The 57,671-nt window shown below is 73.0% G+C and carries 47 protein-coding genes (1 of these 47 running past the window's edge); 23 read left to right on the top strand and 24 right to left on the bottom strand.

The genetic code is table 11. The features are described 5' to 3' along the window. Positions 1-2,425, bottom strand: partial view of a nitrate- and nitrite sensing domain-containing protein gene (locus ACF089_RS00235; protein ID WP_392019702.1) — the 5' portion only. The gene continues 587 nt to the left of window position 1, outside the view; the window shows 2,425 of its 3,012 coding nt (coding positions 1-2,425); its start codon is at positions 2,423-2,425; the stop codon falls past the left edge of the window. A 375-nt stretch (positions 2,426-2,800) separates the two neighbouring features. Between ACF089_RS00235 and ACF089_RS00230 the strand changes: the two genes are divergently transcribed. Further along, the gene (locus ACF089_RS00230) at positions 2,801-3,604 is read left to right on the top strand and encodes a hypothetical protein (RefSeq protein WP_392019699.1); all 804 of its coding nucleotides are present in this window, start codon (positions 2,801-2,803) and stop codon (positions 3,602-3,604) included. 183 nt (positions 3,605-3,787) lie between these two features. On the opposite strand, the gene ACF089_RS00225 is transcribed toward ACF089_RS00230, so the two are convergent. Beyond that, complete coding sequence (locus tag ACF089_RS00225; RefSeq protein ID WP_392019696.1) at positions 3,788-4,270, bottom strand: MarR family winged helix-turn-helix transcriptional regulator; 483 nt, start codon at positions 4,268-4,270, stop codon at positions 3,788-3,790. A gap of 232 nt (positions 4,271-4,502) precedes the next feature. Between ACF089_RS00225 and ACF089_RS00220 the strand changes: the two genes are divergently transcribed. After that, a complete protein-coding gene (locus ACF089_RS00220; RefSeq protein WP_392019693.1) occupies positions 4,503-5,354 on the top strand; it encodes a lysozyme in 852 nt (283 codons plus the stop codon). An 85-nt stretch (positions 5,355-5,439) separates the two neighbouring features. Here ACF089_RS00220 and ACF089_RS00215 read toward each other — a convergent pair whose 3' ends face one another. Both ACF089_RS00215 and lon read right to left on the bottom strand, forming a co-directional pair. Continuing rightward, a complete protein-coding gene (locus ACF089_RS00215; RefSeq protein WP_392019690.1) occupies positions 5,440-6,264 on the bottom strand; it encodes a pentapeptide repeat-containing protein in 825 nt (274 codons plus the stop codon). A 198-nt stretch (positions 6,265-6,462) separates the two neighbouring features. Next, positions 6,463-8,874, bottom strand: a complete 2,412-nt coding sequence (gene lon / locus ACF089_RS00210; RefSeq protein ID WP_392019687.1) for an endopeptidase La — start codon at positions 8,872-8,874, stop codon at positions 6,463-6,465. Positions 8,875-10,083: 1,209 nt separating this feature from the next. On the opposite strand from lon, the gene ACF089_RS00205 reads away from it, so the two are divergent. The 4 genes from ACF089_RS00205 to ACF089_RS00190 all read left to right on the top strand — a co-directional run bounded on the left by ACF089_RS00205 (position 10,084) and on the right by ACF089_RS00190 (position 16,824). Next, positions 10,084-10,761, top strand: a complete 678-nt coding sequence (locus tag ACF089_RS00205; RefSeq protein ID WP_392019684.1) for a spermidine synthase — start codon at positions 10,084-10,086, stop codon at positions 10,759-10,761. 97 nt (positions 10,762-10,858) lie between these two features. Beyond that, positions 10,859-11,596 (top strand): response regulator transcription factor, encoded by a 738-nt coding sequence (locus ACF089_RS00200; protein ID WP_392019680.1) that lies wholly within the window; start codon positions 10,859-10,861, stop codon positions 11,594-11,596. Further along, on the top strand, positions 11,593-12,681 hold the full coding sequence (locus tag ACF089_RS00195; RefSeq protein ID WP_392019677.1) for an ATP-binding protein: 1,089 nt from the start codon (positions 11,593-11,595) through the stop codon (positions 12,679-12,681). The genes ACF089_RS00200 and ACF089_RS00195 overlap by 4 nt, the downstream gene beginning before the upstream one ends. A gap of 276 nt (positions 12,682-12,957) precedes the next feature. Further along, entirely contained in the window at positions 12,958-16,824 is a 3,867-nt protein-coding gene (locus ACF089_RS00190; RefSeq protein WP_392019674.1) for a multifunctional oxoglutarate decarboxylase/oxoglutarate dehydrogenase thiamine pyrophosphate-binding subunit/dihydrolipoyllysine-residue succinyltransferase subunit, read from the top strand. Positions 16,825-16,915: 91 nt separating this feature from the next. On the opposite strand, the gene ACF089_RS00185 is transcribed toward ACF089_RS00190, so the two are convergent. From ACF089_RS00185 to ACF089_RS00170, 4 genes are all read right to left on the bottom strand, one after another. Further along, entirely contained in the window at positions 16,916-20,173 is a 3,258-nt protein-coding gene (locus ACF089_RS00185) for an SAV_2336 N-terminal domain-related protein (RefSeq protein ID WP_392019671.1), read from the bottom strand. A gap of 222 nt (positions 20,174-20,395) precedes the next feature. Beyond that, complete coding sequence (locus tag ACF089_RS00180; protein WP_392019668.1) at positions 20,396-21,406, bottom strand: AAA family ATPase; 1,011 nt, start codon at positions 21,404-21,406, stop codon at positions 20,396-20,398. A 179-nt stretch (positions 21,407-21,585) separates the two neighbouring features. Next, positions 21,586-23,568, bottom strand: coding sequence for a trypsin-like peptidase domain-containing protein (locus ACF089_RS00175; RefSeq protein WP_392019666.1), 1,983 nt, complete (start codon positions 23,566-23,568; stop codon positions 21,586-21,588). Beyond that, a complete protein-coding gene (locus ACF089_RS00170) occupies positions 23,565-24,089 on the bottom strand; it encodes a CU044_2847 family protein (protein WP_392019663.1) in 525 nt (174 codons plus the stop codon). Before ACF089_RS00170 ends, ACF089_RS00175 begins: the two co-directional genes overlap by 4 nt. A 156-nt stretch (positions 24,090-24,245) precedes the next feature. Between ACF089_RS00170 and ACF089_RS00165 the strand changes: the two genes are divergently transcribed. After that, entirely contained in the window at positions 24,246-24,431 is a 186-nt protein-coding gene (locus tag ACF089_RS00165) for a DUF6104 family protein (RefSeq protein ID WP_392019660.1), read from the top strand. Between the two features lie 42 nt (positions 24,432-24,473). Here ACF089_RS00165 and ACF089_RS00160 read toward each other — a convergent pair whose 3' ends face one another. Further along, complete coding sequence (locus tag ACF089_RS00160; protein ID WP_392019658.1) at positions 24,474-25,301, bottom strand: hypothetical protein; 828 nt, start codon at positions 25,299-25,301, stop codon at positions 24,474-24,476. A 161-nt stretch (positions 25,302-25,462) separates the two neighbouring features. On the opposite strand from ACF089_RS00160, the gene ACF089_RS00155 reads away from it, so the two are divergent. Then, positions 25,463-26,398, top strand: coding sequence for a DUF4097 domain-containing protein (locus ACF089_RS00155; protein WP_392019655.1), 936 nt, complete (start codon positions 25,463-25,465; stop codon positions 26,396-26,398). Position 26,399: 1 nt separating this feature from the next. Next, entirely contained in the window at positions 26,400-27,293 is an 894-nt protein-coding gene (locus tag ACF089_RS00150; RefSeq protein ID WP_392019653.1) for a helix-turn-helix transcriptional regulator, read from the top strand. A gap of 58 nt (positions 27,294-27,351) precedes the next feature. On the opposite strand, the gene ACF089_RS00145 is transcribed toward ACF089_RS00150, so the two are convergent. Beyond that, on the bottom strand, positions 27,352-29,562 hold the full coding sequence (locus tag ACF089_RS00145) for an MMPL family transporter (protein WP_392019650.1): 2,211 nt from the start codon (positions 29,560-29,562) through the stop codon (positions 27,352-27,354). A gap of 261 nt (positions 29,563-29,823) precedes the next feature. Here ACF089_RS00145 and ACF089_RS00140 point away from each other — a divergent pair, with 261 nt between their 5' ends. Together ACF089_RS00140 and ACF089_RS00135 are read left to right on the top strand one after the other, a co-directional pair. Then, entirely contained in the window at positions 29,824-31,092 is a 1,269-nt protein-coding gene (locus ACF089_RS00140) for a sensor histidine kinase (protein ID WP_392019646.1), read from the top strand. Next, positions 31,089-31,868, top strand: a complete 780-nt coding sequence (locus ACF089_RS00135) for a response regulator (protein ID WP_392019643.1) — start codon at positions 31,089-31,091, stop codon at positions 31,866-31,868. The genes ACF089_RS00140 and ACF089_RS00135 overlap by 4 nt, the downstream gene beginning before the upstream one ends. 15 nt (positions 31,869-31,883) lie before the next feature. On the opposite strand, the gene ACF089_RS00130 is transcribed toward ACF089_RS00135, so the two are convergent. The 4 genes from ACF089_RS00130 to ACF089_RS00115 form a co-directional block, all read right to left on the bottom strand. After that, positions 31,884-32,432: a Clp protease N-terminal domain-containing protein gene (locus ACF089_RS00130; RefSeq protein ID WP_392019640.1), complete on the bottom strand. Its 549-nt coding sequence runs from the start codon at positions 32,430-32,432 to the stop codon at positions 31,884-31,886. Further along, positions 32,432-32,641, bottom strand: a complete 210-nt coding sequence (locus ACF089_RS00125) for a helix-turn-helix domain-containing protein (protein ID WP_392019637.1) — start codon at positions 32,639-32,641, stop codon at positions 32,432-32,434. The genes ACF089_RS00130 and ACF089_RS00125 overlap by 1 nt, the downstream gene beginning before the upstream one ends. Positions 32,642-32,693: 52 nt before the next feature. After that, complete coding sequence (locus tag ACF089_RS00120) at positions 32,694-33,659, bottom strand: zinc-binding dehydrogenase (protein WP_392019634.1); 966 nt, start codon at positions 33,657-33,659, stop codon at positions 32,694-32,696. A gap of 359 nt (positions 33,660-34,018) precedes the next feature. Further along, positions 34,019-35,263 (bottom strand): NADP-dependent malic enzyme, encoded by a 1,245-nt coding sequence (locus ACF089_RS00115; RefSeq protein WP_392019631.1) that lies wholly within the window; start codon positions 35,261-35,263, stop codon positions 34,019-34,021. Positions 35,264-35,794: 531 nt separating this feature from the next. On the opposite strand from ACF089_RS00115, the gene ACF089_RS00110 reads away from it, so the two are divergent. From ACF089_RS00110 to ACF089_RS00100, 3 genes are all read left to right on the top strand, one after another. Further along, entirely contained in the window at positions 35,795-36,781 is a 987-nt protein-coding gene (locus tag ACF089_RS00110; RefSeq protein WP_392019628.1) for an ABC transporter substrate-binding protein, read from the top strand. 73 nt (positions 36,782-36,854) lie between these two features. After that, positions 36,855-37,790: an amino acid ABC transporter permease gene (locus ACF089_RS00105; protein WP_392019625.1), complete on the top strand. Its 936-nt coding sequence runs from the start codon at positions 36,855-36,857 to the stop codon at positions 37,788-37,790. Beyond that, positions 37,787-38,548: an amino acid ABC transporter ATP-binding protein gene (locus ACF089_RS00100; RefSeq protein WP_392019624.1), complete on the top strand. Its 762-nt coding sequence runs from the start codon at positions 37,787-37,789 to the stop codon at positions 38,546-38,548. Before ACF089_RS00105 ends, ACF089_RS00100 begins: the two co-directional genes overlap by 4 nt. 116 nt (positions 38,549-38,664) lie before the next feature. Here ACF089_RS00100 and ACF089_RS00095 read toward each other — a convergent pair whose 3' ends face one another. After that, on the bottom strand, positions 38,665-39,450 hold the full coding sequence (locus tag ACF089_RS00095; RefSeq protein WP_392019621.1) for a class I SAM-dependent methyltransferase: 786 nt from the start codon (positions 39,448-39,450) through the stop codon (positions 38,665-38,667). Between the two features lie 87 nt (positions 39,451-39,537). Between ACF089_RS00095 and ACF089_RS00090 the strand changes: the two genes are divergently transcribed. Next, positions 39,538-40,170, top strand: a complete 633-nt coding sequence (locus ACF089_RS00090) for a CGNR zinc finger domain-containing protein (RefSeq protein ID WP_392019618.1) — start codon at positions 39,538-39,540, stop codon at positions 40,168-40,170. Here the strand turns inward: ACF089_RS00090 and sodX are convergent. Continuing rightward, entirely contained in the window at positions 40,074-40,493 is a 420-nt protein-coding gene (gene sodX / locus ACF089_RS00085) for a nickel-type superoxide dismutase maturation protease (protein WP_392019616.1), read from the bottom strand. The two genes, ACF089_RS00090 and sodX, sit on opposite strands and share 97 nt — an antisense overlap. Positions 40,494-40,642: 149 nt before the next feature. Between sodX and sodN the strand changes: the two genes are divergently transcribed. Next, positions 40,643-41,038 carry a superoxide dismutase, Ni gene (gene sodN, locus ACF089_RS00080; protein ID WP_392019613.1) on the top strand — a complete coding sequence of 132 codons (396 nt, stop codon included), beginning with the start codon at positions 40,643-40,645 and terminating at the stop codon, positions 41,036-41,038. Between the two features lie 177 nt (positions 41,039-41,215). Here sodN and ACF089_RS00075 read toward each other — a convergent pair whose 3' ends face one another. Next, positions 41,216-41,884, bottom strand: a complete 669-nt coding sequence (locus ACF089_RS00075; protein ID WP_392019610.1) for a YdcF family protein — start codon at positions 41,882-41,884, stop codon at positions 41,216-41,218. A 13-nt stretch (positions 41,885-41,897) separates the two neighbouring features. Further along, positions 41,898-43,001: a helix-turn-helix domain-containing protein gene (locus ACF089_RS00070; RefSeq protein ID WP_392019607.1), complete on the bottom strand. Its 1,104-nt coding sequence runs from the start codon at positions 42,999-43,001 to the stop codon at positions 41,898-41,900. Positions 43,002-43,302: 301 nt separating this feature from the next. On the opposite strand from ACF089_RS00070, the gene ACF089_RS00065 reads away from it, so the two are divergent. The 4 genes from ACF089_RS00065 to ACF089_RS00050 all read left to right on the top strand — a co-directional run bounded on the left by ACF089_RS00065 (position 43,303) and on the right by ACF089_RS00050 (position 47,632). Further along, positions 43,303-44,424: an NAD-binding protein gene (locus ACF089_RS00065; protein ID WP_392019604.1), complete on the top strand. Its 1,122-nt coding sequence runs from the start codon at positions 43,303-43,305 to the stop codon at positions 44,422-44,424. A 5-nt stretch (positions 44,425-44,429) separates the two neighbouring features. After that, complete coding sequence (locus tag ACF089_RS00060) at positions 44,430-44,972, top strand: NUDIX hydrolase (protein ID WP_392019601.1); 543 nt, start codon at positions 44,430-44,432, stop codon at positions 44,970-44,972. A 231-nt stretch (positions 44,973-45,203) separates the two neighbouring features. After that, entirely contained in the window at positions 45,204-46,442 is a 1,239-nt protein-coding gene (locus ACF089_RS00055) for a DUF1266 domain-containing protein (protein ID WP_392019598.1), read from the top strand. Further along, complete coding sequence (locus tag ACF089_RS00050; protein WP_392019595.1) at positions 46,439-47,632, top strand: DUF1266 domain-containing protein; 1,194 nt, start codon at positions 46,439-46,441, stop codon at positions 47,630-47,632. The genes ACF089_RS00055 and ACF089_RS00050 overlap by 4 nt, the downstream gene beginning before the upstream one ends. A 105-nt stretch (positions 47,633-47,737) precedes the next feature. On the opposite strand, the gene ACF089_RS00045 is transcribed toward ACF089_RS00050, so the two are convergent. Continuing rightward, entirely contained in the window at positions 47,738-49,768 is a 2,031-nt protein-coding gene (locus ACF089_RS00045; protein WP_392019592.1) for a glycosyltransferase, read from the bottom strand. A gap of 592 nt (positions 49,769-50,360) precedes the next feature. Here ACF089_RS00045 and ACF089_RS00040 point away from each other — a divergent pair. After that, positions 50,361-50,903 carry an NUDIX hydrolase gene (locus tag ACF089_RS00040; protein WP_392019589.1) on the top strand — a complete coding sequence of 181 codons (543 nt, stop codon included), beginning with the start codon at positions 50,361-50,363 and terminating at the stop codon, positions 50,901-50,903. 155 nt (positions 50,904-51,058) lie between these two features. Here ACF089_RS00040 and ACF089_RS00035 read toward each other — a convergent pair whose 3' ends face one another. Continuing rightward, entirely contained in the window at positions 51,059-52,078 is a 1,020-nt protein-coding gene (locus ACF089_RS00035; protein ID WP_392021520.1) for a DMT family transporter, read from the bottom strand. Positions 52,079-52,154: 76 nt separating this feature from the next. On the opposite strand from ACF089_RS00035, the gene ACF089_RS00030 reads away from it, so the two are divergent. Further along, entirely contained in the window at positions 52,155-52,724 is a 570-nt protein-coding gene (locus ACF089_RS00030) for a TetR/AcrR family transcriptional regulator (protein WP_392019586.1), read from the top strand. 146 nt (positions 52,725-52,870) lie between these two features. On the opposite strand, the gene ACF089_RS00025 is transcribed toward ACF089_RS00030, so the two are convergent. After that, positions 52,871-53,830 (bottom strand): LysR substrate-binding domain-containing protein, encoded by a 960-nt coding sequence (locus tag ACF089_RS00025; protein WP_392019583.1) that lies wholly within the window; start codon positions 53,828-53,830, stop codon positions 52,871-52,873. 176 nt (positions 53,831-54,006) lie between these two features. On the opposite strand from ACF089_RS00025, the gene snpA reads away from it, so the two are divergent. After that, positions 54,007-54,660 carry a snapalysin gene (gene snpA, locus ACF089_RS00020; RefSeq protein WP_392019580.1) on the top strand — a complete coding sequence of 218 codons (654 nt, stop codon included), beginning with the start codon at positions 54,007-54,009 and terminating at the stop codon, positions 54,658-54,660. A 108-nt stretch (positions 54,661-54,768) separates the two neighbouring features. Here the strand turns inward: snpA and ACF089_RS00015 are convergent, their stop codons facing one another. The 3 genes from ACF089_RS00015 to ACF089_RS00005 form a co-directional block, all read right to left on the bottom strand. Next, on the bottom strand, positions 54,769-55,209 hold the full coding sequence (locus tag ACF089_RS00015) for a DUF6304 family protein (protein WP_392019577.1): 441 nt from the start codon (positions 55,207-55,209) through the stop codon (positions 54,769-54,771). A 361-nt stretch (positions 55,210-55,570) separates the two neighbouring features. Next, complete coding sequence (locus ACF089_RS00010; RefSeq protein ID WP_392019574.1) at positions 55,571-56,152, bottom strand: dihydrofolate reductase family protein; 582 nt, start codon at positions 56,150-56,152, stop codon at positions 55,571-55,573. 235 nt (positions 56,153-56,387) lie between these two features. Further along, on the bottom strand, positions 56,388-57,437 hold the full coding sequence (locus ACF089_RS00005; RefSeq protein WP_392019571.1) for a family 2 encapsulin nanocompartment cargo protein polyprenyl transferase: 1,050 nt from the start codon (positions 57,435-57,437) through the stop codon (positions 56,388-56,390). Positions 57,438-57,671 lie beyond the last annotated feature (234 nt).

Here is a 57,671-nt window from a genome sequence, read left to right as displayed (position 1 = left end):
CGTGCGCGACCGGCTCCTGCTCGGCCCGCGGCTCCCGCCCCGGCTCGGCCTCGGGCTCCCGCTGGGGCGCGCGCTCCTCCTCCGAGGCGCGGACGGCCGCCTCGGCCGCCGCCACCAGCGGGTCGGCGTGCGGGTCGGAGGGCTCGCCGGCCGGGGCCCCGGGCTCGTCCTGGTGGGGCGTCAGCGGGCGGCGCTGACCGGCCGGCAGGGCGTTGGAGTTGGCCTCGGCGACCGAACCCGGCAGCTGGACCGGGGTGGAGCCGGTGTCCGACATGGAGACCGGGGCCTCGGCCGGCGGCTCCTTGGGCAGCAGGCCCTGCGGCAGCACCACCACGGCGGTGACCCCGCCGGGCGACTGCTCGCGCAGCTGTACGCGGACCCCGTGCCGCGCGGCCAGCAGTCCGGCGACCCGGAGCCCCAGCCCCTCGGCGTCGCCGCCGCTGGGCGCCAGCTCGTACGCCTGCGGGTCCTCCAGCCGGGTGTTCAGCTCGGCGAGCCGCCCGGCGGTCATCCCGATGCCGCCGTCCTGCACGGAGAGCATCACCTCGCCGCTCTCCAGCAGCCAGCCGGACAGCTCGACCCGCGCCTCCGGCGGCGAGAACGAGGTGGCGTTCTCCAGCAGCTCGGCGATGAGGTGGCTGAGGTCGTCGGCGGCGAAGCCCGCGACCTGGGAGTGCGGCGGCAGGGACTGGATGACGACCCGTTCGTACCGCTCGATCTCGCTGACGGCGGCGCGCAGCACGTCGACCAGCGGGACCGGGCCCACATGTCCGTGGCCGTGCTCGGCGCCCGCGAGGACCAGCAGGTTCTCGCTGTGGCGGCGCATGACGGTGGCCATGTGGTCGAGCTTGAAGAGGGTGGCGAGGCGCTCCGGGTCCTGCTCGCGCTCCTCCAGCTTCTCGATCACGCCGAGCTGGCGCTCGACCAGGCCGAGGGTGCGGAGCGAGAGATTGACGAAGGTGTGGTCGACGGTGTGCCGCAGCCGCCTCAGCTCCGCGGTCAGCTCGCCGGTGTTCTCGCGCAGCTCGGCGCGGGCGGCGGAGAGCTTGGCGGCCAGGACGTCGCGGGAGCCGACCGCCTCGGCGCGCTCGCTCTCGATGCCCTGGGCGCTGTCGGCGAGTACGCGGACCTTGCCGTGGAGCGTGTTGAGGGAGCGTACGACCTGGGCGAATTCGTCGTTGCGGCCGGTGAAGCCGACCGGCTCCGCCGTCTCGGGCGCGTCCGCGAGGCGGGCCGCGCCGATCCGCAGCACGGCGAGCGGGCGGGTGAGGGTGCGGGCGACGGCGGCGGAGACGCCGATGGAGAGCAGCACCAGTCCGCCGAGGAGGGCCACCTGGATCTCCAGCGCGGTGACGTCGTCGTCGCGGAGCCGCTCCAGGCCGGCGATCCGCTGGGAGGCGAGGGTCGACTCGACGCCGCGCATCTGCTCGATCCGGGCGGTGAGCGCGGTCTCCAGCGCCTCGCGGTCGGTGTCGCGCTCGGCGTCGGACAGCTCCGGCTGGTCGGTGAGCCGGGAGAGATGGCCCTCGGCTGCCTTGACCTCGGCGCCGGTGACGGTGGCGGCCAGGGAGTCGCGGGCCTCGGCGCCCGCGGCCTGGTCGAAGTCGGCGAGGGCGGCCAGTTCGCGCACCCGGGACTGCTGGGCGGCGGCGCTCAGCGCGTCGCGGGCCTCCTGGGCCTCTTTGCCGTCCTCGCTCTCCGTCTCGACCGGGAGTCCGGTGATCGGGTCGGCGCTGCGGAGCGGCTCCGGGCTGGGCACGGCGAGGGCGGCCAGCAGCAGGCCCCGGGCGGCCGAGGCCTGTTCGGCGGCGAGGCCCAGCTCGGCGGAGGCGCGGGCGGCGCGGGTGGCCCCGGCGGCGCGCGGCGGGGTCTTGTCGGCGAGTTCGTCGGCGAGCGACTGGAGGGTGACGATGACGGCGGTGTAGGCCCGGTGGGCCTCCATCGCCGAGCCCTTGCCGGTCAGCGCGGTGCGGCGGACCGAGGGCACGGTGGCCAGCTCGCGGCGGAGTTCGGTCCGGCCGTCGGAGAGGGAGCCGCGGATCTCGTCGATCTGCCGGTCGACGCGGGCGCTGCGGGCGTCGGTGACCTCCCTGCGGCCGTCCTCGGGTCCCCGCTGCTCGTCGCGTCCGGCCGCGATGTAGGCGGTGACCTCGTCGCGCTCGTCGGAGAGCGAGTGGGCGAGGGTGACCGCCTGCCGGTTCAGCTCGGCGAGGGTGACCAGCCGCTGGGACTCGCTCAGGTCGGCGGAGCCGGCCAGCACTCCGGGCGCTCCCGCGCCGACGACGACGAGGCTGACGACGGCGACGCCGATGACCAGCCTGTTGCGCACGCGTTTGGCCCGGCCGCGTGCGACAGGGACCGGCGAGGGGCCCTGTGCCGGATACGTCTCAGGGACCAGGGGGGCCTGAGGCCGCTTCTTCTGCACCGGTGCTCGCAATCCTGCTTGACTCGTCCACCTTTTGAACCCGTGAAGCAGAGATGACGACCGGTCACACGCGTTGATCCCACCCCTGGCACGACATAAGACCATTCCAGTGCATTTGGGAGGGGGGCGCGCATCGGCCGCTCCGCCACCTGAACGAGTGAACATCACTGGGGAGTTGGCAAACAACTCCTCTCGGTGGCCGTCGGGGTCATTCCGCGGACGCTGACTGGATCTTCCGGCCGGGCTTTGGCAGGATGCGCGCCCGCAGCTTCACCCGATGGCCCGTCAGCCTTTTCGAACACCCCCTGACCTGCCCGTACCAATTGTTTGTGCGATTGTGCAGGCCCGGTGAACAAGTCATGCAGACTGGGGTGCATGCGTATGGATCTGGCCACTTCCGCAAGTTCGCCCGAACGCCCCAACGAGGACTGGGCATCCGTGGCCCTGCCCGCGTCGGGCCAGGGAGGATCGCTCGTGGTGCTGGACGGGGTGACCCCTCCGAAGGGGGACGACGGGTGTGAGCACACCGTCCACTGGTTCACCGCCCGACTCGGCGGTGCGCTGCTCGAACTGTCCGTTTCTCGGCCGGACACGCCCTTGGCCGGGATTCTCTCCGCGGCAATCCGGCGCACCGCCGACACCCACCGTCACAGCTGTGACCTTTCTCACGTTCGAACTCCGCAGGCAACGGTCGTCCTCGTTCGCTGGGGCGGCCCCTCGGACGAGGTGGAGCATCTGGTGCTCTCGGACTCGACGCTGCTGATCGAGTCGCCGGAGGGCGGGGTGCGGGCGGTGCGGGACGACCGGCTCGACCGGCTGCCCCGCGAGGCGCTGCGCACGCACGCCTCGGCGGACGCCCTGCGGAACGCGGAGGGCGGCTTCTTCACGGCGGCCGCGGACCCCGGGGTGGCGGCCCGCGCGGTGACCGGGCGCACGCCCCGCTCCGAGGTGCGCTCGGTGGTCGCGCTGACCGACGGGGCCTCGCGCTGGGTGGACATGTTCGGGCGGGGCGACTGGGGCCAGTGCCTGGGGCTGCTGCGCAAGGAGGGGGCCCAGGGGCTGATCGACCGGGTGCGGGAGGCGGAGACGGAGACCGCGCGGGAGCGGGCGGAGACGGGGGCGGGGCCGATCCGCTGGAAGCTGCACGACGACGCGACGGCGGTGCTGGCGGAGTTGTAGGCGGGGGCGGGCCGGGGGGCCGCTGCGGCCCGGGGGCTCGGGCGCTCGGGTGCTCGGGTGCTCGGGTGCTCGGGTGCTCGGGTGCTCGGGCCGGGGGCCTCGACGGCCCCGACGGGCGGGGGGTTCGGGCGGTCGGTCCGCGAGCCCCGGGGCCGGGTCGGGGCCGGGTCGGGGCCCCGGGGCTCACTCCTCCGCGCGGGCGTTCAGCTGATTCAGCAGCCTGGCCAGCTGGGCGATCTCCGCGCGGTCCCAGCCCGCGAGCCTGGCGGCATGGCGTTCGCGGCGCGCGTCCCTCACTCGGCGGAATCGGGTCAGACCTTCTTCGGTGAGCCGGACGAGTGACGCCCGGCCGTCCGCCGGATCGGGCTCCCGGACCACCAGCCCCAGCCGCTCCAGCGCCCGCAGCTGACGGCTCATCGTCGCCTTGCCGACCCCGAAGTACCCGGCGAGATCGGTGGCGCGCAGCGAGCCCGACTCCTCCAGCCGGACGAGAAGTCCGTAGGCGGCCGCCTCCAGATCGGGGTGGAGCTGACGGGCCATCTCGCCGGACGAGGCCCTGGCCCGCCGGTGGAATACCGCCAACTCCCTTTCCAGCGCGAGGAATACCTGATCCACACCGTTCTCACCACAGGCGCCGGATTCGCCGCCCGTACCGCTTTCGTGCACGTCAGCACCCCTCGTAACGCATTTCGAATCCCGAAAGTCCCCGTCAACGGCGTCGCCCGCCGAAGCCTGTTCAGTATTTCGCAGCCGGGTCCGCCGGCCGCACTCCGCACGTCTTACGCGGCGGGTTTCTCCGCGCGTAGCGTTTCATATGACATGCCCACACCACATTGCTCCATCGCGGTATGTCCGCGCATGTCCGCGGCCTCCGGCCGACGGCGCGCGGAGGCAGGCTGTGTCCGTGCACAGATCCGGAACGACCGTTCCCTCCAGCTCGTCGGGGAGACCCCGCCGCTCGCTCCTGGCGGCGGCCGGCGCTCTCCTCGCGGTCCTCTCCCTCCTCCTCACCCTCCCCGGCGCGGCCGGCGCGTCCGACGTGCCGCCCCGCGGCTCCGCCCATCTGGGCATGGGCGTCGTCGAGCACGACGGCCAGGGAGGTCTGCCGATCGGCGCCCGCGCCGCCCAGACGGAAGGCGTCGACGTCTCCAGCCACCAGGGCAACGTCGGCTGGCCGTCCCTCTGGGACAGCGGTGTGCGGTGGGCCTATGTGAAGGCCACCGAGGGCACCTACTACAAGAACCCCTACTTCTCGCAGCAGTACACCGGCTCGTACACCGTCGGCATGGTCCGGGGCTCGTACCACTTCGCCACCCCCGACACGACGGGCGGCGCGGCCCAGGCCGACTACTTCGTCGACAACGGCGGCGGCTGGACCCGGGACGGCAGGACCCTGCCGGGCGCGCTCGACATCGAGTGGAATCCGTACGGCGACGCCTGCTACGGCAAGTCCCAGTCCGGGATGGTGACCTGGATCCGGGACTTCCTGAACCGGTACAAGGCCCGCACCGGGCGGGATCCGGTGATCTACACCGCGACCAGCTGGTGGACGCAGTGCACCGGCGACTACGCGGGCTTCGGCGGGAACAATCCGCTCTGGATCGCCCGCTACAACACCACGCCGGGGACGCTCCCGGCCGGGTGGGCGGCCCAGACGATGTGGCAGTACACCTCGTCCGGGCCGATCGTCGGGGACCACAACCGGTTCAACGGGGCCCTCGACCGGGTGACGGCCCTCGCCGACGGCTGACCCGACCGGCCCCGTACCTCCTGGTCCTGGTCCTGACCGGTCGCGACGACCGGTCAGGACCGGTGCGGTTCGGGGACGGCACGGGTCAGGACCAGTGCGCGGGGCGGTCCAGCCCGGCGGGGAGCCTGGTGGCGGCGTCCCCCTTCGCCGCGTTCACCTGCGGCTGGGTGAGGAAGACGCTGTCGGTGAGATCGGCGCCCGAGAGATCGGCGGCGCGCAGATCCGCCCCGATCAGATCCGCCCGGCGCAGATCCGCGCCGGAGAGGTCGGCGGCGATGAGACACGCGCCCCGCAGGCTCACCCCGCGCAGATTGGCGCCCCTGAGCCGGGCCCCGACCAGATCGGCCCCCCTGCGGTCCTTCCGCTTCGGCCGGTCCCCGGCCCGGACCAGCTCGCTCGTACGGAGCAGCAGGGTGTTCACCCGCTCCCGGTGCGCGGCCACGTCCAGCCCGGCGAGGTCGTCCGGGCCGAGCAGGGTGAGCGCCTCGGTCTCCGCCAGCAGCGGGCGCAGCTCCGCGTGGAGGGAGCGGGCCGGGGCGAGGGCGAGCGCCTCGGTCAGATACCAGAGCAGCTCCTGGAGCTGTCGTACGACGGGGAAGACCGCGAACATCGCGGCGGCCGACTCCGGGGTGCGCCGCCAGTCCGCGCCGCCGAAGGTGACCAGGGAGACCTTCTGGCCCGCGCCGAAGCAGTCGTAGACGGTGCAGCCGGGGAATCCGCTCGTCCGCAGCCGGGTGTGGATACCGCAGCGGAAGTCCTCGTCGAGATTGCGGCAGGGCTCACCGGCCTTCTTGTCGACGGCGAAGTCCGCCGAGGCGGAGAAGGGGAGGGCGACGCAGCACAGGCCGGCGCAGTTTCCGCAGTCCGCGCGCAGATCCCGGTTCCCGGTCCGCTCGGTGATCGTGTCCATCGGGCCATTGTGACGGACTGTGACGGAGGCCAGGTCCGGGGCGGTCCGGGGCGGGTGCTGTCCGGGCCGGGGCACGGGCGCGTACGGCCCCGGGCGGGTCCCGCGCCCCGCGCCCCGGCCCGGCGCGGGCGGACGGACGGCCAGACGGACGCGGAAGGCCCCCGGCGCGCGGACGCGCCGGGGGCCTCTTCCGTCCGGTCAGGCGGCGGCGGACACCGCCACCCGGGCCGGGGAGAGGGCGATCTCCAGGACCTGGCGGACGTCCGTCACCGGGTGGACCTCCAGCTTGTCGAGGATCTCGGCCGGGACGTCGTCCAGGTCGGCCTCGTTCCGCTTGGGGATCACCACGGTGGTGATGCCCGCCCGGTGGGCGGCCAGCAGCTTCTGCTTCAGACCGCCGATGGGCAGCACCCGCCCGGTCAGCGACACCTCGCCGGTCATCGCCACGTCCGTGCGCACCGGGCGTCCGGAGAGCAGCGACGCCAGCGCGGTCGTCATGGTGATGCCCGCGCTCGGGCCGTCCTTGGGGACCGCGCCCGCCGGGAAGTGGATGTGCACGCCCCGGTCCTTGAGGTCGGCGACCGGGAGTTCGGTCTCCGCCCCGCGCGAGCGCAGGAAGCTCAGCGCGATCTGCGCCGACTCCTTCATCACATCGCCCAGCTGGCCGGTGAGGGTCAGCCCCGACGCGCCCGTCTCCGGATCGGCCAGCGACGCCTCCACAAAGAGGACGTCACCGCCCGCCCCGGTGACCGCGAGTCCGGTGGCGACGCCGGGCACGGCGGTCCGGCGCTCGGCCGGGTCCTGGGCGGACTCGGGCACATGGTGCGGCCGTCCGATCAGATCGCGCAGCTGCTCCGCGCCGATCGTGAACGGCAGCTCCCGGTCGCCCAGCTCGTGCTGGGCGGCCACCTTGCGCAGCAGCCTGGCGATGGCGCGCTCCAGATTCCGCACCCCGGCCTCCCGGGTGTACTCCCCGGCGAGCCGGCGCAGCGCCGACTCCTCCAGGACGATCTCGTCCGACTCCAGTCCCGCACGCTCCAGCTGGCGCGGGAGCAGGTGGTCCCGGCCGATGACGACCTTTTCGTCCTCGGTGTAGCCGTCCAGCCGGACGACCTCCATCCGGTCGAGCAGCGCCTCCGGGACGGCCTCCAGCACATTGGCGGTGGCCAGGAAGACGACATCGCTCAGATCGAGTTCGACCTCCAGGTAGTGGTCGCGGAAGGTGTGGTTCTGCGCCGGGTCCAGGACTTCGAGGAGGGCGGCCGCCGGGTCGCCCCGGAAGTCCGAGCCGACCTTGTCGATCTCGTCGAGCAGGACCACCGGGTTCATCGACCCGGCCTCCTTGATCGCCCGGACGATACGGCCGGGAAGGGCTCCGACGTAGGTACGCCGGTGGCCGCGGATCTCCGCCTCGTCCCGGACGCCGCCGAGGGCGACCCGGACGAACTCACGGCCCATCGCGTGCGCGACGGACTCGCCGAGCGAGGTCTTGCCCACGCCGGGCGGGCCGACGAGCGCCAGCACCGCGCCGCCGCGCCGTCCGCCGACCACGCCGAGTCCGCGCTCGGAGCGCCGCTTGCGCACCGCCAGGTACTCGGTGATCCGCTCCTTCACGTCCTGGAGGCCCGCGTGCTCGGCGTCGAGGACGGTCTGGGCGCCCCGGATGTCGTACGCGTCCTCGGTGCGCTTGTTCCACGGCAGTTCGAGGACGGTGTCGAGCCAGGTGCGGATCCAGGAGCCCTCGGGGCTCTGGTCGCTGGCCCGCTCCAGCTTCTCGACCTCCTTGAGCGCGGCCTCGCGGACGTGCTCGGGCAGCTCGGCGGCCTCGACCCGGGCCCGGTAGTCGTCGGACTCCTCGCCCTCGCTCTCGCCGTTCAGCTCGCGCAGCTCCTTGCGGACGGCGTCGAGCTGGCGGCGGAGCAGGAACTCGCGCTGCTGCTTGTCGACGCCCTCCTGGACGTCCTTGGCGATGGACTCGGCCACGTCCTGCTCGGCGAGGTGCTCGCGGAGCTGGTCGGTGGCGAGCTTCAGCCGGGCGACCGGGTCGGCGGTCTCCAGCAGCTCGATCCGCTGGGCGGTGGTGAGGAACGGCGAGTAGCCGGAGTTGTCGGCGAGCTGGGAGACGTCGTCGATCTGCTGGACGCGGTCCACGACCTGCCAGGCGCCGCGGCGCTTCAGCCAGTCGGTGGCCAGCGCCTTGTACTCCGTCACCAGCTCGGCGACCTGCCCGGGGAGCGGCTCGGGGGCCGCCTCGTCCACCCGGGCGCCCTCGACCCAGAGCGCCGCCCCGGGTCCTGTGGTGCCCGCGCCGATGCGCACCCGGCCGCGCCCCTTGATGAGCGCCCCGGGGTCGCCGTCGGAGAGCCGGCCGACCTGCTCGACGGTCCCGAGCACACCGATCGCGGCGTAGTTCCCGTCGACCCGCGGAACAAGCAGCAACTCGGGCTTGCTGCCCTCGGTGAGCTGCACGGCCTGCGCGGCCTCGACCGCGGCCCGCACCTCGGCGTCCGTCAGGTCGAGCGGCACCACCATTCCGGGCAGCACGACCTCGTCGTCGAGAGGCAGCACCGGCAGGGTGAGCGGTGTGAAGGTCTGGGACTCAGCAGCCATGATCTCCCCTTAGGCAGTGAAGTTGAGCTATGTGGACTCAATGCACGGGGCCGCCGAGATGTTCCCGCCCCTCTGTTCGCCCACAGCGATCACCCTTCGGCGCCCGGCCCTCCCCTCCCGTACAGGGGCGTCCCGCGCACGGGAACCGGAGGAGCGGGGGCCGGCGACAGAGCCGGTGTGAGATGGAGCGGGCCCCAGCGGGGCAGACCCAGGACGGGACGGTCCGGAGCACGACGACGCGTCGCCGCCGCGCGCCGTGGCGGCCCGGCGGGACGCCGACGCGCTCGCCGCGCTGTACGACCGGCACGCGGGCCCGCCGTGAGCCGCGCCGCGCCGGCCCGGCTCGCCCCGGACACGCACCCGCCGGGAGGCACGGCATGACCGGCTGGCATGTGGCCGAACGGCTCGCCGAGCGGTACGCGGAGGGTTCGGCCGCCGAGGCCCGGTCGGTGGAGAAGCACGTCGAGGGCTGCGGCGGCTGCGCCGCCCGGGTGTCCGCCGGGGCACGGGGGTGCGCGGCGGGCCCCGTGCTCGCCGACGTCCGCGCGGCGGCGCCGGCCGAGGCCGCCCTCGCCGAATCCGCGGGGCGGGTCCCGGCCCGGGCCCCGGCCCGTCCGTCGCCGGTCCCCGGCCCGCTGGTCCGCCTCCTGCGGGCGGCCGGCCCCGCGCTCCGCGGATCCTGGCTGAGCGCGCCGGTCCGGGCCGTCGGGGGCGCGCCGTTCCTGGCGTACGGCATCGGCCACGAGGCCGCCGGGCCGCTGCCGCTCGCGCTCTCCCCCGCGCTGCCGCCGACGGGGGCGGCGCTCTCGTACGGCCGGCACGCCGACCCGATGCGCGAGATCGCCGCGTCCGGCCGGGCAGGGCTCCCGGGCCCGGTCCGGGACCTCGTCGGCGCCCTCCGTCGCCGCCGGTCCGGCGGAGGACGCGGCGTTCGCCGCGGCCCTGGACCGCCTCCGGAGCATGGACCGGGAGGAGCGCGTGCGCCGGCTCTCCGAGTACTTCGCCACCACGGCGTCCCGCGACACGGCGAAGGTCCCCGCGCTCTGACCGCGCCCGACCGCCCCGCCCGCTCCGGCGCGGGCCCGGCGCGGGCGGGACCGGGCCAGGCCGGGAGGACGCGTACCGGGCGAAGGTCGGCCAAAACCGCTTGCTCCACCCGGCTTCGGACCCCAGCATGACGACCACCGCCCCGCCGACCCCGGAGGTCACATGTCCCTCAGCGCTCCCGTCACCCTGGACCGCCGCCACGGACCGTACGGCGAGGTCGTCCTGCGCCGCCGGGGCGAGCACCACGAGATCATCGCCAACGGGTGCTTCCTGATGGACACCTCCGACGGGCGCTCGGAGCGGCTGCTCGTCGACATGGCGTACGAGGAGCTGCGGGCGGCCGGCCGGCGGGAGTCCTCCCTGCTCGTCGGAGGGCTCGGCGTCGGCTTCTCGCTGGCGCACGCCGCCGCCAATCCGCATTGGCGACATATCGCCGTGGTGGAGCGAGAACAGGCCATCATCGACTGGCATCTCTCCGGTCCGCTCGGCCGGTTCTCGGCCCCCGCGCTCGCCGATCCGAGAAGCGTGATCCTGCGCACGGACCTGCTGACCCATCTGCGGGAGACGGACGCCCGCTATGACGCGCTCTGTCTCGATATCGACAACGGCCCCGACTGGACCGTCACCGACGACAACGAGACCCTCTACGCCCCGGCCGGACTCGACCTGTGCCGACGGGGGTTGACGCCGGGCGGAGTGCTCGCCGTATGGTCCGCACAGCCCTCCCCCGCTTTCGAAGAAACCTTGCGGAATGCCGGGTTCACCGGGGTAAGAACCAAAGAGATCCAGGTTGCCCGAGGCGTACCCGACGTGGTCCACCTCGCCGTCCGGCCTGCGTAGCCCGGAGCCTCCAACTGCCTTTACGCTGCTGAGCTACACACAGACCACTGATCTACCTAGCGCGCATCAACGCAGATAGCGCTTACAGGGGCGGGCGATGGAACAGACACACACCACCCACAACGGCGTGGCGGCCACGCCCGGCGCCCAGCGCAGAGTGCTGGTCGTCGAGGACGACGCGACCATCGTGGACGCCATCGCCGCCCGGCTGCGGGCCGAGGGCTTTCTGGTGCAGACGGCCGTCGACGGTCCCGCCGCCGTCGACGCGGCCGAGGCGTGGCAGCCCGATCTGATGGTCCTCGACGTGATGCTGCCGGGCTTCGACGGGCTGGAGGTCTGCCGCCGGGTGCAGGCCCAGCGCCCGGTCCCGGTGCTGATGCTCACCGCACGGGACGACGAGACCGACATGCTGGTCGGGCTCGGCGTCGGCGCCGACGACTACATGACCAAGCCGTTCTCCATGCGGGAGCTGGCCGCCCGGGTCCATGTGCTGCTGCGCCGGGTCGAACGGGCCGCGCTCGCCGCCGTCACCCCCCGCAACGGCATCCTGCGCCTGGGCGAGCTGGAGATCGACCACGCCCAGCGCCGGGTCCGGGTCCGGGGCGAGGACGTCCATCTGACCCCCACCGAGTTCGATCTGCTCGTCTGCCTCGCCAACACCCCGCGCGCGGTCCTCTCCCGGGAGCAGCTGCTCGCCGAGGTCTGGGACTGGGCGGACGCCTCCGGCACCCGGACCGTCGACAGCCACATCAAGGCGCTGCGCCGGAAGATCGGGGCCGAGCGGATCCGCACCGTGCACGGCGTCGGCTACGCGCTGGAGACGCCGGCCCCATGAGGCGGTGCCAGGAGCAGCAGCGGCGCAGGGCCGTCTCCTTCCCGATCAAGTCCAAGCTCGGCGCGCTGGTCGTCGTCTCCGTCTTCATCACGACCGGACTGCTGCTCGTGGCCCTGCGCACCTCCACCGAGCTGCGCTTCATCACGGTCTTCTCGATGATCGCCACCCTGTTGATCACCCAGTTCGTGGCGCACGGCCTGACCGCGCCGCTGGACGAGATGAACAGGGTGGCCAAGGGGATATCGCACGGCGACTTCACCCGCCGGGTGCGCGGCGCGGACCGCTGGGACGAGCTGGGCGACCTGGCCTCCACCATCAATCTGATGGCGGACGACCTGGAGGCGGTGGACCGGCACCGCAAGGAGCTGGTGGCCAATGTCTCCCACGAGCTGCGCACCCCGATCGCCGCGCTCCGGGCCGTCCTGGAGAACGTGGTCGACGGGGTCTCCGCCGCCGACCCCGAGACCATGCGCACCGCGCTCAAGCAGACCGAGCGGCTGGGCCGGCTGGTGGAGACCCTGCTCGACCTCTCCCGGCTGGACAACGGCGTGGTGCCGCTGCGGGCCCGCCGCTTCGAGGTGTGGCCGTATCTCTCGGGGGTGCTGAAGGAGGCCAATCTGGCCGCCGCCCAGCGCGGGCTGGCCTCCGGCTCCGGCCACCACACCCGTACGGACGTCCATCTGCACCTGGACGTCTCGCCGCCCGAGCTGACCGCGCACGCGGACGCGGAGCGGCTGCACCAGGTCGTCGCCAATCTGATCGACAACGCGGTGAAGCACTCCCCGCCGCACGGGCGGGTGACGGTACGGGCCCGGCGCGGGAGCCGGCCGGAGTCGCTGGAGCTGGAGGTGCAGGACGAGGGGCCCGGCATTCCCGAGCAGGAGCGGCACCAGGTCTTCGAGCGGTTCAACCGGGGCGCCGTGAGCGCTCCGCACGGCAAGGGCAGCGACGGCGGCACCGGGCTGGGGCTGGCCATCGCCCGCTGGGCCGTGGATCTCCACGGCGGGCGCATAGGGGTGGCCGAATCGGCGAGGGGCTGCCGGATCCTGGTCACTCTCCCCGGGATCCCCCCGGCGCGAGGTTGACGTAGGGTTCGATACGGAAGCGACCCTTCTGCCGACACATGATCAGGTCGGTCCCCCCGCCGGGGCGCGGACCTGGTGGATTCGTCGCCGCGTGGCACTCATACCAGCGGCGAGGGCAAACCGTGCTTATTTCCCGCCATACCCAGCCCCGAAACCCGCCTTTCGGTGTGACTTGCGCGACTGTAGCCCGCCCGGCCTGCACCTCTCGGCCGTGGAGGCGTAGCCTTGATTCCCGCTGTCCATCACCTTGTGAAGCGGAAGAGGGCGGTTGCCGCCGTGTCGTCTCAGTCCCCCAGTAACTCCAGCACTCCGACCGACCAAAGCGCGCAGGGCATTGATCCTGCCGCCGCGTTCGGGCCCAATGAGTGGCTCGTCGACGAGATCTACCAGCAGTACCTCCAGGATCCGAATTCGGTCGACCGAGCCTGGTGGGACTTCTTCGCCGACTACAAGCCCGGCGCCAAGAACACCGCCGCGTCCGGAGCGGAGCCCGCCGAGGGCTCTCCCGCCGCGGCCCCGGCCGCCGCGGTGACCCCGCCGGCCACGCCCGCCCCCCGGGCGGCGACCAACGGAGCCGGCCCCGCGGCTCCGCAGGCCGCCCCCGTGAAGCCCGCCGAGGCCCCGGCCGCTCCTGCCGCGCCCGCGCCGCAGGCCGCCGCCCCGGCCAAGGCGGCCCCGGCCGCGAGCCCCGCGCCCGCCGCGGCCGCGCCGAAGCCCGCGAGCGCCGCCCCGAAGGCCGCGCCCAAGGCCGCTCCGGCCGAGGGCGACGCGCCCGCCGGCCCCGAGCTGGTCACCCTGCGCGGTCCGGCCGCCGCCGTGGCGAAGAACATGAACGCCTCGCTGGAGGTGCCCACGGCCACCTCCGTGCGCGCCGTCCCGGTGAAGCTGCTGTTCGACAACCGCATCGTCATCAACAACCACCTCAAGCGCGCCCGGGGCGGGAAGGTCTCCTTCACCCACCTCATCGGCTACGCGATGGTGCAGGCCCTCAAGGCCATGCCGGCGATGAACCACTCCTTCGCGGTGAAGGACGGCAAGCCGACCCTGGTGAAGCCGGAGCACGTCAACTTCGGTCTCGCCATCGACCTGGTCAAGCCCAACGGCGACCGCCAGCTCGTCGTCGCGGCGATCAAGAAGGCCGAGACGCTCAACTTCTTCGAGTTCTGGCAGGCGTACGAGGACATCGTCCGCCGCGCCCGGGGCAACAAGCTGACGATGGACGACTTCACCGGAGTCACCGTCTCGCTGACCAACCCCGGCGGCCTCGGCACCGTCCACTCCGTGCCGCGGCTGATGCCCGGCCAGTCGGTGATCATGGGCGTCGGCTCGATGGACTACCCGGCCGAGTTCCAGGGCACCTCCCAGGACACCCTGAACAAGCTGGGCATCGCCAAGGTCATGACGCTGACCTCGACCTACGACCACCGGGTGGTCCAGGGCGCGGCCTCCGGCGAGTTCCTGCGGGTCGTGGCGAACTTCCTCCTCGGCGAGGAGGGCTTCTACGACGACATCTTCGAGGCGCTGCGCATCCCCTACGAGCCGGTCCGCTGGCTCAAGGACATCGACGCCTCGCACGACGACGACGTCACCAAGGCCGCCCGGGTCTTCGAGCTGATCCACTCCTACCGGGTCCGCGGCCATGTCATGGCCGACACCGACCCGCTGGAGTACCGCCAGCGCAAGCACCCCGACCTGGACATCACCGAGCACGGGCTCACCCTCTGGGACCTGGAGCGCGAGTTCGCCGTCGGCGGCTTCGCCGGCAAGTCCCTGATGAAGCTCCGCGATGTGCTCGGCGTGCTGCGCGACTCGTACTGCCGCACCACCGGCATCGAGTTCATGCACATCCAGGACCCCAAGCAGCGCAAGTGGATCCAGGACCGGGTGGAGCGCCCGCACTCCAAGCCGGAGCGCGAGGAGCAGCTGCGGATCCTGCGCCGGCTGAACGCGGCCGAGGCGTTCGAGACCTTCCTGCAGACGAAGTACGTCGGCCAGAAGCGGTTCTCGCTGGAGGGCGGCGAGTCCGTCATCCCGCTGCTCGACGCGGTCATCGACTCGGCCGCCGAGTCGCGCCTCGACGAGGTCGTCATCGGCATGGCCCACCGCGGCCGGCTGAATGTCCTCGCCAACATCGTGGGCAAGTCGTACGCGCAGATCTTCCGCGAGTTCGAGGGCAACCTCGACCCGAAGTCGATGCACGGCTCCGGCGACGTCAAGTACCACCTGGGCGCCGAGGGCACCTTCACCGGTCTGGACGGCGAGCAGATCAAGGTCTCGCTGGTCGCCAACCCCTCCCACCTGGAGGCGGTCGACCCGGTGCTGGAGGGCGTCGCCCGCGCCAAGCAGGACGTGATCAACAAGGGCGGCACGGACTTCACCGTCCTGCCGGTCGCCCTCCACGGCGACGCGGCCTTCGCGGGCCAGGGCGTGGTCGCGGAGACGCTGAACATGTCCCAGCTGCGGGGCTACCGCACCGGCGGCACCGTCCACGTCGTGATCAACAACCAGGTCGGCTTCACCGCCGCCCCGGAGTCGTCGCGCTCCTCCATGTACGCCACCGATGTGGCCCGCATGATCGAGGCGCCGATCTTCCATGTGAACGGCGACGACCCCGAGGCCTGTGTCCGGGTGGCGCGGCTGGCCTTCGAGTTCCGCCAGACGTTCAACAAGGACGTCGTGATCGACCTCATCTGCTACCGCCGCCGCGGTCACAACGAGGGCGACAACCCGCAGTTCACCAACCCGCAGATGGTCGCGCTGATCGACAAGAAGCGCTCGGTGCGCAAGCTCTACACCGAGTCCCTGATCGGCCGCGGCGACATCACGCTGGAAGAGGCGGAGCAGGCGCTCCAGGACTTCCAGGGCCAGCTGGAGAAGGTCTTCGCGGAGGTCCGCGAGGCCACCAGCCACCCGGCCCCGACGCTGGTCCCGGACGCCCAGGCCGAGTTCCCGGTCGCCGTGACCACCGCGATCTCCCAGGAGGTCGTGAAGCGGATCGCCGAGTCCCAGGTCAACATCCCCGACAATGTCACCGTGCACCCGAGGCTGATGCCGCAGATGCAGCGGCGCGCCTCCTCGGTGGAGGACGGGACGATCGACTGGGGCATGGGCGAGACGCTCGCCATCGGCTCGCTGCTGATGGAGGGCACCCCGGTCCGGCTCTCCGGCCAGGACACCCGCCGCGGCACCTTCGGCCAGCGCCACGCGGTCCTGGTCGACCAGGAGACCAACGAGGACTACACCCCGCTGCTCTACCTGACCGAGGAGCAGGCCCGTTACAACGTGTACGACTCGCTGCTGAGCGAGTACGCCGCGATGGGCTTCGAGTACGGCTACTCGCTGGCCCGCCCGGACGCGCTGGTCATGTGGGAGGCGCAGTTCGGCGACTTCGTCAACGGCGCGCAGACCGTGGTGGACGAGTTCATCTCCTCCGCCGAGCAGAAGTGGGGCCAGACGTCCGGCGTCACCCTGCTGCTGCCGCACGGCTACGAGGGCCAGGGCCCGGACCACAGCTCCGCCCGCCCCGAGCGCTTCCTCCAGATGTGCGCGCAGAACAACATGACGGTCGCCATGCCGACGCTGCCGTCGAACTACTTCCACCTGCTGCGCTGGCAGGTCCACAACCCGCACCACAAGCCGCTGATCGTCTTCACCCCGAAGTCGATGCTGCGTCTGAAGGCCGCGGCGTCGAAGGCGGAGGAGTTCCTCACCGGCGGCTTCCGTCCGGTGATCGGGGACGCCTCGGTGGACCCGGCGGCCGTGCGCAAGGTCGTCTTCACCTCCGGCAAGGTCTACTACGACCTGGACGCCGAGCGGGTCAAGCGCGGGGTGACGGACACCGCGATCATCCGGCTGGAGCGTCTGTACCCGCTGCCGGGTGCGGAGCTTCAGGCCGAGATCGCCAAGTTCCCGAACGCCGAGAAGTACCTGTGGGCGCAGGAGGAGCCGGCGAACCAGGGCGCGTGGCCGTTCATCGCGCTCAATCTGATCGACCACCTGGACCTGGCCGTCGGCGCGGACATCCCGCACGGCGAGCGGCTGCGGCGGATCTCCCGCCCGCACGGCTCGTCCCCGGCGGTGGGCTCGGCCAAGCGGCACCAGGCGGAGCAGCAGCAGCTGGTCAATGAGGTGTTCGACGCCTGACGCACCCGCGTCGCGACGACGAGGGGCCGGTACCGCCAGGTACCGGCCCCTCGGGCGTTCCCGGGGCCGAAGGGCCCGGGGCGCGGGGGCCTCAGCGCGGCCGGGTCAGCCGGTCGATTTCCTGGCGGATGAGGTCGCCGGAGGCCGGGCGGGCCTCGGTGAGCAGGGCGAGCACCGCCCGGTGCTCCTCCAGGGCCCGCTCGGGACCCGCCGTGCGCTCCAGCCGGCCCGCCCGGGCCCACTGGGCGGTGACCGCCCCCTCCAGCAGGCCCTCGGGACCTCGCGCGGCGTGCTCGCAGTGGGCGACGGCCGCCCGCAGCGGGCCGTCCGACCCGGTGCGGCGGGCGAGCAGCGCGGCCGCCAGCGCCCGGTACCACCAGGCGTATCCGGCCAGCTCGGGGTCGTCGGCCGCCCGGGCGGCGGCCCCCAGCGCCCAGTCCGCCTCGTGCAGATCGGCGGTCCGGCCGGCGGCCCGGAACCGTTCGATGTACGCCTGTCCCAGCAGCGCCCGGCGGCGCGGCAGCTCGGGGTCGCGGGCGGCGGTCTCCTCGATCGCGGCGCGCAGCACCCGTACCGCCGTGTGGACGTCGGCCGGGGCGTCCTTGTCCACGCCGCGTTCGGTCAGCTGGCGGCCGAGCGCGGTGAGGACCTCCGTACGCGCCGGATCGGTGCGGGGCAGCAGCGGGAGGGCCTGGGTCCAGGCGGCGACGGCCGAGTCGCGGTGGGACCAGCTGCCGGTGGCGGTGTAGCGCTGCTCCAGCAGTCCGGCCATCCGCAGCAGGATGCGGGCCTGGGCGTTCTCGTCCCGGTCGGCCTGGCGGCGGGCCTGGTCCAGGGCCTGGAGTATCCGCAGCCGGGTGTCGTCGTCGGGGCGTTCGTCGGCGTACTCGATGGCGTCGGCGTAGTCCAGCCAGGCGCGGCCGAGTTCGCTCGGGTCGACGGCGTCCCAGTCGATGCCGTCCATGCCGCTGTAGAGATCGTCCCCGGCCCGTTCGGCGTACGCGCGCGCGGCGGCGGGGTCCGGTACGCCGGGGTCGACGGGGCCCTCGCCCCGGTGGTGGCGGGCCAGGTCCAGCAGGAGCGCGCCCCGGGTGAGCAGGGCGGACTCATGGCGTTCGCCGGTGCGCAGCTCGGCGAGGGCCTCCGGCAGGCTGTCGTCCAGGAGGAGCTGTACGGCGCCGACGGCGGTGTTCATGGTCCGGGTGAACCACTCCCCCGGCTCGGCCGGGCCGCGCAGTCCGTAGGGCGCGCCGAGCACCGCGAGCCGTCGCAGCACGCGGATCCGGGCGGCGGCGGCCGTCTCGCGGGGGGCGGCGGGGCCGCCGGGCGGGGCGTCGGTCAGCTCGGCGAGCGCGGCGTCGGCGGCGGCCAGCAGCACGGCGGCGACCGGTTCCGGTTCCTCGCCCGCCTGCATCCAGGCCCATTCGGGGACCAGTTTGGGGCTGAGCCGTCCGGCGGCGACGTCCTCCGCCATCGCCTCCAGGACCCGGGCGAGGGTCAGATGGGCCCGGGGCGGTCCGCCGGAGATCGCGTTCTGCGCCGCGTCGAGGGCCTCGGGCAGATCCTCCGGCAGCGGGCGGACGAGCCAGCGGCGCAGCAGGGCGTCGGCGAGTTCGTCGTAGAGCGCGGCCCGTTCGGTGGTGCGCCGCTCGGCCTGGGTCGCGGTGCCGAGGAGTCCGATCGCGGCGTCCAGATCGCGTACGGTGCCGTGCTCGCCGTAGTGGTCCAGGCAGGCGCGGGCGCGGGCGGCGAGTCCGGCGGGGCCCTCCCGGAGCAGCGGGCCGGGGGGCGCGGCGGGGCGGCTCGCTCCGAGGCGGCGCAGGACCTGGGCGGAGACCTGGGCGAAGGGCCAGAGTCTGCGGCACTCCGGTCCGGCGGGGAGGGCGGGGCGCGGGTCGACGGATCCGGTGAGGAAGGCGGCGGCCATGGCGGGGAAGTTGCGGACGGTGTGGCCGTAGCGGGCCTCGACGTACTCCGAGCTGTGTTTGAGGACCAGGGCGGCGCTGCCCGCGCCGAGCCGGTCGAGGAGTTCCTCGCGGACGCCGTCGAGGAAGACGTAGGACGGGTCGTCGTCCGGGTCGCCGCCGGGGCCCGCGCTGCCGTCGCCGGGGAGGAGTTCGGTGTCGTCGCGTCTCAGCAGCCCGCTGAGCAGCACTTCGGCCAGGACGTCGGGGCCGGTGCGGACGAGCATGGCGCGCTGGACGAGCTGCATGACGGGCAGGGTCAGCGGGACGGCGGAGAGATAGACGGCGAGCTGGGCGGCGGCGGGGGAGGCCGTTCTCCGGAAGAGGCGGACGCGGTCGGCGGGGGCGACCCGCCGGGTGTGGCGGGCGCGGGCGGTGGCGGGCCGGTGGCGGCGCAGGACGACGGCCGCCGCCGCGCCCAGGGTCTGGCCGGTCGCGCCCGCGATGAGCCGGGTCCACGATTCGAAGGAGGCGCGGCGCAGGGCGATCACGGGCACGGGCAGGCCCCGGGGGGACGCGGTGCCCTCGCGGGGGGTGAACTCCAGCCGTCCGGCCGGGCCCTCGCGCCGCCGCAGCTCTCCGGGGCGGGCGGGCAGATGGGTGCGGCCCCACATCCGCTGGGGCAGCGGCTGCACGACGGCGACGGGCGCGGTCGAGGCCCAGGTGTGGAGGAGGCGCTGCATCCGGCCGCTGCGCCACATCGGGCCCGCGCAGTCGCTGAGGACGAGGGTGAGCTGACGGCCGGTGGGGTCGCCGAGCTGGGCGGGGGGCGGGGCGTCGGGGCGGATGCGGTGGACGGCGATCTCGCGGAAGGCTCCGGCGCGCTCGCAGATCTGGCGCAGCTCTTCGAGGGCGCCGCTCCACACCGCGTTGGAGCTGGACTCGTCCATGACGAGGGCGAGCCGGGCCTCGCGGCGGCGGACGGTGGCGAGGACGGGGACGACGAGTCCGGTGTCGGCGGCGTGGTCGGCGGTGGCGCTCTCGTCGAGTTCGCGGCGGACCGGGCGCATGGGAGGGCGGTAGCGCTGGAGGGGCCGCAGCGAGCGTTCGAGCGCGGGCGCGTCGGGGAGTGCGGCGGGGGCCGGTACGGGGACTCTGCGCCGGGTCGCGTCGGAGCGCAGGCCCTGCGAGGCGGCCGACCGGGCGGGGGCGTAGAGGCCGACCGGCGGGCGGGGCGCGGGCGGCGCCGGGAACGCGGACTGCGCGCCCGGTTCAGGCCCCGCGGCGGCCGCCCGCTCCCCCTCCGCCGCCGTCTCTTCCGGCCCGCCGGCCGCCGCGACCCCGCCGACCGCCGCCGGCACATACCGCGCCAGCCACAACGCGTCCGCCACCCCCTCCGCCGTCGGCCCCAACTCCGCCTCCCGCAGCCTCCTCACCAGCACCACCAGGGGCGTTTCCCGCGGCGCGGGGTGCGCACCACGGGCCTCGGGAGGGGCTGCGGAGCCGCCGGGACGCGGTCCGGGGCGCCGGGAGGCGGCCGGGTCCGGGGCGCCGGGGGGCGGGAGTGGATCTCTGGCGGGAGGCGGGGCGGGAGTGGCGGGAGGCGGGGCGGGGGTGGCCGAGGGGGTGTCGGCGGGGCGGGCGGGGTCGGCGGGCGGGGGCATGGGTTACCGCCGACGGTGGTCGAGGGGGCGCATGAGGAGGCCGGCGATCTCTTCGCGGCGGGTCGGGTCGGTGCGCACGGTGTGCTGGGTGAGGTAGATCGCGTTGAGGAGCTGATCGGTGGGTCTCAGCTCCCCGTCCCCGTCCTCGCTGGTGAAGCGGCCGATCAGATCGAGATTGCCCTCGTCCGCCCCGGCCCCGAAATGCGCCTGCACCATCGCGGCGAGCCGTTCGTCGCGCGGCGGATCGAGGTGGAGATGGATGCAGCGGCGCAGCAGCGGGGCGGGGAAGTCGCGTTCGCCGTTGCTGGTCATCACCACGAAGGGGAAGGCGTGGCAGCGCACCCGCCCGTCGCGGACCGGGACCCGGCGGCCGTCGTGGGTGAGGACGCGCACCTCGCCCTGGCCGGGCCGGTCGGCGGCCCGCTCCAGCTCGGGGAGGGCGAATTCGCCCTCCTCCACCACATTGAGCAGGTCGTTCGGCAGATCGATGTCGCTCTTGTCGAGTTCGTCGATGAGCAGGACCCGGGGCCGCCGGGTGGGCAGCAGCGCGGTGCCCAGCGGGCCGAGCCGGATGTAGCGCCCGATGTCGTCGGGCTCGCGGCGCTCGCGCTCGGCGAGCTGGGCGTCCTGGAGGCGGCCGATCGCGTCGTACGTGTAGAGCCCGTCCTTCAGCTCGGTGCGGCTGACGACGGGCCACTGGAGGACGCGGCCGAGGCCCAGTTCGTAGGAGACCGAGTGCGCGAGGGTGGATTTGCCGGAGCCGGGCTCCCCGGTGACGAGGAGGGGGCGGCGGAGGTAGAGGGCCGCGTTGACGAGGTCGAGCGCGCGGGCGTCCTGGGCTGGCGGCGCGCCGACCCGGGAGCCGAGCCGGCGGGTGGAGGAGGCGTCGATGGGGGGTACGGGGTCGGGGAGCGGCTCTCCGGAGAAGGCCCGCCAGGGCGGGGGCGGCGGCAGGGTGTCGATCCGGTCGGGGTCCGGCTCTCCGACGCCTCGGTAGATCAGCCAGTCGTCCATCGCTCGCTCCTCGTTGACGGCCGGTGGACCGGTGGACCGGTGGCGGGCAACGCCGGATATGTACCCACCACGCCGTCCTCCCATGGCCCGCTGCGGCGATCTCTCGTACGTCTCTCCATAAGGAATGTCTCCCTCCTCATGAGGAGGGCGGCGGGCCGCCCGGGGCTCCCCCGGCGGCCTCACGGCGAGTCGAGGGGCCCGTCCTCGTCGGCGGGGAGCGGGCGGCCGGGATCGTCGTAGAGCAGGGCGACCGCCTCCGCCCAGTGCCCGCCGTTCCGCGATCCGCTGATGTCGTCCCTGATCCGGCGGAGCCGTTCGGGCAGCTCCATGACGCCCGCGGCCTGGGCGAGGAGGAGGGCCGCGCCGTCGTGGAGCCGTTCGCAGAAGTCGGTGCAGCCGTGGTCGGGGTGGCCGTCGGTGTGCCAGAGGGCGACCCCGTAGCCGGTCTCCAGGGCCATGCCGATGGCCCGGCGTCCGACGCCGCTGCCCGCCGGTCTGCACAGCACGGGCACGGCGGAGGGCTCCGTCTCCTCGAAGTGGCGGACCCGGGGGACCTGTAGATGCGGGGGCGTGCGCAGGGCGACGGGCGCGCCCGCGCGCTCCATCGCACGCCAGCGGCGCACCCAGACACCGTCCGGTTCACCTCGTCTGGCGATGTCGCGCAGGACCACCGTCCGCCGTACCCCCACATACGCCGGATGGTGCAGCCGGGCCATCTCGGTGAGCTGCCAGCGGTGTACGGCGGTGTCGAAGTGGTCGGCGGGGAGGGCGACCTCCAGCGGGGCGGGCGCGCCGGGCGCGTCGACGAGCGCGAAGACCTCGGCGAGCGGCTCGCGCAGCCTCCGGACGAGCTGTTCGGGCGGGACGCCGTCGCCGGTCTGCTCCTCGTGGAGGGGTTCGTCGACGCCGTGGCCGTCGTCGACGCGGATGCGCCAGTAGAGGCGGGGCGCGGCGGCGGAGATGACGCGTTCCAGCTCCACGACGACGACGGCCGAGCCGTCGCCGGGCCGGGGGTAGCGGACGACGATCCGGGACGGCCCGTCGGCGGTCCGCGGGCGGCCGAGGCCGGGCGGCAGGGTGGCCTCGGTGACGACGGTGTGCACGATGCGCGGCACGTCCTGGAGCCGCCGGGCCACCCAGTCGGCGAGCGCGGCGGGGTCGCCGCCCCGGCCGCGCTCGTACTCCACGACGAGCTGGAGGTAGTGCAGCGCGGCGATGGCGGCGGCGGGGCGGCCGGCCTCGTACAGCAGTCCGTGGCCGTCGCGCCAGGCGTACGGGAGCAGTTGGCCGGGGGGCGCGGCGACACCGCCCCGGGCCTTTCTGGCGAGGGCGGCGACCGGCCGGATGCCCTCGGGCGGGGGGACGGCGGCCAGCAGGGCGAGCGCGTCACGGCGGTCGCGGGGGCCCCACTCGTCGCCGCCGGTGTGGACGCCCGCGCCGGGGAGCCGGCGCTGGCGCTCGATCCAGTTGTGTCCGGTGATCTTCGGGGAGAGGCCGTGCCAGCGGTCGTGGGCGGCCATCAGCGGCTGGTAGACGGGGCCGAACCGGCGCAGCGCGGTGGTGGCGATGGCCATGCCGCCGTCGCGTCCGGCGCGCCGGGACTTGAGGACGCCGACGACCGCGCCGGTGTGGACGTCGAGTACGGGGGAGCCCGAGCCGCCCCGGGGGAATTCGGCCTCGGGCCGGAACCGCAGTCCGTAGTCGTCGTCGAAGCCGTTGATCAGGGCGGCGGCCTTCCAGCGGACCGCGCGCCGGCCCTCCTCGGGCCGGTAGCCCTGGACGATCCCGCGCCCGCCGGGGTGGTCGGTGCGGTCGGTGATCCAGACGCACTCGTGCTCGACGCCGTCCTCCAGGACCCGGACGAGGGCGAGGTCCTGTTCGACGGGGACCCGCTGCTCGGGGCGCGGCTCCCCGTCGAGGAGCCAGCAGTCGAGCCGGGCGGCGAGGGGTTCGCCGCCGTTGACCTCGCCGCCGGTGACGCGGAAGACGCGGGACCGGTCGGTCCGCAGATGCGGTGCGAGGACATGGGCGCAGGTGAGGATCCAGCCGGGGGCGACGAAGAAGCCCGTGCCCCAGGGGGCGGGCTCGTCGGCGCGCGGGGAGTGGAAGTGGACGGTGGCGGCGCGGGTGAGGGCGTCGATGACGGGATCGGCGTCGGTCATGGCGCGGGGGGTGCGGGAGGGACGGGGGGCACGGCGGGCGGCACGGCCGGAGGCACGGAGGACGGGCTCGCGGGCGGGCCGGCCGGGGCGGGAGGCGGGGAGGCCGGGGCCGAGGGCGGGGAGGCGGGGGCGGGAGGGGCAGGGGGCGGTACGGCCGGCGGCGCGGGGAACGGGCCGTGCAGCGCGCACACCGGCTGGTCGCCGAGCCGCCAGACCAGGGTGACCTGCACGGACGCCTTGGCCTCCCCCGCCGCGAGCACCGCGAGGGCCGCGCCGGACTTCATGGTCAGCTCGACCCCGAAGGAGACGCTGGCCTCGTCGGGCCGGGCGGCCGCCGCGGCCGCCAGCACGGACGCCCCCACGCCGCCTATCAGCTCCTCCAGCTGCCGGACCCGGGCGGCGGCCCGGTCGGCGAAGCCCACGTCCTCGTCGTCCTCGCCGTATCCCCCGCCGGGCGAGGAGAGCCGGGCGTGCACCACCGCGCCCCCGGGAAGCTCGATGCGCCGTACGCGTCCGTCCACGGCATCCCCCGTTCTCGACGCTGACTACCCAGTACGTACCGCACCCGGGCGCTCTCTGAACGGCGTGGGGCGGCCCGGTCCGGTCCGGCCGCCCGGCGGGGCCCGAAGTCGCCGTAGTCTGATGCCGTAGTCCCCCATCCGTCCCAGGAGCATGTCTTGTACTTCACCGATCGCGGCATCGAGGAGCTGGAGAAGCGGCGTGGCGAGGAGGAGGTCACCCTTGAGTGGCTCGCCGAGCAGCTGCGTACGTTCGTCGATCTGAACCCCGACTTCGAGGTCCCGATCGAGCGGCTGGCCACCTGGCTCGCCCGGCTGGACGACGAGGACGACGACGAGGACTGAGCGCGCCCCTGACCCGTACCCGGGTACGGACCCGGGTACGGGTCAGACGGCGGGCGGCGCGGGCCGGGACCAGGGCAGGGCGCGCAGCGCCACCGCCCCGTTCACGATCAGCACCGCCCCGGCGGCGATCCAGCCCGGGCTGCGCCGTCCCAGCCCGTAGAGGACGATCGGCGCCCCCGCCAGGAGCTGCGCCGCGCCCAGCGTCCTGGCCCGGTCGCGCTCCCGGCCGCCGTCCCGCAGCCAGTGGTCCAGCCCCTCCTCGACGGCCTGGAACTCCGCCCGTACGGCGTCGCGCCAGCCGGCCCACTCGACCGTCTCCGCGCCCAGCGCCCGGGCCGTGGCCCGGAGCCGGCCGCCCGGTTCGCCGGGGAGGAGGCCCGGGGGCAGCCGGAGCCCGGTCCTGGTGAGGACGGCGACCAGGCCCAGCAGCCGGGCCCGGGCGTCCGACTCGGTGTCGGGCAGGGTGAGCGGATCGAGGGACTGCACATCGAGGACGGGGTCGAGCCCCAGCCGGGCGGCGAAGGTGTGCATCGCCTCGTCCTCGCCGGCCGGGGTGCCGTCCGTCAGCCATACGTAGGCGACGGGCCGGCGAAACCCTGAGGCGAGGGTGAATCCGGCGCGGTCGGCGTCCCACCAGAGCGCCAGCGCGGGCCGGTTGGTCGCGACCGCCACGGCCGACGCCCATCCGGCGAGCACCCGGTCGACCGGCTCCCCGGCCTCCCGCCAGGGCTTCCCCTCGGGCACGAGCACGCTCCAGTCGTCCCCCGCCGGGGCGAGGAGCTGCCGCTCGCGCAGGAGATGAGCCGCGGGCCGTACGGAGGAGGGGTCGGCCCGGCAGAGCAGCAGCGCGCCCACGGGTGTCGCGTTCATGGAGTTCACGCTAGGGCAGTTTGCCCTTCTATGACGCCTTATGGGGGGCAACCGCGAGCCGATCCGCCCTTGACAACCCTCTTTCGCGATATATCGTATCTACCAGAAGACGCGATATGTTGCGTCGCCAATCCGTCCGGTTCGGCTGGGAGGACAGCGTGATGGCAGAGTCGACGTGGGAGGTCTCCGAGCCTCGAAGGCTCGCCTTCGACCAACCGGTGACGGAGCTGCGTGTGCAGATCGTCAATGGAACGGTCAACGTCGTGGGGACCGACGAAGGTTCCGCCCGGCTGGAGATCTCCCGGATCGAGGGACCGCCGCTGACCGTCACCCACGACGGGGCCTCGCTCACGATCGGCTACCCGGACCTGCCCGGCAAGAGCTGGATGAAGTGGCTCGACCGCAAGGGCTCCGGCCGCAGGGTCACGGTCTCCCTCGCCGTCCCCTCGCACGCCTCGGTCGAGGTCGGGGTGGTGGGCGCGGCGGCGATGATCTCCGGCATCCGGGGGCGGACCTCCGTCCACGGCGTCTCCGGCGACACCACGCTGATGCGGCTGTCGGGCGATGTCGCCGCGGAGACCGTGTCGGGCAATCTGGAGGCCCAGTCCGTGACGGGCGCGCTGCGCTATCAGTCGGTCTCCGGGGATCTGACGGTCGTCGAGGGCGACGCGGGCTCCCGGGTCCGCGCCGACTCGGTCAGCGGCGACATGCTGATCGACCTGGCGGCCGCCGACGACAGCCCGCCGAAGCCGGCCGACATCAAGCTGAACACCGTCTCCGGCGAGGTCGCGATCCGGCTGCCGCACCCCACGGACGCCCGGGTGGAGGCGAACACCACGAGCGGCGCCCTCTCCAACGCCTTCGACGACCTGAGGGTCAGCGGCCAGTGGGGGGCGAAGAAGCTGAAGGGGACCCTGGGCGCGGGCACCGGGACGCTCCGGGCGACCACGATGTCCGGGTCGATCGCGCTGCTGCGCAGACCGCCCTCGGAGGACGGCGGTGAGGCCGCCCCGGCCGACGGTCCCGCCGAGAGCCCCGCCGCGGGCCCCGACGGTCCCGCCGAGGGCCCCGCCGACGCCAAGGGAAAGGTGCTCTGAGATGCCTCCCGTATTCGCGCACGGCCGACTGCGCCTGTATCTGCTGAAGCTCCTGGACGAGGCCCCGCGCCACGGGTACGAGGTGATCCGCCTCCTGGAGGAGCGTTTCCACGGCCTGTACGCGCCCTCCGCGGGCACGGTCTACCCCCGGCTGGCCAAGCTGGAGGCGGAGGGCCTGGTCACCCATGCCACCGAGGGCGGCCGCAAGGTCTACTCGATCACCGACGCGGGCCGGGAGGAGCTGGCCGGCCGCCGGGGCGAGCTGGCCGATCTGGAGCTGGAGATCCGTGACTCGGTCTCCGAGCTGGCGGCCGAGATCCGCGACGACGTGCGCGGCGCGGCGGGGAAGCTGCGCAGCGAGATGCGCGCGGCGGCGGCGCAGACGCGGACCTCCCCGCGCGCCGAGAAGGAGAAGGAGGAGTGGCGCAAGGTCACCCACGAGTGGCAGGAGCAGGCCCGCCGCGCCCGGGAGGACGCCCAGCAGGCGCGCCGCCAGGCCAAGGAGGCGCAGGAGAAGGCGCGCCGCGACATGCAGCGCATCGCCAAGCAGGTCCAGGACCAGGTCCAGGGCCACTTCGCCCGGGGCGACTGGCCCACGGGCGTCCGTGAGGGCCTCTCCGAACTGACCGCCCAGCTCGGCGGCTTCGCCAAGTCGGCCGCCCCGCGTCCCCCGAAGCCGGAGACCCCGGTCCCCGACTGGCCGGCCGACGCCCCCTCCACGGGCGACCCCGCCCGCGATCTCGACCGTCTCCTCGACCGCTTCCGCGACGACATCCGCGACACCGCCCGCGACCACGGCGTCACCGAGCCCCAGCTCGCCGAGGCCCGCCGCCACCTCTCGACGGCCGCGGCCCACATCGTCGCCGGGCTCGTCCAGGGGGACGCGGAGAAGTGACCGTGCCGCCCGCGACGCGTCAACGCGTCGCGGGCGGCGGGCCCGTACCCCCGCGGTCTCAGTACGCCGTGACCCGGTCGGGTTCCCGAGGGGCGGGGGCCGGGTCGTCGTGGTGGGGGCCCGGGGCGGGGCGGGGGCGGACCGGCCACCAGAGGCCGCGGCCGAGGAGCGCGGCGAGGGCGGGGACCAGCACCAGCGACAGGACGAGCGCGGAGAGCATGATGCCGAGCGTCATCGCGAAGGCGATCTGCCGGCTCCCCGGGGTCGTGGCGAGCGTGGCGAAGGACCCCGCCAGCACCAGCCCGGCCGTCGCGATGGCCGGGGTCGTGTGCCGTACCGCGCGGGCCACGGCGGCGCGGGCCGGGCCCGGCCGCCGCATCTCCTCCCGGATCCGGTCGGCGATCAGGATGTTGTAGTCGGTGCCCAGGGCCACGACGAACAGGAACAGCACCAGCGGAAGGGTGAAGGCGACGCCCGGCTCGCCCAGTCCGTGCTGGAACACGAGCGTGGCGGCTCCGAGGGTGGCGGCGAAGCCGAGCCCGACGGAGAGCATCAGCACCAGCGGCGCGAGCAGGCTGCGCAGAAGCAGTACGAGGATCAGCGCGATCAGCCCGGCCGCGACCGGGAACACGATCCTGAGGTCGCGGTCGACTGCTGTCGAGACATCCGCGAAGATCGCCGCCGTACCGCCCACATGCGCCGTCGTCCCGGCCGGCGTGTGCCGGCCCACCGTGTCCCGGATCGGCCCGGAGGCCAGATCGCGGGCCGCCTGGCTCTGCGGGTCGACGGTCGGGTAGACGTCGATCCGGGCGGCGCGGCGGTCCTCGGTCAGCACGGTCGGGGCGACCTGGCCCACTCCGTCGACCTCGGTGAGCGCGCGGGAGAGGGCGTCGAGCCGGCCGGCGGTGAGCGTGCCGCCGTCCTCCTCGGCCGCGACGAGGACGCTCGTGGGGTCCGACACCCCGGCCGGCAGAGTGCGGGCGATCTCGGCCGCGGTGACCTGGGCGGGAGTCGGGTCGCCGGAGTCGGGCCGGCCGTAGTCCATCCGGATGCCGATCAATCCGGCGGCCAGCGCGGCGAGCAGGGCGACGGAGGCCGCCGCCATCGTCAGCGGCCGCCGGGTGACCAGCGCGGCGAACCGGGCGGCCCGGCCTTCGCGCGGCTCGTGGCTCAGGGACTTGGAGGGCCAGAACATCTTGCGCCCGGCGGCGGCGAGCAGCGCCGGCATCAGAGTGAGGCTGCCGAGCAGCATCACCAGGACCGCGACGGCGATCGCGGGACCCAGCGAGCGGAACTGTCCGAAGCTCGCCAGGCCCAGCGTGGCGAACGCGGCCACGATGGTCAGCGCCGCCGAGGTGATCGCGGCGCCCACCCGGCCGGAGACCAGCTCGGCCGCCTCGCGCGCGGACCGCTCGGGCCGGGCGCGCAGCCGCTCGCGGAAGCGGAACAGCAGGAAGAGCAGATAGTCGATGCCGATGCCGAGCAGGACCACGTTGATCAGTTCCGGGGTGGTCGCGTCGAGCTTGTTCCCGGTGAGCATCGCCGCGCCCGCGACGGCTCCCCCCGCCACTCCGCCGATCAGGGCGACCGCGAGCAGCGGCAGCAGGGCCGCGAGGGCGCTGCGGAAGACCAGCACGTTGAGCAGGACGATCAGCCCCATGACCAGGCCGCCCCCGATCTTCGCGGCGGTCTCGTGGGCGTCGGCGGTGTCGACGGTGTCGGCGAGCCCGCCCGTGAAGCCGGTGCGCATCCCCGCCTCGGAGAACTGCGTACGGGCGGCGTCCCGGAAGGTCCGGTAGACGCTCTGGACCCCCTTGTCCGCGGGGTTCCCCAGCAGTTGTACGGAGAGCAGCTGGAAGCTGCCGTCGGGGGCGGTCATCGCCGGGGCGATCCGGGGCTTCTGGGAGCGGTCCGGGACCAGGAAGCTCGGGACGTCGTCCTCCCGGGGCATGACCACCCGGCGCTGGGCCAGCTTCGCCGCCTCCGCCCCGATCAGCTTCCGGTCGGCGGCGGCGAGGGCCTTGCCGTCGGAGCGGGCGACCAGCACCGTCACCGTGGTGGCGTCGGGGTCGTCCCCGAAGCGCTCCTGGGCGATCTCCAGCGCGGCGGCCGAGTCGTAGCCGCGGGGCAGGAAGTCCCCGGTCTGGTGCTGGGTGACGCGGGCGGTGAGCGCCGGGGTCAGGAAGCTCAGGGCGACGCCCAGCAGCGCCCAGACGGCGATGACCTTCCACGGGTGTCTGGTGGAGTATCCGGTCAGGGCGCGGATCACGATGTTGTCCTCCGGCGGACGGACTGGCGCACGGGCTCCGCCGGGGGCTCCCGGCGGACCTCTCAAGACCATCACCGCGGGAGCCCGCGGACGTCGTGGCAGCGGATGATCCGGGCCGGGGGAGCTGGGTCCCGCCCCGGGACGGGACCAGGACCCTGGTCCTGGTCCGCACCGGGACCGCGGGCCGCGGGCGGCCGTCGGCCGCGCCGCTGTGCCACCCTGTGTCCGGGGGCGAACCCCCAGGACACAGGGGGAACAGCCATGCCCAGCAGCCCACGGACCGGGACCGGACCCGGCGACGCCCGGCAGTCGCGGCCTGTCGACAGCGCGGACCGTACGGGCGGCGCGGGCGGCGACGGCGGCGCCGATGAGCCGCTGTGGACGCGCAACGACGCGCTCGTGACCAGCGGCGCCTGTGCGATGAACCTGCTCAGCTATGTGTTCAGCGCCCCCCTCGCCGGGCACGAGGTGAGCGTGGCCGGGTTCCTCCTCGTCGCGCTGACCGCCGTACCGCTGCTCGCCCGGCGACGCCACCCGGCGGCGGCCCTCACCGCCGTACTGGCGCTCGACGCGACGGCCGCGCTGACCGTGCCGCTGCCCAGCCACTTCGGGGCCGTCCTGGTGGTCGCGCTGTACTCGGTCGCCAGGACCTGTTCCGGCCGGGTGACCGCGGTCGCGGCGGTCGCGACCGTGGCGGTGACGCTGCTGAGCCAGGGCTACGGCGGGATCCCGCCCTGGCAGGAGGCCGTCTCCGCGCCCCTGTCCACCCTGTTCGTCGTCGGGGCCGCCCTCGCGGTCAATCGCTGGCAGCGGGAGGTGGCGGCCAATCGGCGTCTCCTCGCCGACCGCGCGGTGGCCGACGAACGCCGCCGTATCGCACGGGAGCTGCACGACATCGTGGCCCACCACATCACCACCATGCAGCTGATGGCCGGCGGGGCCCGGGCCAACATCGACCGGCCGGAGGTGGTCCGGGACGCCCTGGTCACCCTGGAGGGCTCCGGACGGCTCGCGCTGCGCGAGATGCGCCAGCTCCTCGACGTACTGCGGGCCGGGGACGAGCCGGAGGCCGCGCCCTCGACGCCCCAGCCCGGCGCGGACGACCTCGACCGGCTGGTGGCGGAGTCCCGCCTCGCCGGGCTGCCGACCGACTTCACCGTCCACGGGCCGAAGCGCCCGCTGCCGCCGACCGCCGGCCTCACGGTGTTCCGGATCGTCCAGGAGGCCCTGACCAACGCCCGCAAGTACGCGGGGGACGCCCGCGCCACCGTACGGCTGACGTACCGCGAGGACGGGGTCACCGTCGAGGTGCGGGACGACGGCGGGAGCAATGCGCCGCAGGACGGGCCGCCGCCCGGGGGCTCGGGCGGCTACGGCCTCATCGGCATGCGCGAGCGGGTGGCCCTGCACGGCGGGACGCTCGCCGCCGGCCCGAGGGCAGACGGCGGATTCGGCGTGCTGGCCGAGCTGCCGCTGACCCCGGACCGCGCGGACGAGACGGCCCTCCCGTACGCGGAGGCGCGCCGATGACCGGGACCGAACCGCCCCGGGACCGGGACCAGGACCAGTTCCGGGACCGGGCGCGGCCGTCTGCGCCGAGGATCCGGGTGCTGATCGCGGACGATCAGCCGCTGGTCCGGCGCGGACTGTCGCTGATCCTCTCCCCCGACCCGTCCTTCGAGGTGGTGGGCGAGGCCGAGGACGGCGCGCGGGCCGTCGCCCTCGCCCGCGAGCTGCGCCCCGACGTGGTGGTGATGGACATCCGGATGCCCGTACTCGACGGGGTCGGCGCGACCGAGCAGCTCGCCGCCGCCGTGCCGGAGTGCCGGGTCCTGGCCCTGAGCACCTTCGACCTCGACGAGTACGTCGTGGGGGCCCTGCGCGCCGGAGCCTGCGGCTTCCTGCCCAAGGACAGTTCCCCCGAGGAGCTGAGCGCGGCGATCCGCACCGTCCACACCGGCGAGGCGGTCGTCGCGCCGCGCCTGCTCACTCGGCTGATATCCGCCTATGTGCGGACGCCGAGCGAGCCCCGGCCGGCCCCTGTGAGCCGGGGCGAATCGGGCGAACTCACCCCGCGCGAGGCCGAGGTGTGGCGTCTGATGGCGACCGGCCTCGACAACACCGAGATCTCCCGGGCCCTGGCCATCAGCCTCTCCACGGTCAAGAACCACATCACGAACCTCTTCGACAAGCTCGGCGTCCGCGACCGCGCCCAAGCGGTCATCGCGGCCTATGAGTCGGGCCTGGTCACCGCCCGTACACCGCCCGGCGCCCCGCCCGGCCGCCGGGAGCCCGATCCGGCCTGATCCAAAAGAAGGACCCTAGGCGTCCGCGCCGCCGGGCATCAGCCGGGCGACGGAGCGATAGGTCGCCCCGTGGTCGGCGAGGGCCTCGGCGACGGCGCCGGGCGCGGCCGTCAGGGCGAGCAGGAGATGCTCGCCGCCGATACGGCGGTCGCCGCGCTCCGTGGCGATATGGAGGGAGCGGACCAGGGTCTCCTTGGCCGCCGGGGCGTAGGAGCCGTGCCACCAGCGCTTCTGGCGTCCGCGGGCGGCGAGCGCTCCGGGCCCGTGATTCTCCTCCACCCGGGCGACGATCTCGGCGACGTCGATTCCGAGACCGGCCAGGGCGTCGGACTCGGACCGGGAGAGACCCGCGCTGCGGCGGGCCCGCGCGAGGGCCTGCTCCAGGGACGCCCGCCGGTCGGGAAGGCCGAGCGCCGAGAGCGCGAACGCCGTTCGGGTGCCCTTCTGTTCGAGCAGGGCGAGCAGCAGATGCTCATCCGTGACCCGGTCCGCGCCCATCCGCTCCGACAGGGCCACCGAGCCCTTCACCACGTCGCGGGCCTCTTGAGTGAATCGCTCGAACATCACTGCCTCCCGTACTTCTTGTGGACGGCCTGCCGGCTGACTCCCAGTTCGGACGCGATCTCCTGCCACGACCAGCCCTGATGGCGGGCGCTGCGCACCTGTACCGCCTCCAGCTGCTCCAGGAGCCGCCGCAGGGCGGCCACCGCGCGCAGTCCGACCCTGGGGTCGCGGTCCCCCGCGCTCTCGGCGAGATCCGTTGCCTCAGTCATGTCTGTCAATGTACGTTGACAAGCGGCGGGCGTCAACCAACGTTGACAGCAATCACGACGGGGTGAGCACGATCTTCCCGAACAGGCCCCCGTCCGCCATCCGCTCGAACCCCTCCCTCGCCCGGTCCAGCGGCAGCACCTCGTCGATCACCGGGCGCACCCCGGTCGCCGCGCAGAAGGAGAGCAGATCCTCCAGCTCGTCCTTGGATCCCATGGTCGAGCCGACGACCTTCAGCTCCAGATAGAAGATCCTGGTCAGCTCGGCGTGCGAGGGGCGGTCGCCGCTCGTCGCACCGGAGATCACCAGCGTGCCGCCGGGGCGCAGCGACTTGACCGAGTGCGACCAGGTGGCCGCGCCGACCGTCTCGATCACGGCGTCCACCCGGCGGGGCAGCCGCGCGCCCGGCTCGTACGCCTCCTCCGCGCCCAGTTCGACGGCCCGCGCGCGCTTGGCCCCGTCGCGGCTGGTGGCGTACATCCGCAGGCCCGCCGCCTTCCCGAGCACGATCGCGGCGGTGGCCACTCCCCCGCCGGCGCCCTGCACCAGCACCGAGTCGCCGGGCCGCACCCCGGCGTTGGTGAAGAGCATGCGGTACGCGGTGAGCCAGGCCGTGGGCAGACAGGCGGCCTCGGCGAAGCTCAGCTCCGGGGGTTTGGGCAGCACGTTCCAGGACGGTACGGAGACCCGCTCGGCGAAGGCGCCCTGATAGCGCTCGGTGAGGATGGAGCGGGGCTCGTCGGGGCCGACGCCGTGCCCGCTCTGGCCGATGACGGAGTGGAGGACCACCTCGTTGCCGTCGTCGTCGACCCCGGCCGCGTCGCAGCCCAGGATCATCGGGAGTCTGTCCTCCGGGAGGCCGACGCCCCGCAGGGACCAGAGGTCGTGGTGGTTGAGGGAGGCGGCCCGGACGGTGATCGTGGTCCAGCCGGGGCGCTCCGGCGGGGCCGGGCGCTCACCCAGCTCCAGGCCGTCGAGCGGGGCGTCGGGGACGATGCGGGCGGCGTAGGCGGCGAACATGGCCCCGACCCTAGGGTGGGACCGCCCGTGACGGAACGCCGCCGGAGTGTGACGCACGCCGCGCCGCCCGGCCGGCCCCGGAGTCGCGACCGGCGCGCAGCCAGGGGCCTTACGGGGCCGGTCGGGCGGTCCGGGGCCGCACGGGACCGGGCCGTACCGCACCCGGGCATACGGCCATACGGCGACGGCCCCGGGCCGGAGCCCGGGACCGTCGCCGTATGGGGCGATGCGCCGCGATCCGACGCGCCATGGATCTCGTACGGCCGGATCGGATCCAGTCCGGTCCTCCCGTCCGATCCGGCGTGACGCGATCCGGCGCCGCCCGACCCCGGCGCGAAAAGCCGGCGCCGTGCGACAAGCTAGCGCCGCGCGACGCCCTCCGCCCGGGCCGCCGCCGCGACCGCGGCCGTCACCGCCGGGGCCACCCGCTCGTCGAACGGCGACGGGATGACGTAGTCGGCCGCGAGCGCGTCGCCCACCACATCCGCCAGCGCGTTCGCCGCCGCGATCTTCATGCCTTCGGTGATCCGGGACGCCCGGACCTGGAGCGCGCCCGCGAAGATCCCGGGGAACGCCAGCACATTGTTGATCTGGTTCGGGAAGTCGCTGCGCCCGGTGGCCACCACGGCCGCGTACTTGTGCGCGATGTCCGGATGGATCTCCGGGGTCGGGTTCGCCATCGCGAAGACCAGCGCACCCGGGGCCATCGAGGCCACGGCCGCCTCGGCGACGGTGCCGCCCGAGACTCCGATGAACACGTCGGCGCCCGCGAGCGCGGACTCCAGCGAGCCGGAGATCCCGGCCTTGTTGGTGATCTCGGCCAGCTCGCGCTTGACCGGGGTCAGGTCCTCGCGGTCCCGGCCGATGATGCCCTTGCGGTCGGCCAGGGCCACATCGCCGAGACCGGCCTCCAGCAGGAACTTCGCGATCGCGACTCCGGCCGCACCCGCACCCGAGATCACCGCGCGCAGATCGGCCAGGCCCCGGCCGGTCAGCTTCGCCGCGTTCCGCAGGGCGGCGAGGGTCACCACGGCCGTACCGTGCTGGTCGTCGTGGAAGACCGGGATGTCCAGCCGCTCCTGCAGCCTGCGCTCGATCTCGAAGCAGCGCGGCGCGGAGATGTCCTCCAGATTCACCCCGCCGAAGGAGGGCGCCAGACGGACCACCGTCTCCACGATCTCGTCCGTGTCGGTGGTGGCGAGCGCGATCGGCACCGCGTCCACGCCGCCGAACTGCTTGAAGAGGATCGCCTTCCCCTCCATCACCGGAAGCGACGCCTCCGGGCCGATGTCACCGAGACCGAGCACAGCGGTCCCGTCCGTGACCACGGCCACGACCTGGGACTTCCAGGTGTAGTCGTGGACCAGCTCCGGATTCTCCGCGATGGCGCTGCACACCTTGGCCACACCGGGTGTGTACGCGAGGGACAGGTCGTCCTTGTTCCGCACGGGCACGGTCGCCTGGACGGCCATCTTGCCGCCTCGGTGGAGGGCGAAGGCGGGATCGAAGGGCTCCTCGGGAGCACTCTCCGTACCGCCGCCGCTCTCGCTGTCCTCGCCGGCGACGCTGCTCGCGCCGCGAGAATTGACGATCTCCGCTGCCATTGATTTACCCCTTAAGTCTTCATCAGTTGAGGGTTTCCACTCCTGGGTTGAGGAGGGGTGGGCGGGCACCGTGTCCGTGCCCCGCTCCGACGGCCTGCCGCCCTGCGGGGTGTGATGCGAACACGCGGGCACGCCGCACACGCGCCCTGAGCCCCGGATGAGGGGTGTAAGGATCCTTCTTACCCGACCAGAGCCGCCGGGGACGAGTCGATATTCCGATACGGGTATGACTCATCACCGATTTCAGGACACGTCGGCTACGTGCCCTTTTTCTGCCCTGCGGCCTGCTTCACACAGCAGAACTTCCGGTCGGAAGGACGTATTCCCGTGAATGGTCCGGTCGTGGTGCACCGGCCTCCAGGTGGTCGGGGGTGTCCCGTTACCCGATTTTGACATGCACGGCCCCCTGAATGGGCTAGTCCGAATGGCAAGATGCCGAAAACACTCAAGGTCGCACCCCTCAACGACGAGGACGCGATCGGGATACGACCACGAAATGGCAGCTCTCTGACACGCCGGAGGACCCCGAACATGACCGCACGCACCACGCGCCGGACGACCGCCCAGAAGACCCGGAAGACCCTCAACTCCCGGTTCGCCGCGGTCGGCGCCATCGCGGTCGCCGGCACCATGCTGCTGACCGGCTGTGGCGACCAGACGAACACGAAGGAGGGGAGCGGCAAGGAGACCGGCTCCTCCTCCGCGGCGAGCGAGAACAAGCTCCACGCGATGCTGCCCCAGTCCATCAAGGACAACGGGAAGGTCCGGGTCGGATCGGACATCGCCTACCCTCCCGTGGAATTCAAGGACGACTCGGGCAAGACGGTCGGACTGGACCCGGACATCGGCGCCGCCCTCGGCAAGGAGCTGGGAGTGACGTTCGAGTTCGAGAACGGCACCTTCGACACCCTCATCACGGGCCTGCGCTCCAAGCGGTACGACATCGCCATGTCGGCCATGACGGACAGCAAGGACCGCCAGAACGGCATCGACTCGGAGACGGGCAAGAAGGTCGGCGAGGGCGTCGACTTCGTCGACTACTTCACCGCCGGCGTCTCGATCTACACCAAGAAGGGCGACACCCAGGGCATCGCCTCCTGGTCCGAGCTGTGCGGCAAGAAGATCGCCGTCCAGCGCGGCACGGTCTCCGAGGACCTCGCCAAGGCCGAGAACAAGAAGTGCGGCAAGAACAAGATCACCATCGAGCCCTTCGACAACGACCTGGAGGCCCAGACCCGGCTGCGGGCCGGCGGCGTCGACGCCGGCTCCTCCGACTTCCCGGTCGCCGCGTACGCGGTGAAGACCTCGGGCGGCGGCAAGGACTTCGAGGTCGTCGGCGAGCAGGTCGAGGCGGCCCCGTACGGCATCGCGGTGGCCAAGGACAACACCCAGCTGCGGGACGCGATCAAGGCCGCGCTGGACGAGATCATCAAGAACGGCGAGTACAAGAAGATCGTGGACAAGTGGGGCGTCGCCGCGGGCGCGGTGACCGAGGCCAAGGTCAACGGCGGTTCCTGAACCGGTCCGGGGCCGGCGTCCTGACGGCGCCGGCCCCCCGGTCAGCTACTGATTCGCCACGGAAAGGCTCCCTGTGACTGCCGACATCAAGAAGACGGGACCGGACGCGCCCACGCCGCCGGCCGGGGCGGAGGCCATCAAGGCCATCCCGGTCCGGCACTACGGCCGGTACGTCACCGCCATCGTCGCCATCGCGCTCTTCGGGCTGATCGTCTACGCCTTCGCCCAGGGCGCCATCAACTGGGGCGCGATCCCCGACTACTTCTTCGACGACCGTATCGTCGAGGGAGTCTGGAAGACCCTGCTGCTGACCGTGCTGTCGATGACCATCGGCATCGTCGGCGGCATCCTGCTCGCGGTGATGCGGCTGTCCAAGAACCCGGTGACATCGTCCATCGCCTGGTTCTACATCTGGTTCTTCCGCGGCACGCCCGTCCTGGTGCAGCTCTTCGTCTGGTTCAACCTCGGCCTGGTCTTCGAGTACATCAACCTGGGCTTCTACCGCGACGAGTGGTCGGACTTCATGACCCCGCTGCTCACCGCGCTCCTGGGGCTGGGCCTCAACGAGGCCGCCTACATGGCGGAGATCTGCCGCGCCGGTCTGCTCTCGGTGGACGAGGGCCAGACCGAGGCCTCGCACGCGCTGGGCATGAGCCACAGCAAGACCCTGCGCCGGATCGTGATACCGCAGGCGATGCGGGTGATCGTGCCGCCGACGGGCAACGAGGTCATCAACATGCTCAAGACGACCTCGCTGGTGGCGGTGGTGCAGTACGCCGAGTTGTTCCGGTTCGCCCAGAACATCGGCCAGACCTCCGGCGCACCGGTCGAGATGTACTTCCTGGCCGCCGCCTGGTACCTGGTCATGACCTCGATCCTCAGCGTCGGCCAGTACTACCTGGAGCGGTACTACGCCCGAGGCTCCAGCCGCACCCTGCCGCCGACCCCGCTGCAGAAGATCAGGTCGAGCGTGTTCTCGGTGCGCCGCCCGAAGGGAGTCTCCGCATGAACGCCATGGTCAAGGCCGAGGGCGTACACAAGTCCTTCGGTCCGGTCGAGGTCCTCAAGGGCATCGATCTGGAGGTGGCCCCGCGCGAGGTCTTCTGTCTGATCGGCCCCTCCGGGTCCGGCAAGTCGACCTTCCTGCGCTGCATCAACCATCTGGAGAAGATCAACGCCGGACGGCTCTACGTCGACGGCGAGCTGGTCGGCTACCGCCAGAAGGGCGACCGGCTGTACGAGCTGAAGGACAGCGAGGTCGCGCTGAAGCGCCGGGACATCGGCATGGTCTTCCAGCGCTTCAACCTCTTCCCGCACATGACGGCGGTGGAGAATGTGATGGAGGCCCCGGTCCAGGTCAAGGGCGTGTCCAAGGCGACGGCCCGGGCCCGCGCACTGGAGCTGCTCGACCAGGTGGGGCTGGGCGACAAGGCCGGAAACTATCCCTCGCAGCTCTCCGGCGGCCAGCAGCAGCGGGTCGCGATCGCCCGTGCGCTGGCGATGGACCCCAAGCTGATGCTCTTCGACGAGCCCACCTCGGCGCTCGACCCGGAGCTGGTGGGCGATGTGCTCGATGTGATGCGCCAGCTCGCCGAGGACGGCATGACGATGGTCGTGGTGACCCATGAGATGGGCTTCGCGCGCGAGGTCGGCGACGCGCTCGTCTTCATGGACGGCGGCGTGGTGGTGGAATCCGGCCATCCGCGCGATGTGCTGACCAACCCTCAGCACGACCGGACCAAGTCGTTCCTGTCGAAGGTGCTCTAGCCGTACGCGCGGGGAGGGCGGTACGGACCGGGTGTCCGTACCGCCCTCCCCGTTCGCGTGCCCGGACGGCCCCGGGGCGGGCGGCGGAGCGCCTCCGGCCGGCCGGCGGGCCGGTGCTACTTCAGGGCGAGCAGCAGGCTGTCGCTGGGCGAGGCCCACACCGACCGGGCCTCGCCGAAGCCGGCCGCCCGCAGGGTCTCGGCGTGCCACTGGAGGGACGGGGTCTCGCCGTCGGCGTGCTCCCCGTAGATCTCGAACCGCTCGGCGGTGGGTCCGGCGAGCGCCGGGTCCTTCGCGGCGAGCGCCCACCACTCGGCCCAGCCGACCGCCCCGGCCTCCTTGGCGCGGTCCATCACGGCGTGCCGGTGGGCGCGCTCGGCGGCGTTTATGCGCGGGGTGGAGCGGTCGATCATCCGGTCGGCGTTCATCAGCACACCGCCATCCCGGACCAGCCCGGCGAGCTGCCCGTAGAGCGTGGCCAGCGGTCCGCTGCGGAGCCAGTGCAGGGCGGTCGCGGTGAGCACGGCGTCGTACGAGCCGTACGGCAGCGCGTCGGTCCAGCCCGGGGCCGTGAGGTCGGCGGTGACGACGGTGACGCGGTCGTCCCCGGCGAAGGTGCCGCGGGCGATGGCCAGCAGGGCGGGGTCGAGATCGACACCCGTGCAGAGGGCCTTCGGGAACCGCCGGAGCAGCCGGTCCGTGATACTTCCTGTACCGCACGCCAGATCCAGTACGCGAGGTTCGGGGCCGACGGTGGCCTCGACCATGTCCAGCATCACCCGGAACCGCTCCTCGCGGTCGGGCATGTACCACTCCTGCTGGCGGTCCCAGCTCTCCTGCCAGGCCCGCCAGTCGGCGCCCGTCCCCGCCGCCGTGCCCGCGCCCGCCACCGTCCCGGTCATGGAACCCTCCGTACGTAATACCCTGAATACAGCACTGTCCATTACTGCCGCTGCACCGACCATAGACCGCCCTGGTAAGGACTACAAGTGGAATTGGCCTATTACTCGGATTACGCCGTACGGCTGGTCAACACCGAGGAACCGGCGCGCAACAGGGACTCCCTGACCTCGGTGGAGGCCGTCCGGGAGCTGTTCGGCGAGTCCCAGCAGGCCGCGCGGCGCGCGGCCGAGGCGGATGTGACCCGCTTCCGCTCCGTCCGGGGCCGGCTGCGGGCGGTCTTCACGGCGGCCGACGCCGGGGACGAGACCCAGGCGGTCGACCTGCTGAACTCCCTGCTGCTGGAGTTCCCCGTCAGCCCCCAGATCTCCGGCCACGACTTCCGCGACGACGACACCGGCCGCCCGAAGTGGCACATGCACCTGGCCGACCACCCCTCGAACGCCACGGCGGGGTACGCGGCGATCGCCGCCATGGGCCTCGCGATCCATCTGACCGAGCACGGGGTCGACCGGCTGGGCCTCTGCCAGGCCCCGCCCTGCCGCAACGCCTATCTCGACACCTCGACCAACCGCTCCCGGCGCTACTGCTCGGACCGCTGCGCCACCCGGGCCAACGTCGCCGCCTACCGCGCCCGCAAGCGCCTGGAGACCGAGCGGTCGCAGAGCACCGGCCGCACCGCGGAGAAGGCCCAGGAGACCGTCGCGAACACCGAGCGCTGATCCCCGCCGGACGGCCGGAACCGGCCGAGCACCCGCCCGAGCAGCAGCTCCGGGGGGACGGCGCCGAAGACCCGGCTGTCCCCCTCGGCCCCCGGATTGTCGCCCAGCACCCACCAGCCGCCGTCGCGCCGCCCCGCGAGCCGCTTGACGATGAGCAGGTCCTGCTGGAGGGGATGGCGCAGCACGGCTACGTCCCCCGGCCTCACCCGGGCGCCGTAGCGCACCAGCAGCCGGTCCCCCTGCCGAAGCGTCGGGTACATCGAGGGCCCGCTCACCTCCGCGACCCCGAACGGAGCCGTCGGCTCCCGGCCCTGCTCACTCATCCGCCACCTCCGGGTCCCAGATTACGTTCGGCCGCGAGTCCCATACCGGCCCCGGACTTTCGTCCTAAGCACCAGGGGGCACCCGCGAATCGGCTCTCTCACGGAGTAATGTCCCACCTGAGAAGACGATCACGAGGAAGGACTGCTCAATGCTCTCCCGCCTGTTTGCCCCCAAGGTGAAGGTCAGTGCCCACTGCGACCTTCCGTGCGGCGTGTACGACCCCGCGCAGGCCCGTATCGAGGCCGAGTCGGTCAAGGCCGTCCAGGAGAAGTACCAGGCCAACGAGGACCCGCACTTCCGGGCCCGCGCCACGGTCATCAAGGAGCAGCGCGCCGAGCTGGCCAAGCACCACATCTCGGTGCTCTGGAGCGACTACTTCAAGCCCCCGCACTTCGAGAAGTTCCCCGAGCTGCACCAGCTGGTCAACGACACCCTGAAGGCCCTCTCGGCCGCGAAGGCGTCGACCGACCCGGCGACGGGCCAGAAGGCGCTGGACTACATCGCTCAGGTCGACAAGATCTTCTGGGAGACCAAGAAGGCTTGATCGGCAATCATGCGGTCTGACCTGCGTTTCCTTGACCGCACGATCGTCCGGTCCGCCCAGTGACGACCGTCCGTTCCGAAACGGAACGGCGCCCGAAGCCGCCGGACCGACAGCGCACGCCGATGCCCTCGCCGCCCGTGGCGGCGAGGGCGTCGGTCGTCGGCCGGCCCGGGCGGGTCAGCGGTCGATGAGGCGGCTGGTGAAGCCGTCGCGGATGAGGGATTCGTACGCTGTACGCACGTCCTCCGGGACCGCCTGCTCGATGGCGAATCCGAGCTTCGGATACTCGATGACCCGCTGGAGGTCGCCGACGAGCATGTCCAGGACGAGTTTCTCGTCGCCGATGGACTTCAGATAGTCGTCGAACTCCAGTGGCTCCGACGCGCAGAGGATCTCGACGTCGGGCCACAGTTCGCGGGCGGTCGCGAACGACCGCCTTTCCATGTAGGGCTTGGAGACCAGCAGCACCGACGCCGGGGTGATGCCTGCGGCGACGAGGACCTCACGCGAGAGGGTGATGTTCTGTCCGGTGTTGCCCGCGTTTGGTTCCAGCAGGATCGCCTCGGCCGGGACGCCGAGGTCGATGGCGTGCTCGCGGAAGTGGACGGCCTCCCCGCGCGGGAAGACCTCGGCGGTGGTGGGACTGTTGCCGCCGGTGAACACCAGGGTCGGAAAGAGCCCGGAGCGGTACAGCTCGGCGGAGTGGGCCGCGACGCCGAGGTCGTGGCTGCCCAGCCCGATCGCCACGTCGACGGGCCGCAGCTCGTGCCGCATCCGGTGGTAGTCCCAGATCAGCTCGGCCTGGCACCACTGGTCCTCGGTGATGTCCTGCTGGTCGTTGCCCACGCCTTCTCCCTGGTCACCGCTGCCGAGGGCCGACCGGCCCCTCGCTCATGGCCCTGATGCCCTCGATACTGCGCAGTTGGTGCACAAGTCCGTACTGCGCGGCCGCCTTGGCGGCCCGGTCGAGGACGAGGAGTCCATCATCCCGGGTCGCCGCATCGGAGAGCAGGATGTGGCCGTGAGCGGTGTCCAGTCGCACACGTTGCATCGGCGAGTCGGTCGTCCCGCTGCCGCGGGCGATGTCGATGAAGTGCAGGGCCTGGGTCAGGTCGCCGGCGCCGCGGCGGGCGAGCGCGAGTTTCTGGTGGGCCACCGACCAGTCGTCCGGTTCGGTGAGGTCCTCGAAGTCGCGGGTCGCCGCCCGCATGACGCGGGTCGCGCAGTCGTGTCGGCCGCCCTTGCTCAGCGCGGTCCCCACCCACAGCCTCGCGCGGGCCCGGTCGCGGCGGGAGAGCCGGTCGTCGACGGCGAGAGTCTCGTAGTCGCGGGCGGCGCTCTCCAGCTTTCCGGACATCTCGGTGATGACGGCGAGTGACAGGTCGAGCTGGGCGACGCGGCGGGGGATGTCGAGCCGGGCGAAGACCGCGCGGGCGCCGGCATAGGAGTGCTGGGCGGACAGCGGGCCCAGGACAACGCCCCGGTCGCGCTTCAGATCGCCGAGCAGGGCGGTGGAGCGGGCGAAGAGATACAGGCCCTTCTCGTCCGGATCGGGGTCCTTGAACCGGCTCAGCCACCGGGTGAGGAGGCTGTCGGCGAAGGCGAAGTTCTGCCGGGACAGGGCGACCACGACGCGGTCGAGGTCGTCGGCCCAGGACTCGTACTCCCAGGCCCGGGGGCCGGAGGCGGTGACGCGCCGCCGGCCGACGTTCCGCACCGGGCTGATCATCTCGGACAGGAGCGTTTCGAACCGCAGGTGGACAGCGGCGTCCGCGCGGCCGAGGGCGGTGTCGAGGATGGCCTGGGTGTCGGGTCTGGGCTCGGTTTCGGCGAGCTTGCTCTCCCACTTGGACACGGTCGCGGCTGCCAGGCCGAGCCGCTGGGCGAAGGCCCGCACGCTCAGTCGCAGGGCGAGCCGCAGGGCCCTGGCCTCCAGACCGGTCCAGTGGTGCACGGTCGCCACGCGTCGCTCCTTTCCACCGGTCATCGAAGCAGATCCGCGCAGCCGGCGGGACGGAAGTGGAACGGAGGTAGAACAGCCGGTAATTGGCGGCGAGTCGGCCGGACGCCACGATCAGAGCGTCATCACTTGTCGAGCCTTGTGGACGGTCCTGAGCGTGGAACCCCTCACGGAGCATCGCCCGGTCCTGCTTCCAGGCCACGGGAGACACGACAGTACGAGCGTCCTGCTCACTCCGCCCGCACCCGCTGAACCCGCATCTCCTCGCACGGCCCCCGGACGGAACGGATGAGAGGAAACCGCCATGGAGACCTTCGAACGCGCCCGGCTGGACGCCTACTTCGCCCGCGTCGCCGCCCAGTTCGCCCCGGGTGAGCAGACGGCGTCGTTCCTCATCACGCACCTGCTGGGCGAGCGTCCCGCGTTCGTCCGCGCGGTCGCCGCGATGACCCGGCTCACCTCGGTGCTGCCCAAGCCGAAGTCTGTCCACGCGGCCGCGAAGCGCGAGGTCGAGCAGACGTACACGGTCGACGCCCTCACCCGCGAAATGTTCGCCCGGGCCGACGACGCTCTGGACTACCTCGAATCCCGTGCCGCCGGTCAGACGGTCACCCTGCTGGACGTCGGCGGCTACTTCGCCCCCAGCCTCACCGACGTCCACAGCCGCTTCACCGGCCGGGTCGCCGGAGTGATCGAGGACACGGAGAACGGGCACCGCCGCTACGAAGACCTCGGCAAACCGCCCTGCCCCGTCATCTCCGTCGCCCGCTCACCGCTGAAGGACCCCGAAGACTTCCTCGTCGGCCAGTCCGTGGTCTTCTCCACCGAGGCCGTCATGCGCGATCGCGGTGACATCCTCCACGGCCGCCCCGCCCTGGTGATCGGCTTCGGCAAGCTCGGCAGCTCGATCGCCCGCCTCCTGCACGCCAAAGGCGTCCAGGTCACCGTCTTCGACATCGACCCCGTCCGCCGCACCCAGGCACTCTCCCAAGGCTTCACGGTCGCCCGCGACAGGGAAGCCGCCCTGACCGGCGCCGGCCTGGTCCTCTGCGCGACCGGCGCCGTCTCCCTCCGTGGCGAGGACTTCTCCCACCTGCGTAATGGTGCCTACCTCGCCACCGTCACCAGCAGCGAGGACGAACTCGACCTCGCCGGACTTCCCGACGTCTACACCCGCACCCAGGCCGGCGATCACGTTGCCCGCTACCGGACCACCGGCCACTACTTCTATCTGGTGAACGGCGGCAACGCCGTCAACTTCCTCCACGGCGCGAGCGTTGGGCCGTTCATCTTCCTGGTCCAGGCCGAGATCCTCGCCGCGATCAGGATGCTCACCCGCGGCGACCTCGCCCCCGGCATCCATGAGGTCCCCGCACCCGACCGCGAAGCCATCGCGGCGACCTGGCTCTCCTACTTCAACAGGTGATCACCATGACCATCACGGCCCACCACATCCGCACCACCATCGCTGCCTACCTCGACGAACACCCCGAGGAGAAGCGCGACCTCGGCGTCGTCCTGGGTCTGCTGGACGACGGAGACGATCTCACCAACCGCAAGACCCTGCCCGGCCACGTCACCGCAGGGGCCATTCTCGTCGGCCCCGACGGCCGCGTCCTGCACATCCTCCACAACGCGACTCAGAAGTGGCTTCTGCCCGGCGGTCATCTGGAGCCCTCGGACGAGACGCTCCTGCAGGCCGCCGGCCGCGAACTCGCAGAGGAGACCGGCATCCCGCGCCACGTCGTCAGCCCGCACGGCGAGACTCCGCTCCACATCGACATCCACCCCGTCGACGCCAACCCCGCCAAGGGCGAACCCGCCCACCGGCACTTCGACTTCCGCTTCCTCTTCCGCACCGCCGCCGACATCGGCGAACTCCAGGCCGAAGAGGTCTCCGACGCTGTCTGGCGGACGGTCGGCGCCCTCCACGACGAGAGGTTGGGTCAGCGGGTCGCCCAAGCACTGCGTTGACCCCAGGACCGGCCGCCCCTGCGCCCGCGACCCCCGACGCGGGCCGGAGCGGCCGCCGCCGCCTCAAGCGAGGAGCCGCCCCTCGGGCAGCCGGCTCCCACCGAGGCGGGCGGGTTCGTCGACGCACACGCTCATGATCCGCATCTTGACCCCGCCCCCGGTGGCCCGGTCTCGCCGCGACCGGTGGGGCCGAGAGCCTCAGGGCGCCGGGGCGTTTCATAGGATCGGGATGTGACGACGGGGACAGGGGCGGCGGTCCGGAGCGCGCCGACGGAGATGGAGCGGTGGGTGTGCGAGGCGGGGGCGGGCGGGGGGCGGGAGGCGGTGGTCGAGGCGCTGGCGCGGACGAGGCTGTATCTGCTCACCGCCCGGCCGCACGCCGACGCACCGGGGTTCGCCGCGCCGCTGCCGTCGCAGCGGGATCCCGCCACGGGGCGGATGCGGGTGCCCGTGCTGACGCCCGGGATGCTGCCGCCCTGGCACCCGGAGTGGGTCTTCCGGGAGACCTCGCTGGCCGAGCTGGCCGACGTCTGGCCGGACAACGGCTGGTGGCTCGCGGTCAATCCGGGCACGCCGTACGAGGTGGCGGTCGAGGCCCGGCCCAGGCACCGCAGGGCGTGGCGGAGCGCCCGGGAGCGGTCGGGCGGTCCGCCCGGCGGGCGGCTGCTCACGCACGGCGGCGGCCCGCTGCACGGGCCGCTCGCCCGCGCTCTGGCGCTGGGCGCCCATCTGGCCGTGCACAACGGCATCGTGTGGAATCAGCTCGGGGCGGTCTACCAGGACTACGGCACGGACGTCGCACGGCTGCGGAATCCGTGGGGCGTCCACCACCGGGCCGGTTACGCGCGGGTGCTCGAAGCGCTGACGGAGAACCGGCTCTCGGGCCGCGCCGAGGAGTACGTGCTGCGGGCCCGGCGGACGCTGGCGGAGCGGCTGGGGCGCACACCGGTGTACGGGGAGTGGGCGGACGCCGTCTCGCGGACCCTGGCCGGGCGCGGCGCGCACGGCGCGGAGGCGGCCGAGGCCGGGCAGGCGCTGCGGCGGATCGCGGGGCACGAGGCGCGGCTGCGCACCGAGGGCCTGCTCGCGCCCGACGGCCGGATCGACAGTCTGGCCGCCTTCGACCACGGCCGGGCGGTCAATGTCGTACGGCTGGCGCTGTCGGCGCGCTACTGCGACCCCGGGGAGGCGGAGCGGGCGGTGCTGGAGATCGGGGCGCGGGCCCGGCGGGCGTACGGCTCCTGGGCGGAGTTCTCCCTCGGCTACACCCTGGCCCGGCTGATCCTCTTCGACACCGAGTCCGGCACTGACACCGGCACCGGCACCGAATCCGGGTCCGGACCCGGCAGCCGGTCCGACACCGGGCCCGACAGCGACGGCGAATCCGCCGCCCGGCACCGGGAGTCGCTGGCCCACCACCGCATCCTCACCGAGGACCCCATGAGCCCCTACCGGAACATCCCGTGGTGACCCGACCGGCCCCCGGCCCGTCCGGCGCCCCGTGGGGCCCGCCGCCCGGCCCCGCCTGGGTCCCGCCGTCCGTGACCGAGCATCTGCTGTACGAGGCCGGGGCGCGCGGCGATGTGGAGGCGCAGCTGAGGGTGCTGGCCGACGCCGAGCTGTACATAGCCGCGCCGAAGGCGGAGGCAGACGCCTCGCCGGAGACGATCGTCTGGCGCGCGCACCGGGACGAGGCCGGGCGGAGCTGCCGTTCGGTGCTCACCCGGGGGATGCTGCCGCCGTGGCATCCGGACTGGGTGTTCCACGGCGTCTCGCTGCGGTGGATCGCCGAGTTCGGCTGGCGGGACCCGGCGCAGCTGCTGTCGGTGAACACCGGCACCCCGGCGCGGGTGCTGCTGCCGGCCACCGCGCAGCACCGGGCGCTGTGGCTGCGGTACTACGCGGAGAACGACCGCCCGGACGGGGACCGGCTGATCGCGCTGCGCCACGGCGCGCTGTACGGGCCGCTCGCCTACGGGCTGGCCTGCGGGGCGCATCTGGCGGTCGGCAACGGGGTGCCGTGGAACGAGGTCGGCACGGTCTACGAGGAGTACGGCCGGCAGCTGGAGTCGCTGCGCGACAGCTGGGGCATCACCGGGCGCGAGGGCTGGCAGCGGCAGCTGAGCACGCTGCTGGACGCGCGCAACAGCCCGCCGGAGCCCGATTTCGTACTGCGGGTGCGGGAGCGGCTGCGCTCGGGGCTCGGGGGCCCGCCGTCGGCGGATCTGTGGCGGGAGACGGCGGCGGGGCACGCGCAGGACATCGGCGCGGACTCCGTCGCGGTGAAGGGGATCGAGGAGCTGGTCCGGCGGGTGCTGCGGTACGAGGCGCGGTTCCGTGCCGACGGGCTGCTGCCGCCGGACGGGCGGGTGACGACGACGGTCGCCTACGACTACGGGCGGGCGGTGAATCTGGCCCGCTGGGGGCTGGCGGCCCGGTTCTGCCATCCGCAGGAGGCGGAGCAGGCGATCGTGTACGCGGGGGCGCTGAGCAAGTCGGCGTACCACTCGTGGGAGGAGTTCTCGGCGGGGTACGCGCTGGGCCGGGTGCTCCGCTTCGACGAGGAGGAGTACGGCCGGTTCTACGAGCAGAACGTGGTCGCGCACCGGCTGCTGACGGGCGGCGAGGGCAGTCCGTGGCGGAACATCCCCTGGCGCTGAGCGCTCGGGGCGTACGGACGCCTCTGCCCGCGCCCCGTCGCGCGAACGCCTCCGCGCGCCGTGCGTACGGCGGGCGGAGGCGTTCGCGGGGTGCGCGGGAGCGGGTCAGACGCCGATGCCCAGCCGGCGGCGGAGACCCGCGACCGGGTCGACCAGGGCCAGGCGCACGGAGAAGACCTGGCGCTTGTCCAGCGGCTTGGCGTAGGCGGGCAGGCCCCGGCGACGGAAGCGCGAGGTGGTGAGCCCGGGGGTGTTCGGCACCCAGACGGTCGCGGCGAGGTCGGGCGAGCTGAGGCAGACGGCCAGCTCCCAGACGCCGGCCGGGAGCGCCTTGTCGGCGAAGGCCTTGGCGAGGCTGACCCGGAACTCGAAGGGGCCGGGCGAGGTGACCTCGCCGGTCTGGAAGGCGGCGAGGTCGACGGTGCGCTCGACGGAGGTGGCGCGTACGACGAGGTCGCCGGGGCTGACGCCCGCGTTGACGTGCCCGGAGATCACCACGGTGCCGGGGGCGTCCTCGGCCCAGGCGGCCCGGTCGACCTTCACATGCGACTGGAGGCGGTGCTTGCGCTGCCCGACGTCCAGGGTGAAGTTGCCGTACGGCTTGGTGTAGTACGGGGTGACGACGTGGGAGGCGCCGTCGGGGGTGTGGACGAGCCGGGGGCGCGCCTCGGAGTCGATGCCGTCGGAGCGCTTGTTGCCGGTGCGCCCCTCCTTGACGATGCCCTGGCTGCGCACCCGCATGTGCAGGTCCCACAGACCGGAGGGGAGCACCTGTCCGTCGGCGGCGGTGAGGGTGTCGATACGGACGCGGAAGCCGGACTGTCCGTAGTCGTACATCCCCTCGCCCGCCTCCTCGGAGACGGAGGGGGCGGCGAGGTTCTCGGCCGGGAAGCTGTACTCCACTCCGCTGTCGCGCTCGCGCAGCACGGCCTCGATGGCGGTGTCCACGGTGTCGACGGTGTGGATGTAGGCGTGTCCGCTCAGCTCCAGCTCGGAGCCGTCCATCTCGGCGACGTCGAGGTGGTGGCGGACGGTCAGCTCGCGGGTGATGTCGTAGCAGTGGTCGGGGACGGCCCGGCCGATGTCCCGGAAGTAGGGGTACGCGGCGTAGGCGCGGCCCTTCTCGACGACGACCTTGCCGCGCTTGCGGGCCTGGTCGAAGCGGGTGACCTCGCGCAGCTCCTCCAGCATCCCGTGGCGGGCGAGGTGGAGGCGCAGGCGGTGCACCGCCGGGTAGCGCTCGGTCAGCTCTTCGGTGAGGTTGGCGGTGATGAGCTGCTGTATCTCGGCCAGTGCCGAGTCGCGTATCTCCGGCTCGGTCTCGCGGAGCAGATGCCGCAGCGCCGACTTGATGTCGACGTCGAAGTGGCGGCGGAGCAGGATGTCCCGCTTGGTGCTGCTCTTGACCTCGCGGGCCAGCAGTTCCATCATCACGCGCAGGTACTTGATGCGGGGGTGGGTGCCGCGGGTGGTGCGGGTGACGTTGTTGCCGTCCTCGCGCTCGACCCAGTAGTAGCAGTCGTAGTCGGCGACCACGGATATCGCGCGGGCGTGGAGATACGCCATGGAGACGAAGGGCTGGTCCTCGCCGGTGCGCATATCGGTGCGGAAGCGCAGTCCGAGGCGCTCGATGAGGTCGCGGCGGAAGAGCTTGAGCGGGTTGAGCGTCCAGTAGACCGCGGAGCTGAACACGTCGGTCTTGGGCTGGTTGCGCTTGAACATCGACTTGGGCGCGCCGCGCCCGCCGACGCCGACCATCTTGCCGAGCACCACGTCGGAGCTGTTGGCGTCGGCCATGGAGACCATGCGCTGGAGGGCTTCCTCGCCGAGGTAGTCGTCGGCGTCGAGGAAGAAGATGAATCGGCCCCGGGCCTGCTCGATGCCCACATTGCGGGGCGCGGAGGGGCCGCCGGAGTTCTCCTGGTGGATCACGCGCACCACGGAGGGGAATTCCTCGGCCATCCGGTCCAGTTCCTCGCCGGTGCCGTCCGTCGAGCCGTCGTTGACCGCGATCAGCTCGATGCGGTCACGGCCGAGCGTCTGGTCGACGACGGACCGGATGCACCGGGTCAGATAGGGCATCGCGTTGTAGGCGCCGACCACGACGGAGACGTCGGGGACAGCCGCATCCGACACACGGTTCACAAAACTCTACCTTCTGGTAACGGAAGAAAAACTGCCTCGGGACACCACCGCGTGCGCGACGCCGGTCGTGCGCCGGTGGTCGAGTCGCGGCGGGACACGGTGGTGCGTGGAGGCCATGCCGGACAGCGGAAGGACCGCGCGGACGACCGGGGTGAATGTCATCTTAGCAGTGTATTTTCCAAGTAATTTGCGAATTCACCTTCGCGAATCACGGTGATTCCCGTGCGGCCGGGACGCCGGAGCTGCTCGCACTGACCGTTCCGACCGCTCTTCGGGCTGCTCAGAGAGCCCATGGGGGCGACAGCGGCCGGTCCGGCGGAATACCGGACAACCGTGCGCGGGCGGTGAGGACATGGTGCGGGAGAAAACCGGAGAACGCGAATATCACGTGACCCCGGCGACGCGGGGGGCGGCGATTGTTCCGCTTTGGACGATATCCGGGAGAGGGGCGTCCCGGCGGATCGCGGAAGAACCGGGAGGCGTTGGGCCGAACGGGTGATGGACGAGTGGGAAGCCCCGGCCCCCGGCGGGGACAGTGGTGCGCGACAGGCCGAAGGACACGTCGTTGCTGAGGAGTTGGGACATGCGGTGGACCGTCCACGGGGAACGCCCGATCTACGAGAACCCCTGGGTGAACCTCTGGCTCGCCGATGTGTCCCAGCCCGACGGCCTCCGGCTGGAACACCACATCGTCCGGATGCGCCATCTCGCGGTCGCCGCCGTGGTGGACGACCGCCGGCGGGTGCTGATGATGTGGCGGCACCGGTTCATCACCGACACCTGGGGGTGGGAGCTGCCGATGGGCCTGATCGAGCCCGGCGAGACCCCCGGACAGACCGCCGCCCGGGAGGTCGAGGAGGAGACCGGCTGGCGGGTCTCCTCGGTGCGGCCGCTGGTGTACGCGCAGTCCGCCAACGGCATCACCGACTCCGAGCACCATGTCTTCCGGGCCGACGGCGCGGTCTACGCCGGGCCGCCGACCGAGCTGAACGAGTCGGACCGGATCGAGTGGCTGCCGATCGACCGGATCCGGGGAATGATCGACCGCCGTGAGGTGGTGAGCGGGGGCAGCCTGCTCGGACTGCTCTATCTGCTGCTGGACGAGGCGGGCGGCGCCCCCGGATAGACCTCCGGCGCGGGCGGCGCCAGTGTCTTCACCGCGTGATATCGATCCCCGCCGCCGGTTCGGCAGCGAATTTCAGCCATTTAATCGGAGCTTTTCCACGGAATGCCGGAATGCGCGGGCGGGAACGGCGCCGCCGGGTCCGCCGCCGTCGGCGGTCATCGGCAGCGCGCCGGCGGATCCGGGGAGACCGGGCGGTCCGGGCGGGCCAGGCGGTCCGGGCCGCGCCCGTCGGCCCCTGCGACGGCCCCCTCGGCGGCCCGCGAGCCCGCCCGGGCCGGGCGGCCCGCCCGGGCCCCGGGACCCCCGGCCCCGCCCTCCCCCGCGTACACGATCACCACCGCCGCCAGCCCCAGCGCCAGCCCGGCCGCCGTCTGGACCCCGAACGGCTCGCCGAACATCAGGGCTCCCCAGACCGCCGTGACCGGGGCCATCAGGAACATCAGCGTGTTCACCCGGACCAGCCCCGAGCGCCGCAGCACCAGCCAGTACAGCCCGTAGCCGCCGAAGGTCGCGAACACCGCCAGCCAGCCGACCGCCGTCCAGAAGGACGCGTCGGCGGGCGGCGTCGCGGCCCCCAGCGCCAGGGCGAGCGCGGTGAAGACGACGGCGCTCACCGCGCAGTGGATCGTCATCGCGACCGACGGCGCGACCTCCTCGCGGGTGCGGCCCTCCAGGAAGGTCGCGGCGACCAGCGAGAGCATCCCGAGGAACGGCACCGCGTACGCCCACACCGCGACCCCGTCGGCGGAGCGCGCGTCCGCGAGGGTGACGACGGCGACGCCCGCGATCCCGAGGCCCAGGCCCGCCCACTGCCGCCCGGAGACGTACTGGCCGAGGAGCGGCCCGGCGAGCGCGCCCGCGACCAGCGGCTGGGTGCCGTCGATCAGCGCGGTGGTGCCGCTGGAGACGCCGAGCTGGATCGCCCAGTAGACGGTGAGCAGATAGCCGCTCTGCGAGAGCGCGCCGATCGCCGCCTGTCGCGCGGCGGCCCGGACGGTCAGCCCGCGCCAGGAGCCCCGGGCGACGATCGCGGCGACCGCCGCCAGGACGACGGCCGGCGGCAGAGCGCGCCACATGAGCACGGTCACGGCCGCCGCGCTGCCCGCGCCGAGCTTCGCCCCGATGAATCCGGAGCTCCAGCAGAGCACGAAGGCGGCGCAGAGCAGGGCGTTCAACGGCATCGGTCCCACCCACCCCAGTAGACAGATCGGTTTACTCAAGTCGAGTATACAGATCGGTATACTGGTGGGCATGGCAGCTCCGCACCGCGTGACCCTGACTCCCGGCGCCCGGCGCGCCCTGGAGGCCGCCTCCCGGCTCTTCTACGAGCGCGGGATCCACGCCGTCGGCGTGGATCTCATCGCGGCCGAGGCGGGGGTGACCAAGAAGACCCTCTACGACCGCTTCGGCTCCAAGGAGCAGCTGGTGGTGGAGTACCTCGCCGCCCGTGACGAGCGATGGCGCGCCTTTCTCGCCGAGCGGCTCGCGGCGGCCGGCGAGGACCGCGCGGAGCGGGTGCTGACCGTCTTCGACGCCTCCCGCGACTGGACGGCCGAGCACAGCGCGCGCGGATGCGGCATGGTCAACGCCCATGCCGAGATCAGCGATCCGCGCCATCCCGCCCACGCGGTCATCACCGGTCAGAAGGTGTGGATGCTCGCCCTCTTCACCGAGCTGTCGGGCGATGGGCGCGTCGGCCGCGCGCTGATGCTCCTCCACGAGGGCGCGCTGGTCGCCCACGGTCTCGGCGTCTTCCCCGACGCCCTCGACACCGCCAGGGAACAGGCCCGCTCCCTGCTGCCCCGACCCGAGCCGACCTGACCCGGTCTGACCTGAGCTGACGCGACCCGGTCTGACCTGAGCTGACCTGAGCCGACCTGACCCGGTCTGACCTGAGCTGACGCGACCCGACCCGACCCGGATCCGCCGCCCGAGAAGAGCCCGCGCCCAGCCGTGTCGGCCCGCGCTCAGGCCGCCGGGGCCGTGAGCAGAGGGCTCTTGTGGCGCAGGAGCCATTGGCGGTACGCGGCCGCGCCCGAGGCGACCTCGCGGTACGCGGACTCCAGGTCCGCGTAGACGGCCGTGTGCCGCTCGGCCGTGCCGGCCGGGGAGCAGAGCAGCAGCCGGACCGCGAGCGGGTCGCCCCGCAGCGGGCGGATCACCATGTCCTCGCGCGGGCCGGAGGTCGGCTGGCAGGGGGCGACCGCCTCGCCGACCGCGACCAGGGACGCGGCGGTGTGGTAATCCCCGTGGAGCACGGAGGGGTTGAGTCCGGCGGCGGCGAGCACCCGGCGCAGACCGTCCCACTCGCCGTCCACGGTGGGGTCGACGATCCAGCGGTCGTCGGCCAGATCGGCCAGCTCCACCACGGCCGCGGCGGCCGCCGGATGGTCCCGGGCCAGTGAGACGAACTGCGGCTCGCGCTCCACGAGCACCCGTACGGCGAGCCCGCCGGGCACCAGCAGCGGGCAGCCCTCGACCTCGTGGACGAAGGCGACGTCGAGCTGTCCCGCCGCGACCATGCGCAGCAGCGCGTTGGCCGAGACGTCCATGTGGAGGGAGATGTCGGCGCCGGGCAGCCGCTGCCGGAGTCTGCCGAGCCAGCCCGGGAGGGCGCGGCTGGCGGTGGAGCCGATGCGCAGCCCGGGGCCGCCGCACCGGGCGGCCGCCGCCTTGGCCTCGACCACGAGGGCGGTCATCTCGGCCACCAGCGGCCGGGCCCGGGTGAGCACGGCGCGGCCGACCGGTGTGGGCCGGCAGCCGGAGCGCTCCCGCCAGAACAGCTCCGCGCCGAGGGAGTTCTCGATGCGCCTCAACTGCGTGGTCAGCGAGGGCTGGCTGACGCCCAGCCGGCGGGCGGCCTTGTGCAGGCTTCCGGTGTCCGCGATGGCGCACAGGGCGCGGAGGTGCCTCAAGTCGAGCTCCATGACCCGAGAGTAGGACCGGCTCCAGCGGTCACACCAGACACACAGTTCGGGCACAGCGGACGGACATGGACATGATGATTCGCTGGTGTTATCGCGAGTTGGCATCATCCGCGAACGGGCTTCCTGCCCGAAACTCGCCGTACCGAATCCGTTCACCGGACGAGTAGGAGCCCCCCATGCGTCACCCCAGAGCCGCCTTCTCCGCCGCCCTCGGCGTCGCGCTCGCCGCCGCCCTCGGAGCCGTCCCCGCCTCCGCCGCCGCCTCGCCGTCCCCCGCGGCGCCCGCGACCCCCTCGTACGCCGCCTACGAGGGCTCGGCCGAGGACACGAAGGCGACCAAGGCCTTCTTCCGGGCCGTGCTGAAGTCGGTCGCCGAGAAGCGCGCCGCCAACCCGGGAGCCCGGGTCGTCACCGTCACGTACAACGCGGCGAACGCGCCCACCTTCCGCGCCCAGATAGCCCGTTCCACCCAGATATGGAACAGCTCGGTGAGCAATGTGCGGCTCCAGGAGGGCAGCAACCCGAGCTTCCGCTACTACGAGGGCAATGACTCCCGGGGCTCGTACGCGAGCACCGACGGCCACGGCCGGGGCTACATCTTCCTCGACTACCGGCAGAACCAGCAGTACAACTCCTACCGGGTGACGTCCCACGAGACCGGGCACGTGCTCGGCCTCCCGGACAACTACCGCGGCCCGTGCAGCGAGCTGATGTCGGGCGGCGGGCCGGGCACCTCCTGCCAGAACGCCAACCCGAACGCGGCCGAGCGGGCCCGGGTCAACGCCCTGTGGGCGAACGGCCTCGCGTCGGCGATGAAGAGCGTCCGCTGACGTTCCGCCCGCCCGTCGCCGGGTGAGCCGAGGGGGCGTCCCGCCGGTCGGCGGCGGGACGTCCCCGGTGCGGCGTCACGAGCACGCCGGTACGGGCGGGCCGGGCCCTCAGGCGTCGGCGGACGTGAGGGTCGCCAGCTCGGCCCCGTGCGGGAGCTGTTTCTGGATCCGGTCGAGGGCGTCGTCGAAGTCGCCCCCCGCGACCCCGGACTCGTAGGCCGCCCCGCCGTAGTGGAGGGTGAGATTCAGATCCGCCCGATCGAGCGACCCCTCGGGCCTCAGTTCGCCGAGCGTCAACAGACAGCTCAGTGTGGCCCGTTCGACCGTGCCCTCCGAGTGAACGGGCAGCGGTATGTCCCATTCCAGTACACAGGAGGAGAGCACGCCCTCCGCCCCCACGGTCTCCAGGGCGGCAAAAGCGGCCCCTTCGTACTCAACACCCCTGATGCGCGTGCGCAGTTGCCGTCCGTGCGCCGCGATCGTGACCGCTTCCGCGCCACGTCGGTCGCGGTACCAGCCCGCCCAGACTTCAGTCGACTCCGATGACATGGCGCGGACTGTAGCGGTACGGGAGCCTCCGTCGAACAGCAGGGATGGCTCAGACCGTACCGATCGTCGCACCGGAACCGCCTGAGGACGGCCCCGCGGGCTGTCCGGCGTACGCGGTACAGGCCGGATTACGACAGGGGCCGGGGCCCCAGGAGGGGACGAAGGCCCCCAGGGTCTTGCGTCGCTTGATGACGGTACCGACAGGCTGTCCGCACTCCGGGCACGCGGGCTCGGGCTGCGGGTCGCGGACGGTCCGGCGTCCATTGCTGCCCATGAGTCCAGGGTACGGCGGCGGGCGCGGCGCGGACAGCCGGCGGCGGCCGAACGGAGCACCGCCCCGCGCGGCCCCGGGGCGGCGCGGTCAGCGGACCCTGCGGTACGTCCGCACCATGACGCCGTTGTCGAAGGAGCGCACCGGACCGAGGGCGAACTCGTCCACCCGGAAGTCCGCCGCGAACATCGGCATCCCGGAGCCGAGAACGACCGGATACGTCTTGATCACCAGCTCGTCCACCTCGTCCCGCAGCTGCCCGGCGATGTCCGCCCCGCCGCAGAGATAGATGCCGAGGCCCTCCTCGCGCTTCAGCTCCCGGACCCTGGCCGCGAGGTCGCCGGAGACGATCTCCACCGCCGGGTCCGGGGACTCGGCGAGCGAGCGGGAGGCAACCAGCTGGCGCAGATGGGCATAGGGCGAGGTGATGCCGATGGCCAGCGCGAGATCGTAGCTGTGCCGGCCCTGGATGATCGTGTCGTACACGGTGTTCGCCGCGTCGTCGACGCCGAACGCCGTGCGGGCGGCGGTCGGCAGGGCGTCGACGGCCTCGGTCCGGTGATAGTCCAGATAATCCCCGGTCACGAACTTCATACCGAACTCGGCATCCCCGCCGGGGTCTCCGATGAAGCCGTCGAGGGAGGCCGCGACGGAGTAGCTGAGCTTGCGCATAGGGGTCCTTTTCGCCGAGGAACGCGGGTACGGTCCGCCCGGAGGTCATACCGCCGGGCGAAACCACTCCGCCTATAGTGCTCCATCCGTAGTGGTTTAGCAAGCATCCTCCGGGCGGGCCCGCGCGGCGCGTCCGGGCAGGGCAGGCGCGGGGGCGACGGGCGCGAGCGCGGTGCGTACGAGGTGGTCGCGTACGGGGAGGTCGCGTACGGGGAGGTCGCGTACGGGAAGGTCGTCAGCGGGTGCGGCGCGTGACGAACTCCGCCAGCGCCAGCAGATCCCCCGCCGCCGCCAGGTCCGGCACCGCGTGGGACAGCTCCTGCACCGCCCGGGCCATCCGGTCCGCCGCGTGGAGCTGCGCCCAGTCGCGCCCGCCGGCCCGCTCCACCGCGTCGGCGGCGCGCGCCACGTCCGCCTCGGTCATCGGCCCCCGGTAGAGCGCGGCCAGCTCGGCGGCGGCCGGGGTGCCCGAGCCGAGGGCCGCCACCACCGGCAGGGACTTCTTGCGCGCGGCGAGATCGGCCCCGGCCGGTTTGCCGGTGCGGCCGGGGTCGCCCCAGATGCCGATCAGATCGTCGATCAGCTGGAAGGCGAGCCCGGCCTCCCGGCCGAAGGAGTCCAGGGCGTCGGCCTCCTCCGCGGCCGCCCCCGCGTACAGACCGCCGAGCGCGCAGGCGCAGCCCAGCAGCGCCCCGGTCTTGGCCGTCGCCATCGTCAGGCACTCGTCGAGGGAGACCTCGTGCGGTCCGCGCTCCTCGAAGGCGCAGTCCGACTGCTGTCCGGCGCACAGCTCCAGCACACAGGCGCCGAGCCGCTCGGCGGCCGCCGGCGCCGCGGGGTGCGGATCCTCCGCGAGGATCCGCTGCGCGAGGGCGAACAGGGCGTCGCCGACGATGATCGCGTCGGGTACGCCGAAGACGGCCCAGGCCGTGGGGCGGTGACGCCGGACGGGGTCCTCGTCGATGACGTCGTCGTGGAGCAGGGTGAAGTTGTGCACCAGCTCGACCGCCACGGCCGCCCGGACCGCCCCGCCGGGCTCCCCGCCCAGCGCCCGGGCCGCGGCCAGGACGAGCGCGGGCCGTATCGCCTTGCCGGTGGACCCGGTGGCCCCGGCGGCCCCGGCGGCCGGGGAGCCGTCGGCGCGCACCCAGCCGAAGTGGTACATCGCGACCCGGCGCAGCGGTCCCGGCATGCTCTCCACGGCCGCCCGCAGCGCCGGCCCGACGACGGCGCGGGCGTGCTCCAGCAGGGCGAGGGCCTCCCGGCCCTCCACAGCCTCCGACATGGTCAACTCGCTGTCCTTCCACGTGGGTCCTCGGGATCGTCCGGGGTCGTCCGGGGCCCGGCCGGGCGCGCCCCCGAGGGGTCGCCGGCCGGGTGCGGGGCCGCGGCCGGGGGGGGGCCCCCCCCCGGGCGGCCCCCCCCCGCGCCCCCCCCACACCCCCCCCCCCCCCCCCCGACGTATACAACAAAACCAGCGCGAGGGGGGCCATCAACCGCGGCGCCTGGTAGTGCGGGG

Origin of the sequence: Streptomyces sp. NPDC014894, from assembly GCF_043080985.1 — a bacterium.
GTDB lineage: Bacteria > Actinomycetota > Actinomycetes > Streptomycetales > Streptomycetaceae > Streptomyces.
This window is presented reverse-complemented; position numbering and strand designations above follow the sequence as displayed.

What these genes read in the sequence shown, in the direction of transcription:
- ACF089_RS00150 (WP_392019653.1), top strand. Translation starts at nt 26,400, where the DNA reads ATGCCTCCCGTATTCGCGCACGGCCGACTGCGCCTGTATCTGCTGAAG.
- ACF089_RS00100 (WP_392019624.1), top strand. Translation starts at nt 37,787, where the DNA reads ATGAACGCCATGGTCAAGGCCGAGGGCGTACACAAGTCCTTCGGTCCG.
- ACF089_RS00180 (WP_392019668.1), bottom strand. Translation starts at nt 21,406, where the DNA reads ATGGACGACTGGCTGATCTACCGAGGCGTCGGAGAGCCGGACCCCGAC.
- ACF089_RS00095 (WP_392019621.1), bottom strand. Translation starts at nt 39,450, where the DNA reads ATGACCGGGACGGTGGCGGGCGCGGGCACGGCGGCGGGGACGGGCGCC.
- ACF089_RS00065 (WP_392019604.1), top strand. Translation starts at nt 43,303, where the DNA reads ATGGAGACCTTCGAACGCGCCCGGCTGGACGCCTACTTCGCCCGCGTC.
- ACF089_RS00140 (WP_392019646.1), top strand. Translation starts at nt 29,824, where the DNA reads ATGCCCAGCAGCCCACGGACCGGGACCGGACCCGGCGACGCCCGGCAG.
- ACF089_RS00110 (WP_392019628.1), top strand. Translation starts at nt 35,795, where the DNA reads ATGACCGCACGCACCACGCGCCGGACGACCGCCCAGAAGACCCGGAAG.
- ACF089_RS00040 (WP_392019589.1), top strand. Translation starts at nt 50,361, where the DNA reads ATGCGGTGGACCGTCCACGGGGAACGCCCGATCTACGAGAACCCCTGG.
- sodX (WP_392019616.1), bottom strand. Translation starts at nt 40,493, where the DNA reads ATGAGTGAGCAGGGCCGGGAGCCGACGGCTCCGTTCGGGGTCGCGGAG.
- ACF089_RS00175 (WP_392019666.1), bottom strand. Translation starts at nt 23,568, where the DNA reads ATGACCGACGCCGATCCCGTCATCGACGCCCTCACCCGCGCCGCCACC.
- ACF089_RS00135 (WP_392019643.1), top strand. Translation starts at nt 31,089, where the DNA reads ATGACCGGGACCGAACCGCCCCGGGACCGGGACCAGGACCAGTTCCGG.
- lon (WP_392019687.1), bottom strand. Translation starts at nt 8,874, where the DNA reads ATGGCTGCTGAGTCCCAGACCTTCACACCGCTCACCCTGCCGGTGCTG.
- ACF089_RS00160 (WP_392019658.1), bottom strand. Translation starts at nt 25,301, where the DNA reads ATGAACGCGACACCCGTGGGCGCGCTGCTGCTCTGCCGGGCCGACCCC.
- ACF089_RS00005 (WP_392019571.1), bottom strand. Translation starts at nt 57,437, where the DNA reads ATGTCGGAGGCTGTGGAGGGCCGGGAGGCCCTCGCCCTGCTGGAGCAC.
- ACF089_RS00125 (WP_392019637.1), bottom strand. Translation starts at nt 32,641, where the DNA reads ATGACTGAGGCAACGGATCTCGCCGAGAGCGCGGGGGACCGCGACCCC.
- ACF089_RS00215 (WP_392019690.1), bottom strand. Translation starts at nt 6,264, where the DNA reads ATGGACACGATCACCGAGCGGACCGGGAACCGGGATCTGCGCGCGGAC.
- ACF089_RS00205 (WP_392019684.1), top strand. Translation starts at nt 10,084, where the DNA reads ATGTCCCTCAGCGCTCCCGTCACCCTGGACCGCCGCCACGGACCGTAC.
- ACF089_RS00030 (WP_392019586.1), top strand. Translation starts at nt 52,155, where the DNA reads ATGGCAGCTCCGCACCGCGTGACCCTGACTCCCGGCGCCCGGCGCGCC.
- ACF089_RS00195 (WP_392019677.1), top strand. Translation starts at nt 11,593, where the DNA reads ATGAGGCGGTGCCAGGAGCAGCAGCGGCGCAGGGCCGTCTCCTTCCCG.
- ACF089_RS00115 (WP_392019631.1), bottom strand. Translation starts at nt 35,263, where the DNA reads ATGGCAGCGGAGATCGTCAATTCTCGCGGCGCGAGCAGCGTCGCCGGC.
- ACF089_RS00120 (WP_392019634.1), bottom strand. Translation starts at nt 33,659, where the DNA reads ATGTTCGCCGCCTACGCCGCCCGCATCGTCCCCGACGCCCCGCTCGAC.
- ACF089_RS00155 (WP_392019655.1), top strand. Translation starts at nt 25,463, where the DNA reads ATGGCAGAGTCGACGTGGGAGGTCTCCGAGCCTCGAAGGCTCGCCTTC.
- ACF089_RS00230 (WP_392019699.1), top strand. Translation starts at nt 2,801, where the DNA reads ATGCGTATGGATCTGGCCACTTCCGCAAGTTCGCCCGAACGCCCCAAC.
- sodN (WP_392019613.1), top strand. Translation starts at nt 40,643, where the DNA reads ATGCTCTCCCGCCTGTTTGCCCCCAAGGTGAAGGTCAGTGCCCACTGC.
- snpA (WP_392019580.1), top strand. Translation starts at nt 54,007, where the DNA reads ATGCGTCACCCCAGAGCCGCCTTCTCCGCCGCCCTCGGCGTCGCGCTC.
- ACF089_RS00200 (WP_392019680.1), top strand. Translation starts at nt 10,859, where the DNA reads ATGGAACAGACACACACCACCCACAACGGCGTGGCGGCCACGCCCGGC.
- ACF089_RS00025 (WP_392019583.1), bottom strand. Translation starts at nt 53,830, where the DNA reads ATGGAGCTCGACTTGAGGCACCTCCGCGCCCTGTGCGCCATCGCGGAC.
- ACF089_RS00015 (WP_392019577.1), bottom strand. Translation starts at nt 55,209, where the DNA reads ATGTCATCGGAGTCGACTGAAGTCTGGGCGGGCTGGTACCGCGACCGA.
- ACF089_RS00060 (WP_392019601.1), top strand. Translation starts at nt 44,430, where the DNA reads ATGACCATCACGGCCCACCACATCCGCACCACCATCGCTGCCTACCTC.
- ACF089_RS00130 (WP_392019640.1), bottom strand. Translation starts at nt 32,432, where the DNA reads ATGTTCGAGCGATTCACTCAAGAGGCCCGCGACGTGGTGAAGGGCTCG.
- ACF089_RS00010 (WP_392019574.1), bottom strand. Translation starts at nt 56,152, where the DNA reads ATGCGCAAGCTCAGCTACTCCGTCGCGGCCTCCCTCGACGGCTTCATC.